Source organism: Nesterenkonia sp. K-15-9-6, assembly GCF_052656005.1.
The window spans coordinates 115,344-171,519 of the sequence record NZ_JBQYEY010000001.1 but is presented as its reverse complement, the minus strand read 5'-3'; the positions used below and the strand labels follow the sequence as shown (position 1 = coordinate 171,519).

The 56,176-nt window shown below is 69.0% G+C and carries 55 protein-coding genes and 1 tRNA gene (2 of these 56 only partly in view); 12 read left to right on the top strand and 44 right to left on the bottom strand.

Going from position 1 to position 56,176, the window contains the following annotated elements; genetic code table 11:
- A protein-coding gene (locus tag SD455_RS00765; protein ID WP_311024316.1) for a polyprenol monophosphomannose synthase crosses the window boundary here: on the top strand, window positions 1–194 show its end. Its footprint begins 541 nt before the window's first position; the window shows 194 of its 735 coding nt (coding positions 542–735); the start codon falls outside the window, past its left edge; it ends in the stop codon at window positions 192–194.
- 145 nt (window positions 195–339) lie between these two features.
- Here SD455_RS00765 and SD455_RS00760 read toward each other — a convergent pair whose 3' ends face one another.
- The 8 genes from SD455_RS00760 to SD455_RS00725 all read right to left on the bottom strand — a co-directional run bounded on the left by SD455_RS00760 (window position 340) and on the right by SD455_RS00725 (window position 6,534).
- Window positions 340–684 carry an RNA polymerase-binding protein RbpA gene (locus SD455_RS00760; RefSeq protein WP_070161566.1) on the bottom strand — a complete coding sequence of 115 codons (345 nt, stop codon included), beginning with the start codon at window positions 682–684 and terminating at the stop codon, window positions 340–342.
- A gap of 126 nt (window positions 685–810) precedes the next feature.
- Window positions 811–2,265, bottom strand: coding sequence for an SPFH domain-containing protein (locus SD455_RS00755; protein WP_083277683.1), 1,455 nt, complete (start codon window positions 2,263–2,265; stop codon window positions 811–813).
- A 74-nt stretch (window positions 2,266–2,339) separates the two neighbouring features.
- Entirely contained in the window at window positions 2,340–2,825 is a 486-nt protein-coding gene (locus SD455_RS00750) for an NfeD family protein (RefSeq protein WP_070161568.1), read from the bottom strand.
- Window positions 2,826–2,986: 161 nt separating this feature from the next.
- Window positions 2,987–3,910: a methyltransferase domain-containing protein gene (locus tag SD455_RS00745; protein ID WP_445506965.1), complete on the bottom strand. Its 924-nt coding sequence runs from the start codon at window positions 3,908–3,910 to the stop codon at window positions 2,987–2,989.
- Window positions 3,911–4,215: 305 nt separating this feature from the next.
- Window positions 4,216–4,584 carry an ArsR/SmtB family transcription factor gene (locus SD455_RS00740; RefSeq protein ID WP_070161571.1) on the bottom strand — a complete coding sequence of 123 codons (369 nt, stop codon included), beginning with the start codon at window positions 4,582–4,584 and terminating at the stop codon, window positions 4,216–4,218.
- The gene (locus tag SD455_RS00735; RefSeq protein WP_445506964.1) at window positions 4,581–5,084 is read right to left on the bottom strand and encodes an SRPBCC domain-containing protein; all 504 of its coding nucleotides are present in this window, start codon (window positions 5,082–5,084) and stop codon (window positions 4,581–4,583) included. Before SD455_RS00735 ends, SD455_RS00740 begins: the two co-directional genes overlap by 4 nt.
- 140 nt (window positions 5,085–5,224) lie before the next feature.
- Window positions 5,225–5,842, bottom strand: a complete 618-nt coding sequence (locus SD455_RS00730) for a hypothetical protein (RefSeq protein WP_445506963.1) — start codon at window positions 5,840–5,842, stop codon at window positions 5,225–5,227.
- Entirely contained in the window at window positions 5,839–6,534 is a 696-nt protein-coding gene (locus SD455_RS00725) for a SatD family protein (protein ID WP_070161577.1), read from the bottom strand. The genes SD455_RS00730 and SD455_RS00725 overlap by 4 nt, the downstream gene beginning before the upstream one ends.
- A 96-nt stretch (window positions 6,535–6,630) precedes the next feature.
- Between SD455_RS00725 and SD455_RS00720 the strand changes: the two genes are divergently transcribed.
- The 3 genes from SD455_RS00720 (at window position 6,631) to SD455_RS00710 (ending at window position 8,437) form a co-directional block, all read left to right on the top strand.
- Window positions 6,631–7,059 (top strand): DUF3054 domain-containing protein, encoded by a 429-nt coding sequence (locus SD455_RS00720; protein WP_445506962.1) that lies wholly within the window; start codon window positions 6,631–6,633, stop codon window positions 7,057–7,059.
- 213 nt (window positions 7,060–7,272) lie between these two features.
- The gene (locus tag SD455_RS00715) at window positions 7,273–8,178 is read left to right on the top strand and encodes an SDR family oxidoreductase (RefSeq protein WP_139827535.1); all 906 of its coding nucleotides are present in this window, start codon (window positions 7,273–7,275) and stop codon (window positions 8,176–8,178) included.
- Window position 8,179: 1 nt separating this feature from the next.
- Entirely contained in the window at window positions 8,180–8,437 is a 258-nt protein-coding gene (locus tag SD455_RS00710) for a DUF7218 family protein (protein WP_070161581.1), read from the top strand.
- Window positions 8,438–8,541: 104 nt separating this feature from the next.
- Here the strand turns inward: SD455_RS00710 and SD455_RS00705 are convergent, their stop codons facing one another.
- Entirely contained in the window at window positions 8,542–8,946 is a 405-nt protein-coding gene (locus SD455_RS00705; RefSeq protein WP_070161583.1) for a sensory rhodopsin transducer, read from the bottom strand.
- Entirely contained in the window at window positions 8,943–10,199 is a 1,257-nt protein-coding gene (locus tag SD455_RS00700; RefSeq protein ID WP_445506961.1) for a D-arabinono-1,4-lactone oxidase, read from the bottom strand. Before SD455_RS00700 ends, SD455_RS00705 begins: the two co-directional genes overlap by 4 nt.
- A 128-nt stretch (window positions 10,200–10,327) precedes the next feature.
- On the opposite strand from SD455_RS00700, the gene SD455_RS00695 reads away from it, so the two are divergent.
- Entirely contained in the window at window positions 10,328–11,926 is a 1,599-nt protein-coding gene (locus SD455_RS00695; protein ID WP_070161587.1) for an FGGY family carbohydrate kinase, read from the top strand.
- A gap of 19 nt (window positions 11,927–11,945) precedes the next feature.
- Here SD455_RS00695 and SD455_RS00690 read toward each other — a convergent pair whose 3' ends face one another.
- The 4 genes from SD455_RS00690 to SD455_RS00675 all read right to left on the bottom strand — a co-directional run bounded on the left by SD455_RS00690 (window position 11,946) and on the right by SD455_RS00675 (window position 15,117).
- A complete protein-coding gene (locus SD455_RS00690) occupies window positions 11,946–12,935 on the bottom strand; it encodes an aldo/keto reductase (RefSeq protein WP_070161589.1) in 990 nt (329 codons plus the stop codon).
- A 142-nt stretch (window positions 12,936–13,077) separates the two neighbouring features.
- A complete protein-coding gene (locus tag SD455_RS00685; protein WP_070161591.1) occupies window positions 13,078–13,512 on the bottom strand; it encodes a VOC family protein in 435 nt (144 codons plus the stop codon).
- A gap of 45 nt (window positions 13,513–13,557) precedes the next feature.
- Window positions 13,558–13,899, bottom strand: coding sequence for a YdeI/OmpD-associated family protein (locus SD455_RS00680; protein WP_070161592.1), 342 nt, complete (start codon window positions 13,897–13,899; stop codon window positions 13,558–13,560).
- Between the two features lie 15 nt (window positions 13,900–13,914).
- The gene (locus SD455_RS00675; protein ID WP_070161594.1) at window positions 13,915–15,117 is read right to left on the bottom strand and encodes a DUF418 domain-containing protein; all 1,203 of its coding nucleotides are present in this window, start codon (window positions 15,115–15,117) and stop codon (window positions 13,915–13,917) included.
- A 103-nt stretch (window positions 15,118–15,220) separates the two neighbouring features.
- On the opposite strand from SD455_RS00675, the gene SD455_RS00670 reads away from it, so the two are divergent.
- A complete protein-coding gene (locus SD455_RS00670) occupies window positions 15,221–15,985 on the top strand; it encodes a TetR/AcrR family transcriptional regulator (protein ID WP_070161596.1) in 765 nt (254 codons plus the stop codon).
- A 91-nt stretch (window positions 15,986–16,076) separates the two neighbouring features.
- Here the strand turns inward: SD455_RS00670 and SD455_RS00665 are convergent.
- The 12 genes from SD455_RS00665 to SD455_RS00610 form a co-directional block, all read right to left on the bottom strand.
- A tRNA-Ala gene (locus tag SD455_RS00665) sits at window positions 16,077–16,149 on the bottom strand.
- Between the two features lie 119 nt (window positions 16,150–16,268).
- Entirely contained in the window at window positions 16,269–16,658 is a 390-nt protein-coding gene (rsfS, locus tag SD455_RS00660; RefSeq protein ID WP_070161598.1) for a ribosome silencing factor, read from the bottom strand.
- A gap of 58 nt (window positions 16,659–16,716) precedes the next feature.
- On the bottom strand, window positions 16,717–18,057 hold the full coding sequence (locus SD455_RS00655) for a hypothetical protein (RefSeq protein WP_445506960.1): 1,341 nt from the start codon (window positions 18,055–18,057) through the stop codon (window positions 16,717–16,719).
- The gene (nadD, locus tag SD455_RS00650) at window positions 18,054–18,740 is read right to left on the bottom strand and encodes a nicotinate-nucleotide adenylyltransferase (protein WP_070161606.1); all 687 of its coding nucleotides are present in this window, start codon (window positions 18,738–18,740) and stop codon (window positions 18,054–18,056) included. Before nadD ends, SD455_RS00655 begins: the two co-directional genes overlap by 4 nt.
- 65 nt (window positions 18,741–18,805) lie before the next feature.
- Entirely contained in the window at window positions 18,806–18,991 is a 186-nt protein-coding gene (locus SD455_RS00645) for a hypothetical protein (protein ID WP_070161602.1), read from the bottom strand.
- Between the two features lie 138 nt (window positions 18,992–19,129).
- Window positions 19,130–20,566: a mechanosensitive ion channel gene (locus SD455_RS00640; RefSeq protein WP_311024258.1), complete on the bottom strand. Its 1,437-nt coding sequence runs from the start codon at window positions 20,564–20,566 to the stop codon at window positions 19,130–19,132.
- 100 nt (window positions 20,567–20,666) lie between these two features.
- A complete protein-coding gene (locus tag SD455_RS00635; protein WP_445506959.1) occupies window positions 20,667–22,154 on the bottom strand; it encodes a glutamate-5-semialdehyde dehydrogenase in 1,488 nt (495 codons plus the stop codon).
- 100 nt (window positions 22,155–22,254) lie between these two features.
- Window positions 22,255–23,412: a glutamate 5-kinase gene (gene proB / locus SD455_RS00630; protein ID WP_445506958.1), complete on the bottom strand. Its 1,158-nt coding sequence runs from the start codon at window positions 23,410–23,412 to the stop codon at window positions 22,255–22,257.
- Window positions 23,409–25,067: a GTPase ObgE gene (gene obgE, locus SD455_RS00625; protein ID WP_085437016.1), complete on the bottom strand. Its 1,659-nt coding sequence runs from the start codon at window positions 25,065–25,067 to the stop codon at window positions 23,409–23,411. Before obgE ends, proB begins: the two co-directional genes overlap by 4 nt.
- 154 nt (window positions 25,068–25,221) lie before the next feature.
- Complete coding sequence (rpmA, locus tag SD455_RS00620; RefSeq protein ID WP_070158810.1) at window positions 25,222–25,479, bottom strand: 50S ribosomal protein L27; 258 nt, start codon at window positions 25,477–25,479, stop codon at window positions 25,222–25,224.
- Window positions 25,480–25,543: 64 nt separating this feature from the next.
- Complete coding sequence (gene rplU, locus SD455_RS00615) at window positions 25,544–25,852, bottom strand: 50S ribosomal protein L21 (protein ID WP_070158809.1); 309 nt, start codon at window positions 25,850–25,852, stop codon at window positions 25,544–25,546.
- Window positions 25,853–26,096: 244 nt separating this feature from the next.
- Window positions 26,097–29,288, bottom strand: a complete 3,192-nt coding sequence (locus SD455_RS00610; protein ID WP_445506957.1) for an Rne/Rng family ribonuclease — start codon at window positions 29,286–29,288, stop codon at window positions 26,097–26,099.
- Between the two features lie 552 nt (window positions 29,289–29,840).
- Between SD455_RS00610 and SD455_RS00605 the strand changes: the two genes are divergently transcribed.
- Window positions 29,841–30,479 (top strand): vitamin K epoxide reductase family protein, encoded by a 639-nt coding sequence (locus tag SD455_RS00605; protein ID WP_445506956.1) that lies wholly within the window; start codon window positions 29,841–29,843, stop codon window positions 30,477–30,479.
- 66 nt (window positions 30,480–30,545) lie between these two features.
- On the opposite strand, the gene SD455_RS00600 is transcribed toward SD455_RS00605, so the two are convergent.
- The 9 genes from SD455_RS00600 to SD455_RS00560 all read right to left on the bottom strand — a co-directional run bounded on the left by SD455_RS00600 (window position 30,546) and on the right by SD455_RS00560 (window position 40,064).
- Window positions 30,546–31,322 (bottom strand): lipoate--protein ligase family protein, encoded by a 777-nt coding sequence (locus SD455_RS00600; protein ID WP_442935346.1) that lies wholly within the window; start codon window positions 31,320–31,322, stop codon window positions 30,546–30,548.
- Complete coding sequence (locus SD455_RS00595; RefSeq protein WP_445506955.1) at window positions 31,319–32,152, bottom strand: thioesterase family protein; 834 nt, start codon at window positions 32,150–32,152, stop codon at window positions 31,319–31,321. Before SD455_RS00595 ends, SD455_RS00600 begins: the two co-directional genes overlap by 4 nt.
- Before the next feature lies 1 nt (window position 32,153).
- On the bottom strand, window positions 32,154–33,146 hold the full coding sequence (gene nrdF, locus SD455_RS00590) for a class 1b ribonucleoside-diphosphate reductase subunit beta (RefSeq protein ID WP_311024251.1): 993 nt from the start codon (window positions 33,144–33,146) through the stop codon (window positions 32,154–32,156).
- A 171-nt stretch (window positions 33,147–33,317) separates the two neighbouring features.
- Window positions 33,318–35,438 (bottom strand): class 1b ribonucleoside-diphosphate reductase subunit alpha, encoded by a 2,121-nt coding sequence (nrdE, locus tag SD455_RS00585; RefSeq protein WP_445507012.1) that lies wholly within the window; start codon window positions 35,436–35,438, stop codon window positions 33,318–33,320.
- A gap of 50 nt (window positions 35,439–35,488) precedes the next feature.
- Entirely contained in the window at window positions 35,489–35,989 is a 501-nt protein-coding gene (nrdI, locus tag SD455_RS00580) for a class Ib ribonucleoside-diphosphate reductase assembly flavoprotein NrdI (protein WP_445506954.1), read from the bottom strand.
- A 102-nt stretch (window positions 35,990–36,091) separates the two neighbouring features.
- Window positions 36,092–36,340 carry a glutaredoxin-like protein NrdH gene (nrdH, locus tag SD455_RS00575; RefSeq protein ID WP_445506953.1) on the bottom strand — a complete coding sequence of 83 codons (249 nt, stop codon included), beginning with the start codon at window positions 36,338–36,340 and terminating at the stop codon, window positions 36,092–36,094.
- Window positions 36,341–36,742: 402 nt separating this feature from the next.
- Complete coding sequence (locus SD455_RS00570; protein WP_445506952.1) at window positions 36,743–37,822, bottom strand: zinc-binding dehydrogenase; 1,080 nt, start codon at window positions 37,820–37,822, stop codon at window positions 36,743–36,745.
- Complete coding sequence (locus SD455_RS00565; protein ID WP_070162615.1) at window positions 37,822–38,646, bottom strand: glucose 1-dehydrogenase; 825 nt, start codon at window positions 38,644–38,646, stop codon at window positions 37,822–37,824. The genes SD455_RS00570 and SD455_RS00565 overlap by 1 nt, the downstream gene beginning before the upstream one ends.
- 26 nt (window positions 38,647–38,672) lie before the next feature.
- Window positions 38,673–40,064 (bottom strand): GntP family permease, encoded by a 1,392-nt coding sequence (locus SD455_RS00560; protein WP_070162613.1) that lies wholly within the window; start codon window positions 40,062–40,064, stop codon window positions 38,673–38,675.
- A gap of 238 nt (window positions 40,065–40,302) precedes the next feature.
- On the opposite strand from SD455_RS00560, the gene SD455_RS00555 reads away from it, so the two are divergent.
- Window positions 40,303–40,992, top strand: coding sequence for a FadR/GntR family transcriptional regulator (locus SD455_RS00555; protein WP_311024247.1), 690 nt, complete (start codon window positions 40,303–40,305; stop codon window positions 40,990–40,992).
- 38 nt (window positions 40,993–41,030) lie between these two features.
- Here SD455_RS00555 and SD455_RS00550 read toward each other — a convergent pair whose 3' ends face one another.
- Window positions 41,031–41,981, bottom strand: a complete 951-nt coding sequence (locus tag SD455_RS00550; protein ID WP_311024246.1) for a phosphoglycerate dehydrogenase — start codon at window positions 41,979–41,981, stop codon at window positions 41,031–41,033.
- The gene (locus SD455_RS00545; RefSeq protein ID WP_085437275.1) at window positions 41,978–43,426 is read right to left on the bottom strand and encodes a gluconokinase; all 1,449 of its coding nucleotides are present in this window, start codon (window positions 43,424–43,426) and stop codon (window positions 41,978–41,980) included. The genes SD455_RS00550 and SD455_RS00545 overlap by 4 nt, the downstream gene beginning before the upstream one ends.
- Window positions 43,427–43,560: 134 nt before the next feature.
- On the opposite strand from SD455_RS00545, the gene eda reads away from it, so the two are divergent.
- Window positions 43,561–44,214: a bifunctional 4-hydroxy-2-oxoglutarate aldolase/2-dehydro-3-deoxy-phosphogluconate aldolase gene (gene eda, locus SD455_RS00540; protein ID WP_070160946.1), complete on the top strand. Its 654-nt coding sequence runs from the start codon at window positions 43,561–43,563 to the stop codon at window positions 44,212–44,214.
- A 57-nt stretch (window positions 44,215–44,271) separates the two neighbouring features.
- Here eda and glpK read toward each other — a convergent pair whose 3' ends face one another.
- From glpK to SD455_RS00525, 3 genes are all read right to left on the bottom strand, one after another.
- Entirely contained in the window at window positions 44,272–45,786 is a 1,515-nt protein-coding gene (glpK, locus tag SD455_RS00535) for a glycerol kinase GlpK (protein ID WP_070160944.1), read from the bottom strand.
- Window positions 45,787–45,905: 119 nt separating this feature from the next.
- Window positions 45,906–46,637, bottom strand: coding sequence for an MIP/aquaporin family protein (locus tag SD455_RS00530; RefSeq protein WP_070160942.1), 732 nt, complete (start codon window positions 46,635–46,637; stop codon window positions 45,906–45,908).
- Between the two features lie 196 nt (window positions 46,638–46,833).
- Window positions 46,834–48,558 carry a glycerol-3-phosphate dehydrogenase/oxidase gene (locus tag SD455_RS00525; protein ID WP_070160954.1) on the bottom strand — a complete coding sequence of 575 codons (1,725 nt, stop codon included), beginning with the start codon at window positions 48,556–48,558 and terminating at the stop codon, window positions 46,834–46,836.
- 161 nt (window positions 48,559–48,719) lie between these two features.
- Between SD455_RS00525 and SD455_RS00520 the strand changes: the two genes are divergently transcribed.
- Window positions 48,720–49,715: a sugar-binding transcriptional regulator gene (locus tag SD455_RS00520; protein WP_085437277.1), complete on the top strand. Its 996-nt coding sequence runs from the start codon at window positions 48,720–48,722 to the stop codon at window positions 49,713–49,715.
- Between the two features lie 250 nt (window positions 49,716–49,965).
- Complete coding sequence (locus SD455_RS00515) at window positions 49,966–51,045, top strand: GTP pyrophosphokinase (protein WP_445506951.1); 1,080 nt, start codon at window positions 49,966–49,968, stop codon at window positions 51,043–51,045.
- A gap of 78 nt (window positions 51,046–51,123) precedes the next feature.
- On the opposite strand, the gene thiD is transcribed toward SD455_RS00515, so the two are convergent.
- The 4 genes from thiD to SD455_RS00495 form a co-directional block, all read right to left on the bottom strand.
- Window positions 51,124–52,002 (bottom strand): bifunctional hydroxymethylpyrimidine kinase/phosphomethylpyrimidine kinase, encoded by an 879-nt coding sequence (thiD, locus tag SD455_RS00510; RefSeq protein ID WP_445506950.1) that lies wholly within the window; start codon window positions 52,000–52,002, stop codon window positions 51,124–51,126.
- A gap of 170 nt (window positions 52,003–52,172) precedes the next feature.
- The gene (gene chrA / locus SD455_RS00505; RefSeq protein WP_085437279.1) at window positions 52,173–53,414 is read right to left on the bottom strand and encodes a chromate efflux transporter; all 1,242 of its coding nucleotides are present in this window, start codon (window positions 53,412–53,414) and stop codon (window positions 52,173–52,175) included.
- A gap of 87 nt (window positions 53,415–53,501) precedes the next feature.
- On the bottom strand, window positions 53,502–54,221 hold the full coding sequence (locus SD455_RS00500; protein WP_070160932.1) for a response regulator transcription factor: 720 nt from the start codon (window positions 54,219–54,221) through the stop codon (window positions 53,502–53,504).
- Window positions 54,218–55,492, bottom strand: a complete 1,275-nt coding sequence (locus SD455_RS00495) for a sensor histidine kinase (protein ID WP_445506949.1) — start codon at window positions 55,490–55,492, stop codon at window positions 54,218–54,220. The genes SD455_RS00500 and SD455_RS00495 overlap by 4 nt, the downstream gene beginning before the upstream one ends.
- Window positions 55,493–55,623: 131 nt before the next feature.
- Between SD455_RS00495 and SD455_RS00490 the strand changes: the two genes are divergently transcribed.
- Window positions 55,624–56,176, top strand: the 5' portion of a protein-coding gene (locus tag SD455_RS00490) for a hypothetical protein (RefSeq protein ID WP_445506948.1). Its footprint extends 92 nt past the window's final position; 553 of the gene's 645 nt are visible here — the first part of the coding sequence; the start codon lies at window positions 55,624–55,626; the stop codon falls past the right edge of the window.

The following is a 56,176-nucleotide window of genomic DNA, read 5'->3' as shown; positions in this document are numbered from 1 at the left end:
TCCAGGTGGACATGACCTTCCGTGTGGCGCGGCAGCGCAAGACCATCGTGGAAGTCCCGATCACCTTCGTGGAACGCACGCTGGGTGCCTCGAAGATGAGCTCCGACATCGTGGTGGAAGCGATGCTCAACGTCACACGCTGGGGCCTGGCCGCGCGCGCCCAGACGCTGGCCGGTCGTCTGGGCCTGGGCTGAACCTCCCGCGTGAGGGCCGGGATCTGTGAGAGGACCCGGTCCGTGAGAGAACCCCGTCCCGACGTCAGAGGGCCCGTCACCTGGTGGTGACGGGCCCTCTGACGTCGCTGCTCAGTGAGTCGAGCCGCTCAGGCGGGTGAGCCGGTCAGGAGACCTTCTCGCCGCGGCGCTCGCGCAGCTTCCTGAGCCGCTCGGTGAGGATGTCCTCGAGCTCCTCCACGGAACGACGCTCCAGAAGCATGTCCCAGTGCGTACGGACGGGCTTCTCCGGGGTCTCGTCCGGCTTGGTGCCGTCAACGAGGACACCCTCCTTGCCGGTGGGCGAGGTCCAGGTGGCCGGGACCTCCGCGTCGGCGGCGAAGGTGACGGTGATCTTCTCGCCGTCCTCACACACGTACTCGACGTCCTGACGCGGAGCAGGCTCCACACCCGACTCGGTCTCCATCGACTGCGCACCCAGGCGCATTCCGCGCAGACTGCGGTCGCTCATCGGCATTCTCCTCCACTGACGGGGACACACGTTGTCCCACAGGCCAACAGCGGGTGCGGCGCGGTTATTCCGCGACGCACCCGCTCAGTCCCGCCGGCGTCCGTCGGCCCCGGGCCGAGGATCGGCTCAGCCCTGGCGCGGCGGCCGGCCTCCCGGCTGACCCTGACCCGGCTGACCCGGCTGATGCGGCGGCCACTGCTGCTGCCCCTGCTGAGGCCGTGGCGGCTGCTGCCCCTGGGGGTGGCCCGGCTCGGGCTGCGGCTGCTGTCCCGGCTGGGGCTGCTGGTACGGGTCGTAGGCGGGGGGCTCCGGGTTCTGCGGCAACGACCGCTGGCCGGAGTCATCGCCGATGCCGCGGCCAGAGCCGATGGACGGATCCGCCTCCGGGGGAGCCGTCTCTGCCACCCGCTTGAGCGCATCCGCGCTGGACTCCTCCGTCGCACTCGAGGCGCGGCGTCCTGAGCCGGCGCTCTGTGCCTTCCGTGCTTCCTCCTCGATCTCCTGGGTGCCCTCATAGTGGGGGTGCTCGTCGGTGACGGAGGTGGACCGGGCCGAGGAGGCCATGTCCGCGATGGCGTCGGAGATCGCCGGCTTGCCCTTGCGCTCACGAGCCTCGCGCTCCCGGCGCTCGCGCCGCTCGCGCAGTCGCTCCTCGCGGGCAGCACGCTCAGCTTCGCGCTCCTCAGGAGAACGCCCGTCGGAGGACTGGGCCTGGCCGCTGAACGTTCCGGAGAACGCCTTGAGGGCGTCTCCGAACTCGCCGGGGATCACCCACATGGTGTTGGAGTCTCCCTTGGCCAGTTCCGGAAGGGTCTGCAGGTACTGGTAGGAGAGAAGCTCGGGGCCCGGCTCGGAGTCGTGGACCGCGTTGAAGACGGTCTCGATGGCCTGGGCCTCCGCGTTGGCGGCCAGGATGCGGGCCTGCGCCTCACCCTCGGCCTGAAGGATGGCCGCCTGACGCTCACCTTCGGCCGTCAGCACGGCCGACTGCTTGGTGCCCTCGGCCGTGAGGATCGCGGCACGCCGGTCACGCTCGGCACGCATCTGCTTCTCCATGGAGTCCTGGATGGACAGGGGCGGCTCGATGGCCTTGAGCTCCACTCGGGCCACGCGGATGCCCCAGCGGCCTGTGACCTTGTCCAGCTCACCGCGGAGCTGACCGTTGATCGTGTCACGGGAGGTCAGCGCGGCTTCGAGGTGCATGCCCCCGACCACGTTGCGCAGCGTCGTGGTGGTGAGCTCCTGGACGGCGTGGATGTAGTTCTGGATCTCGTAGGTGGCGGCCTTCGGATCGGTGATCTGGAAGTAGACCACGGTGTCGATGGAGACCACCAGGTTGTCCTCGGTGATCACCGGCTGCGGTGGGAACGAGACGACCTGCTCACGCATGTCCAGCAGGGGGACGAGTCTGTCGATGAATGGCACCAGCAGGGTCAGTCCGGGCCCCTGCGTGCGCTGGTATTTGCCGAGGCGCTCCACGATCCCGGCACGGGCCTGCGGAATGATCCGCACGCTGCGCACCAGGATGATGACGACCAGCGCCATGAGCGCCAGAAGGACGAAGAGAAGTGCTACATCCATGGGGTTTCCGTTCCTCGTGTGGTTCTCGGTGGGGTGGTCTGGTCCTGCCGAACCGGTCGCCTCTGCGCCGTCGGTCAGGCTTCTCGGGGTTCGGGGTCCTCCCAGGCGATGCCTGCGGCGGGCCGCAGGTAGACGATGGCACCGTCCACGGACTCCACGACGGCGGCCATGCCGGGCTCGATGCGGAAGTCGCCGGCCGCCCGCGCGGTCCAGGTGTCGCCGTCGACCTCCGCCAGGCCGGCGTCCCGGGTGACGGTCTCCAGCGGCTGGGCCTCCATGCCTGTCATCCGGTCCACATTGGTGAGCTGCTCCTGGGAGCCCTTCTTCAGATGCTTAAGCGCGACAGGGCGCACTGCGCCGAGCATCAGCAGCGCCGTCGCCGACCCGATGACCACCTGCATCCACCCAGGGCCTCCGGCCAGAGCGACAGTGGTCGCGGCGGCCGCCCCCGCGGCCAGCATCAGAAACAGCAGGTCGAGCATCAGCAGCTCGAGCACGAGGAGGACGAAGGTCAGGGAGAGCCAGGCCGCCCACAGATTCTCGCCGAACCATTCGATCATGCGATCGCCTCCTCCTGACCCCGATTCGTCGCCGACTCATCCAGTGCGTGCATCCAGTACGTAGAGAAAACCCACAGGTGAGCCGCTTGTGCTCCTCATTCTGCCTGACGACAGTGCTCCCGTCATCCCCATCACAGCCGAACTGTGCACAACCCGCCGGCTCATGCGATCCACACGGTCACATCCAGGTCCACCGTCACCTCGTGCACACCGGCCTCGGCCACCGCGGCGGCCACGTCGGGGGCCTCACGATGATGGCCGGCCGGGCCCATCATCACCAGATCCACCGCCGTGGACTCGGCCACCGGCACGTGCGCGCGGACCCTGCGGCGCTCCACGGCATCTCCGAGGCGCCGCCCCATGTGGGCCGTGAGGTCCGCATGTTTGTCGGGACGCATGGCCAGCAGTCCGCCGTCAGCGAGCTCTGCCAGATGCCCCGGCCGCGGAGTGACGACGACGGCAGCCCCACCGGGGGCCAGCACGCGGGCATACTCGTCCACGTTCCGCGGAGCGAAGATGTCCAGCAGCAGATCCACCGAAGAGCTCTGCAGAGGCAGGTCGCGCCACAGGTCCCAGGCCAGCGCGAGCGTGCGGGGATGCCGCGCCGCACGCTTCAGCCCGGCGGGGGAGAGGTCCAGAGCGATGCCGCGGGCGGAAGGGTGCCCCTCCAGCAGGCTCCGCAGGTGATGTCCGGTCCCGGCCCCGCAGTCCAGCAGCACGGGCCTCGACGATTGAGGCATCCTGATGTCGGCGATCTCTCGGAGAGCCGAGGTCAGCGCCGAGAACACCCCGGCATCCTGGATGCGTTCGCGAGCCATGATCATCGCCGCCGTGTCGGGTGTGGCCCGAGATCCTGCGCCGACCAGCAGATTGACATAACCCTGACGTGCCGCATCAAAGCGATGCCCTGCGGCGCAGGTGAGCCCCCTGATGCGCGACCTGGCATGCAACTCGTCCGCCTCTCTCAGCTCTGTCAGCACCGTCAGTGGGGTCGGCGCAGTTGACAGGTGCAACGGGCAGCGCAGCGGCCAGCGGTCTTCACGCATCGGGTCGATCTGGTCGAAACTCTGGGGCGAGCAGGTCATGCCACCGAGCGTATCCGGTGGCATGACCTGCGGCACCGCGCCTGAGACCCACGGCCAGGTCACGGGAGATCAACTGCGGGAGATCGACTGTGGGCGTGACGGCGCCCGAATCGAGCAGAACCACATCACGCCAAATCGCCGATAATCTACATTATGTCAATCTACCGATGAGGGCGGCATCCTCAGGAGGCCGTACCATGCCCGGAGGCCCCTGCCCCGTCCGGCGCCCGCCGCCTTCCCCGCGATCACCGGAGCGGGCCGGTGATCACTCCAGGTGAGCACTTCAGGCGAGCACTCCAGGATGCTCAGTTCGCCCGCGATCGGTGGATCTCCTCGGCGAGCAGGCGGATCCGGTCGAGTCGTGCATCCCAGCGCCGCCCGACATCCTGCAGCTGCGCCGTCGCGCGGGACAGCTGCTCCGGATCCACAGTGAAGCGTCGTTCTCGCCCCTCCTGGCGAGCCTCCACGAGCCCGGCCCTCTCCAGGACGGCCAGATGTTTGGCCACCGCCTGTCGGCTCACCGGCATCTGCTCGCTGAGCCTCGTGGCGCTGCTCGGACCCGCGGCGATCATCACATCCATCAGAGCCCGGCGGGTCGGATCCCCCACGGCATCCCACAGCGTGTCGTCGATCCTGGACGATTCGCCGCCGCTGCGTTCAGAGGTGGCCGTCATGCCGCCGACACCAGCGTCTCCGCATAGCTGGTCAGGCGCGGCAGGTAGGTGGTCCATCCGTGCACGTGGTCTTCGTACTCAGCCTGCACGGACGCCTCGCTCCAGCCACGCTCCCGGAATCCGGCCTCGGTCATGGTGACCACACTCGACTGCTCAGCCTCGCCGGGCCGGATGTCGAAGGTCACCAGCAGCGAGCTCCCAGGTTCGGCGGATGCGTCAGCGTCATAGACCCAGCGGAACGCGAAGCGCTGCGGCGGATCCGCCTCCACGACGGTCATCGGCACTGTCTCTGCATGACCGCATGCGCTGGTCTCACCGAAGGTGAGTGTGCCGGTCTCCCCCGCCTGGGGCGTGAAGTCCGCCCCATCCGGCCACCACTTCACGAGGTGGCCGGGGGTACTGAGGACCTCATAGACGATCTCCGGCGGCGCGGCGATCTCCATGGTTCGGGTGATGGTGCCCAGCTCGAGCTCTGTGATGCCCTGCCTACGGTCTTCCATGGCCTGCTCCCTGTGACGAGTGACGACATCCGGACCCCGGATGTGCAACCTAAAGTTGCATAGCGCTCACCATACCTCCGGGTCGCCAGATATGCAACATGTGGTTGCACAATGAGGATGTGATGCGCACGCGGCTCCCATCACCCCGTCAGGCCGAGTACGGCCACGCCGGCACAGGCCGCCGCCCACAGCACAGAGCAGAACGTACCGATGATGAATCTCTCCGCCGCCCCATTGGGCCGCTTCAGCTCGGAGTAGCGCGCGAGTCCCTTGACCGCGAGCACCACAGCCAGCCCCTCCGGCCAGGATGCAAGCAGAGTGGAGACCACCGCGAGGCGCTCGAGCAAGCCGATCCATGCACCTCCTCGCAGGACAGGACGGTCATCCTCGGCAAGGTCCTGAAGCGGCCTGCTGCGCGGCGCGACGGCACCCCAGGAGGCGTCACCTGAGGATTCCGCCCCTACGTCCGGGCGGCGGCGTGCATCGTGACGGGTCGCCGTGTCCAGCACTGCGGTGGAGATGCCGGAGCCACCGAGGCAGGCCGCCGTCGCTGCGGCGATGACCAGTCCGGCACGCCACCACGGGTCCCCGAGGTCCGAGACCTGCAGGGCGCACAGGGCGGCGGCTCCGAGCAGGGCCAGCTGAGCCGCCGCGGCGAGGTTCATCAGACCCACAGGTGGGCGCGCGACCCGCGGGAGGAGTGAGCCGGCGGCGGGGGCCGCCGACAGGAGCAGCAGGATCACGACGACGAGGATCATGCCTCCCCTTCCGGCCGCCCATCACCGACGCGATCCTCCGGGATGTCAGCGGCATCGGTGGCATCGGTGGCATCGGTGGCATCGGTGGCATCGACTCCATCGGTGGCATCCATGTCCTTCATGATGCCAGCAGCCACCGACAGGACCCGGCGAGTCTCTGTCCAGAGCCCTCTCTGCAGGCGCCTGGAGACCGCCTGCTGACTTGTGCCCAGCTCCTCCGCGGCGGCCGACTGCGAGAGCCCCTCGTCCACGAGCTTCCCAGCCTCCTGGCTCGAGTCCGTGCGCCGACGCTCAAGTTCGCAGAGCAGCTGCACCAGCGCCTCGGCCTGCTCCGCCGCCTCGGCGTCGGAGGCTGTGAGCGCCACTCCCCCGGATGCCCGCTTGGCCCGGGTGACGGCGTCGCGAGCCGCTTCGAACGCGGGGCCGCTCCCTGCGCGCGTCTCCTCAGGCAACGGGGTGCGCACCGCCCCGATGCCGATGCCGGTGCTCCACTGCTCGGTGCGCGCCACGGCGAGGGCGATCTCCAACACCGTCTGCGCGTCGTCCAGCACTCCCTGCACCTCGTCCCCGGCGGTGCGCTGGAATCGGCGCACCAGATGCGGTCCGGCCATCGCATCCAGCTCCGCGACGACTCGGTTCACCAGATCGGGCTGCCGCCGCGAGTCCTTCTGGTCGAGCGTCATGATGATCATGTGCACAACCTTAGCAGATTGTATCTACAGGAACACCCTTGAGGGGTTGTAAATTGCGGTACAACCTCCAGGAAGGACGGTCTAAGCTGGGCTGCGATGAAGACCGCCGACGACTCTGACATCACCCCCGGCCCCGTCCGAACCGCACCAGCGCCCGCTCCGCGGCACGCCGCGTGGCTCCTCGCAGCGGACGCGCTCTTGATCACGCTGTTCGCGGCGCTGGGGAACCGCAAACATGTGAGCGGCCTGGGCCTGCTCGACATCCTCTCCACCGCCTTCCCGTTCCTCCTCGCCTGGGCGCTCGCCTCGACCCTGGTCCGGACGTGGCGTCGGCCGTCTCGGATCTGGCCCGACGGCGTCGTGGTGCTCGGAGTGACGGTGGCCCTGGGCATGCTGCTGCGCGTCCTGCTGGGGCTGGGCGGTGCACCGGTGTCCTTCGTCCTGGTCACCACCGTGACCCTGGCCGTCTTTCTCCTGGGACGTCGCGCACTGACCAGCCTGATCCGGCGCCCCGGCCGGGCCTGAGCTCCTCGACATCTTGGTCACGGACCCTGTCCGTGCCCCGCACCTGTCCCGCTGGAGTCTCGGTGGCCCGCTCCCCAGTACTTTCTGCTGATTTCCTGGGAGTTCCCTCACAATACGTCCCCACCCCGTTGACTGCGGAGGCCGACGGCGTAGGTTGGTGAGTGCAGGATCCCGCTGACGCGCGCCAGAGAGCTGACAGAAGGGAGACTTCCGGTGACATCGCATCACCCCCATCACGACACCCAGCAGGACCCACGCACCAAGCACCGTGGGGACGAGCTCCCCGCCCAGCAGCAGGAGGACCAGCCGGGACTGACCGGCCCGACGGCGCCCACGCCGGACCACGGCGAGGAGAGCTGGGTCGGCCACGGTCGGCTCACCGGGAAGAAGGCCCTGATCACCGGAGGAGACTCCGGCATCGGCCGGGCGGTGGCGATCGCCTACGCCCGGGAGGGCGCCGACGTCGCCTTCGTCCACCTTCCCGAGGAGGCCGAGGACGCCGCACAGACCCGCCGACTCATCGAGAGCGCGGGTCGGAATGCCTTCTCCTACCCTGCCGACATCACTGATGAGCAGAACGCGGTCGACGTCGTCGTACGTGCCGTGGAGGACCTGGGCGGGCTCGACGTCCTCATCCTCAACGCGGCCTACCAGCGGCAACGTGACGGCATCGACACCGTGCCTACTGAGGAGGTGCGCCGCGTCTTCGACACGAACCTGCTCGCCCATGTGGTGATGACCCGCGAAGCTGTGCCGCATCTGAAGCCAGGGGCCTCGATCATCACGACCACCTCGATCCAGGCGGTCGGCCCGAAGCCCCCGCTCTTCGACTATGCGATGACGAAGGCGGCACAGGTCGCCTTCACGGAAGCCCTGGCGCTGGAGCTCGGCGAGAAGGGCATCCGCGTCAACGCGGTGGCGCCGGGGCCCATCTGGACTCCGCTCATCCCGGCGACCGGGTTCCCCGACGACGCCGTCGAACAGTTCGGACAGGACACTCCCCTGGGTCGGCCCGGACAGCCGGCCGAGCTGGCCGGCGCCTATGTGTACCTGGCCAGTGAGGAAGCATCCTATGTGTCCGGCTCCGTGATCCCGGTGACCGGTGGAAAGGGGTTCTGAGATGGCCCGCGACAGCATCAAGGACGAAGAGCTCTACGAGCGGCTGCGCGATGAGGGCGAGTCCAAGGAGAAGGCTGCACGCATCGCCAACCAGGCGGCGGACGAGGGCCGCAGCGAAGTCGGTGAGAAGGGCGGGAAGTCATCGAACTATGAGGACCGCACCGTCGATCAGCTGCGGGACCGCGCCCAGGAGCTCGGCATCACCGGCTACTCCGACATGACCAAGGACGAACTGATCTCGGCCCTGCGCGACCACTGATCTGCGACCGCTCACCCTCCCGGCGGGACGACTCGCCTCGGCCGCGGCGCAGGCGAGCTCGGCGGGCACGTGCCCGCACCGGAGCCCGTCGAAGCGGCCAGACCTCAGTCGCCAGGGACTCCGGTGGTCACCGCCGTGCTCAGACCGCCCCTGCGGCTGTCGAGATGCGCCAGCTGGGCGACCACCGGAACGTCGCTCACCAGGCAGAGGCCATAAGGCTCCCCCAGCGGGACGGCCTCGGGGTCGATGAGGTCATTGATCCGCACATGGGTGACCCGGCCGGCGCCCACCCTGATCCGGTAGGGCCCCACCGGCTCGCGTGCGGCGTGGTGGACCGTGACCTCCACACAGGCGTCAGCCGCCTCGGCGTTGAGCAGACACAGCACGTCTCGGCTGGTGAACTCCGGTTCGTGCCCGGTGCTCTCCGGCGGGATCCACCCGGCGGAGAACGCCCACCGACGGTGGCCGGGTCCTGCGGCGGCATCTCCTCCAGGGGGTGAGTGCCTCATCCTGTCTCCTGTCGTCGAGGACGTCCTCCGTGGGTCTCCACGCCGAAGATCTCTCCCAGATGGTCGTTGAGGAAGACGCGTTCCGGGTCCATCCGGTCTCGCACCTCCAGGAAGTCCTCCCATTCTGGATAGAGCTCTCGCAGCTCCGGGGCTCGGAGCGAATGCTTCTTCCCCCAGTGGGGCCGTCCTCCGAAGGCTCGCAGGAGCGGCTCCATGTCCGCGAAATACGCCTGGTGATCCAACGTGGCGTTCTGCAGCAGAGCGATGGTCATCGTGGGGCGTCGCTGCGCGTTGCTGATCATCGCCCGGTCCGGTGCGACCGTCCGGACCAGGATCCGCCAGCCCACGCGTGCCCGATGACGGGCCTTCACGCGCTCCCGAACGCGCCGGAACGCCTCCAACGACGCGTCTAGCGGGAGCATGTACTCCATCTCCTCGAACCGCAGATCGCGGGCATTCGGGATGATCCCGTAGGACGGCCCCGTCTCCTCGGTCTTCACAGTCCCGGGCGGGACAGCCCCCGGCTGGTCGGGGTCCGGCTCATGGCCCGGGATGTTCAGCATGCGCACCTGGGCCAGATCGCTGCGCGGATACCAGTAGAAGTCGACGCTGCGGTGCGCCGCGATGAGCGCGTCGAAGTTCTCCAGCACCCAGTCCACGTGCGTCATCACATTGACCCGGTGCAACTGATAGGCAGGTTCGACGCGCAGGGTCAGGCGGGTGAGGACCCCCAAGGCGCCGAGGGAGACCTGAGCGGCTCGCAGCAGGGGGTCGTCGGTGTCGCCGCCGGCATCCTCGCCGAAGGCGACGGCCTCTCCCCGACCGTCGATGAGCTCTCCGCCCACCACCGTCGAGGACAGGTTGCCCAGCCGCACGCCGGAACCGTGCGTCCCCGTCCCGACGGCACCCGCGATGGCCTGGTAGTCCACATCCCCGAGGTTCTCCAACGCGACTCCGTGTACGGCCAGCTGCGCCCCGAGCTCGGCAAGCCCCGTGCCCGGCAGCACCGTGGCCCGGCCCGAGTCGACGTCGGCGCCGCAGACCCCGGAGAAGTCGTCCAGGCTGACGAGCACGTCCTCGGTGCTCATCAGCGGCATGGAGGAATGTCCGGATCCCACAGGACGCACAGTGCCCCCGTGGGCCGCCGTCTCGGCGACGGTCTCCGCCAACTCGTCCACGCCGACGGGGCGCAGCCACCGGGCGGGGCTGCATGACACGCTGCCGGACCAATTGGTGAATCTGGGCTCAGTCATGGATCTCCTGACGGCTGGGCAGACGGCACGGGGCACCGCCGCCACCGTAGCCACCAGCGGTCGCCCAGGTCAGCCTCCCGCGGCCCGGTGATTCCAGTGCGCACCTCCCACCCGATACGCTGATGCGGATGCACAGCCTCCAGGACGCCCTCATCGTCGGAGTGGACTTCGGCACCTCCGGAGTGAAACTCGTGGTGGTCGATCAGCAGGGTCGGCATCGGTCCTCCCACCGCGAGGACTACCCGACTGCGCACCCTCCGTCCGCGTCTGGGGACGTGATGACGGAGCAGGATCCCGAGCACTGGTGGGACGCCTTCCGCGCGGTGATCGCCGCCGCCGTGACGCGCCCCGGCCTGGCCGAGCGCGTCGTCGCCATCGGCCTCACCGGCCAGATGCAGGACGTGGTCCTCCTCGATGCGGCAGGCCTGCCCGTGGCCCCGGCGATCCTCTACTCGGACGTCCGCGCCCACGAGGAGTTCGACGAGCTGGCGGGAGACCTTCCCGACTGGGCGGCACGCAGCGGCAGCCTCCAGGACGCCAGCGGACTGATGCCGAAGCTGCTCTGGCTGGACCGTCACCGACCCCATGTCCTCGAGGACGCCGCCGACGTCGTCTTCGGGCCGGCCGCAGCCATCGCCCGCCGCCTCGGCGCGCCGGCGCTGACCGACCCCACCACCGCTTCCACCACAGGGCTGCTCGAGCTGAAGTCCCGCCGCTGGTGGACCGGCGGACTCCGGGCGCTGCAGAGCCGCAGCCGGTCAGCGCGCCTGGCCGCAGGCCTGCCGGACCTCCTCCCCTCTCTCGTCGGGCCAGGCAGCGTGGCCTGCCGCCTCCGTTCCGAGGACGCGGCCGAGCTCGGACTGGCCGCGGACACACCGGTGGTGCTGGGGCTGGGCGACGCCGGCGCCTCGACCGACGGGGTGAGCGGGGACTCCCCCGGCCGGGGTTACGCCTCCCTGGGCGGCTCCGGGTGGATCGCCGCCGTCACCGGTGATCACGACGTGGGACGCCCGGCGGACACGGCTTCGCCCATACATCGCCTGGCCCTCTCCGGTGACGCGGACCTGAGGATCGTGGCGGTGCAGTCTGCCGGGACCGTGGCCGAATGGGCGCGCCGAGAGCTCCTGGCGGGAGCCACCCCGCAGGAGGCCGACGAGGCTGCGGCCACCCGACTCGGCGTCTTGGCGCCGCGCCCCCTCTGCCTGCCGTCTCTGACCGGGGAACGCTACCCGGTCAGAGACGCGGCGGCCCGCGGAGCGTTCGTGGGGATCACTCCGGAGACGACCGCGGTCGACCTCTATCTGGCGGTCCTCGGTGGCGTCGCCTATTCCCTGGCCTGCGGCGTCGACGAGCTGAACCTGCGCCAACCCACGTTGCCGACGGTGGGCGGAGGAGCCTCCAGCAGAGTGTGGCGACAGCTCCTGGCGGACGCCACCGGAATGGACGTCCTGCACGTCCGCGGGGGCGAGGACGCCGCGGCACGCCACGCGGCCCGCGCAGCGGCCGAGACCGTGCTCCATCGGCACCAGATCCGACCGCTGGCGGACCAGTCGCGCCCCGCTCAGGACGCTGGGGAGGACTCACCCACGGCAGGAGCCGCTGCGGCGACATCGTCGGAGGTGCCGACGCGCCCCTCTCCCCTGGTGGCTGAGCATCAGCATCGGCGGCGGATGCACCGAGAGCTCCACGGTGCGCTGGAGAGCACGTTCTCCGCCTGGAGACGCTGAATCCGCCCCACCGCCACCGTCACCAGCGGGGGTGGATGACCTCCCGGAACGTCGTGTCGTAGAGGTCCCGGACGGCGTCCAGGAACTCCTGAGACAGCGGCTCGACCTCTCCGGCGGCGGCATTGGCCCGAGCCTGCTCCGTGGAACGGGCACCCGGGATCACAGTGCTCACGCCCTCCTGCTGAGCGACCCAGGCCAGCGCGGCGGTCGCCGGCTCGAGGCCGACGCCGCGGGCCAGCTCCGAGAACGTCGCGGCTGCTTCCACGCCGGCCGCATAGTCCACCCCGGAGAACGTCTCCCCGACGTCGAACGCCTCCCCGCCGCGGTTGAAGCTGCGATGGTCGTTCTCCGCGAAGACGGTCTCGGTGGTGTAGCGGCCGCTGAGGAGCCCACTGGCCAGAGGAACCCGAGCGATGATCCCGACGCCGGCGGACTGAGCGGCGGGCAGCACCTCATCCAGGGGCTTGCGCCGGAAAGCGTTGAGAATGATCTGCACTGTCGCCACGTGGGGCCGCGCGATCGCGTCGAGGGCCTGCCGGCAGGTCTCCACGCTGACGCCGTAGGAAGCGATCGCACCGTCTTCGACGAGGCGGTCGAGGGCTTCATAGACCGCATCGGAGGCGATGACGTCGCTGGTGGGACAGTGCAGCTGGACCAGGTCCAGGGTGTCCACTCCGAGGTTGCGGCGGGAACGGTCCGTCCATGCACGGAAGTTGTCGTAGGTGGCGTGAGCGAGGTCGGGCTCAGGCGCCCTGCGGATCATCTTCGTGGCGACGGTTCCGTCCCATGCCGGATTCTGCTGGAGCCAGCGCCCGATGAGGGTCTCGCTGCGCCCGTCCCCGTAGACGTCTGCAGTGTCGAAGAAGGTCACCCCGGACTCGGCGGCCTCATCCAGGACGGCCAGGGCGGCGGAGTCCTCCACATCGCCCCAGTCCGCTCCCAGCTGCCAAGTCCCCAGGCCGATGGCTGAGACCTCCCGACGAGTCCTGCCCAGAATCCTGTGGTCCACGTGTGCTCCTGTGCGGTGTCGACGACATGTGGCGGCGCGATCGATCCGGCCGCCGAGGTCAACTCTAGTCCTTCCGCAGGACATAATCCGGTCGTCACACGCCACGGTCCCTGCGAGCAGCCGAGGAGCCGATGCCTGAAGGTCAGTCCCGCGAGCTCTCGGCTGCTCGGCGATCCCGCAGCTCGAGGAAGTGTGGACTGTACATGAGGCCGAGGATGTTGCCGAACGGGTCGGCCACCTGGGCGGTCTCCCACCCTTCGGTGCCCCGTGGCGTCGGAGGTTCGAGCTCCGTGGCGCCGAGCTCGAGGAGGCGCCCGACCGCGCCGGAGACATCATCCACATGCCAGTACATGACCGCTCCCGCTGGACGGGCCTCTCCATGACCTCCGGGACGGTACTGACTGCTGATCAGGCCAAGTTCGGCATCCTGGTCGCCGACCCGAAATTCCACGTAGGCCGGGTCCTCCCTCGACGGTCGGACGAAATAGGGCTCGATGCCCAGCACTTCTCGGTACCAGCTCGCGGCGCCTGCGACGTCGTCGACGTAGAAGGTGATGGTGGTGAATCCGTGGAGCATGGTGTTCCTTTCGGTCGTCTGTGGGGCCGCGGCTCTCCGAGGCGTTCAGGGATCGGGCGGCCTCCTCTTCTGGTACTCGACCAGCCCTGCTGGCCGCATGCGGTCCTCAGCGATGAGTCTCTCCGCCAGGGCGACGTTGCGCGATGACCAACGGCTTCCACGACGACGGGGCGAGTAGCGCTGCAGATAAGTCTTGTCGTCGACGGCGCGCCGGTGACTGTCGATCCATCCGAAGCACAGGGCCGCTTCGGTCGCCTCCTCCGGCTGGATCGAGGGGATGCCGGAGGCCCGCTTGCCGATCAGGATCCACACCTCCGGTGCGGTGTCATGATGGGCCTCGAGCCAGCGCTCCCATTCGCCCGTGGTCTTCGCGGTGATCACATCCATGACGGAACGGCTCCTTCAGCGTGTCAGCGGTCTGGTCGCTCGCGGACTGCTCGGGCGGCTCCAGTTCGTGAACCAGCGAAGAAGATGCTCCGCGGGTCCGTATCGGTGGCGCCGCAGCCACCATCGGCTCGCCACGACGGACCCGGCGAACACGATGCAGGCCGTCAGGATCAGCAGCGGCGGCGACACTCGGCCGGCCAGCCCGAGTCCGACTCCGGTGAACAGGAGGACGCCGACCACCGACTGCGCCAGATAGTTCGACAGCGCGATCCGACCGACCGGTGCGAACGCCTCGCGGATCCAGGCCGCCCGGTGCATGAGCTGCACCAGGGTCGACACGTAGGCGGCGGTCAGGAACGGCGCCGTCGCGACGCTCACGGCGACGGCGACTGTGTTGCTGTCGGCGCCCAAGAGGGCGTAGACGATGCCTCCGCCGAGGCCCACCGGGAAACCGACGACCTGGGCCTGCCGCAGCAGACGAGGGCGTTCGCTCAGCGCGGTGAACAGGCCGCGCCGTGCCGCGACCATCCCGAGGAGGAACATCGCCAGGGCAGTGGGTCCCTGGAGTGATGCCGCCTGCACCACCAGCAGATCGAGTCCGCTGAGGTGGTGCGCCACAACGTCGGCGGGACCGCCCAGCAGGAGCTGAGTCTGCTCCGCGGCGATGGTCAACCGCTGAGCCTCTTCGGGCATGAACGTCGAGCGATCGATGAACAGAGCACTCATGATCAGGGACAGCAGCACGAAGGCGTAGATCGCCCCGGCGGCGCGGAGCGCGACGACGTCTCTCACGCGGTGCATGGCCACCAGGATCAGACCCACCACGGCGTATGTGGTCAGCACATCTCCGCCGTACAGCACCACGATATGCCCGACCCCGAGCAGGAAGAGGCCGAGGATCCTGCGCAGCATCCGCGGGACGAAGGCCTTCCCCGCTCGTCGGGACGCCTCCATCTGGAGGACGAAGCTGTAGCCGAAGAGGAAGGAGAACAGGAGGTAGAACTTCATCGAGAACAGCACCGCGACGAGGAAGCGTGCGATGTGGTCGACCGGCGACGAGAACGACGGGTCGTCCACCAGGTTCCCCGAGTAGGCCGATGCCATGAAGGTGATGTTGACGACGAAGATGCCGAGCAGGGCGAAGCCGCGCAGGGCGTCGACGTCATGCAGCCTCTGGTGTGTGGCGCTGCGCGCCGTCTGGGGAGATTCTGGGGCCATGCGGGAACTATAACAGCTAAACTATATCTCGTATACTAAATGGCCTCAGGTATCCTGGGACGCGCCCGAAGCCATCGGGCGGACCAGCCACCGGATCGGGACCATGAACGACAGCACCGTGCCTGACCTCATGCGCCGCCAGTGGCGGCTCCCTGCGAGCCAGGCGCGCCAGGGACGCAAGCCGAGACTGGATCTCGAGACGGTGATCACGACGGCGGTGGAGCTGGCTGACACGTCAGGCCTGGATGCCGTGACTCTGCCCCGCATCTCCGACCAGCTGGGCGTCACGGCCATGTCGCTGTACCGGCACATCGGCTCCAAAGAGGATCTGCTCCACCTGATGATGGATGCCGCGAGCGAACTGCCCGGCACGTCGGCACCCCCTGCCGGATGGCGCCCCGGCCTGCGCCAATGGGCGCTTGACCTCTGGGACCTGTACGTCCGGCGCCCATGGATCCCTCGGATCCCGGTGCATCGCGCGCCCTCAGGCCCGCATCAGATCGCCTGGCTGGAACGTGGCCTCGAACCCCTGGCCGCGACCCGGCTGACGTGGCGCGAGAAGATCCGCGCGATCACTCTGCTCAGCGGTTTCGTGCGGCAGTCCATCCTGCTCATGCAGGACCTCCACGACGGCCGCCCCGCAGGTCAGGCCCAGGCTGAGGCCGAGCACGAGTACGGGTCGGCGCTGACGCAGCTCGTCACAGCGGACCGCTTCCCCCAGGTGGCCGAGATGCTCGCCTCGAGCGTCTTCCCCGAGACGGACGAGCCGACGCAGGTCACCGAGAGGAGAGAGTTCATCCACGGCCTCGACCTGGTGCTCGACGGACTTGAGGTGCGGATCGAGGAGGCGAGCGCCGCCGCGGGGTGAGCCCGCCTGCGCCCCTCTGGGAGCGGATCATCTCCAGACGCAGAAATGCCCCGTCATCTGACGAGGCATCTCTGGGTAATTCATCTATCGGTGGAGGTAACGGGACTCGAACCCGTGACCTTCTGCATGCCATGCAGACGCGCTACCAGCTGCGCCATACCCCCGTATGTTTTTCTCTCCGCCGCCGTGGCGACTCCTATACTTTACTCATCTGCCCAGTGCCGATGCAAATCGGGATGACGTGGCGCTCGCCACATCGCCATCGGCTCCTGACCTGGGGCGATCACTCGCCCGCTGCGGCTGGTCCGGCCTCTGGCAGGTGCAGATCCACCCGGTCCACATCCGCGTAGAGACGATCCAGCCCGTACAGGACGCGCTCCTCTTCGTGCTGCACATGGACCACGAGATGCCCATAGTCGAGAAGCACCCACGTGCCGGACCCCCGTCCCTCCCGGCGCAGCGGCGCGGAGTCGTGCTGCTCACGCAGCTGACGCTCGATCTCATCCACGATCGACCCGATCTGACGCTCTGACGGCGCCGAGCAGAGGAGGAAGGCGTCGGTGATGCCCAGCCTCTCCCCCACGTCGAGGCCCACGATGTCTGTGGCAAGCTTGTCCGCAGCCGCGGCGGCGGCTGTGCGCAGTTCGGTCAGGACCGCATCAGAGATGGTCACGTCGAGTCGAAGCTCCTCAGTTGTCGGCAGATCCCCGCCGAAGTGTGGTGTGGTCGTGTCAGAGAACGGTGAACAGGACGACGCCGACGGCGATCAGCAGCAATGCTGCCAGGATGATCACCAGCCAGAGAAGCAGGGCCTGCCGGGAGGCCTGCCGGGTGGTCTGTTCCACCATGTCGTCAAGTTCGAGGCCGTGGGCGCCACTGGCCTCGATCGGGTCGATCTCCCCGGTGGGGACGTCCACGTACTCCTGGTCGTCCGAGGTGGCGTAGGCGCGGAGCGCCTTGCGGGTGATGACCTCAGACTCAGGCCGCTCCCGACGACGACGTCGGCGGTCACGCTCCTCCTCCTCGATCTCCCGACGACGGCGCTCCTGGTTGGCCTGCATGGCCTTGGCAGCGAGTGCCTGCTGCTTCTTCAGCAGCTCAGGATCCACCCGATGCGGGTCCTGGGCCGACTGCGTCGCGATCGCTGCCGTCAGCTGGTCGATCTCCTGCAGCTTGTCATCGGTCAGCGCCTGGAGGCTGCCGGTCTCTCTCAGCAGGCGCCGTGCCTTGCGCGACGCGGGCACGGGTGCCGTCTCCTCCGGCGAATCCTCGGAGTCCTCCCCGCCGTCCGCCTCGTCGTCGTCCGCGTCATCTGCGTCGTCGTCCACGTCGTCGGCATCATCTGCCTCGTCCTCAGGCAGACCCGCGTCGGCCGTCTCACCGCCGGGGTCGCCGGCTCCGAGGCCGACGTCGTCGGCGTCCTCGAGATCGTCGCCGTCGAAGTCATCGCCGTCGTCATCCCCGTCGTCGTCATCGCCGTCGTCATCGTCGAGATCGTCGGCGTCCGATGCCTCAGCCTGGTCGCCGTCCTCGGAAGGGGGAACGGGGACCACCTCAAGAGTTCCGGTCTCCGCGGCATCCACATCCACCAGGCCCTCGCTGTCCGCCAGGTCCTCGCTGTCGGCCAGGTCGTGGGCTGCGTCTTCCTCCCGAACCGCCGGCAACGTCACGTCGGTGACCTCTGCCGCAACGTCCTCGACGCCCTGACTGTCGTCAGCCGCGCCGTCCTCACCGGCGGCATCCTCGCTGCCGGCAACCGCCTCGTCATCGTCAGCATCGAGCACCGCGGCGTCTGCCTGGTCGTGGGGACTCACCACGGGCGTGCTCGCCGTCTGGGTCTGTTCGTCGAGCACGACGGCGGCAGAGACCGGCCCAGCCGGGGGCGTCGGCTGAGAATCTTCGTCAGAAGGCGTGTCGACGGAGCCGCCGTCCTGGGTCCCCGAGGGACGCCCGTCGGCCTGCTGGGCGGCCAGCTCAGCCTCACGACGACGGCGCAGCTCCTTCCGGGACACGGGCAGATAGCGGGCGCGGAGATCGCCGCCGTCGCCCTGCTCGGGGTTCTCTGCACTCATGTCGTAGCCTCCTGCGGACTGTGTGTCGTCCGGGGTTGCGGGATTTCGTCCATGCTATGCCGGGAGTCGTCCTCGCCCGTGGCCGCCTCGCCGGACGTGACAGACGACTCGTCTGCACTGGAGAGATCCTGGTACAGCCTGTGCTTCGCGATGTACTGCACCACCCCGTCCGGCACCAGATACCAGACCGGTTTGCCGTCCCGGACCCGTTCTCGGCAGTCGGTGGAGGAGATCGCCATCGCCGGGATCTCCATGAGCGAGATGTGATCGGTGCGCCCGAAGTCCTCGGAGACGTAGCCAGGCCGAGTGACGGACACGAAGTGTGCCAGCTCCCACAGCTCGTCGACGTCCTTCCAGGACATGATCTGTGCCATCGCATCCGCCCCGGTGATGAAGAACAGATCCGCCTCGGGATAGAGGTGGCGGAAATCCCGGAGCGTGTCGATCGTGAAGGTCGGTCCTCCGCGATCGATGTCCACCCGCGACACGGTGAACCGGGGGTTGGCCGCCGTGGCGATCACAGTGAGCAGGTACCGGTGCTCCGGTGCGGTGACATCACGTTCCGCCTTCTGCCAAGGCTGGCCGGTCGGGACGAAGATGACCTCGTCGAGCTCGAACTCGCTGGCGACTTCGCTGGCAGCCACCAGGTGACCGTGGTGGATGGGGTCGAAGGTCCCACCCATGAGCCCGAGCCGCATCCTGCGGCGTCCGGGGTCGGAGGTGGCGGCGGACTGTGGAGGCACTGCGTTCAGTGGTCCTCGTGCTCCCGGGCGGCGGGGCTCTTGCTCTTGCTGGAGAATCCGACGGTGATCAGCAGGAGCAGCATCAGCACGATGAACATGATGATGCCGAACCACTCGGCGGGCATGAAGAGGGCGATCTCCTCTTCAGCCTCGGCGGCCAGCATCTCGGCGGCGAACGGCAGGTTGAGCATGCCTCTCCCTCTACGGACTATTCAGAACACCGCAAGTCTACGCGAAGACGGGGCCGACTCGCCTGTCGGCGCACCGGAGCGATCCGATGCGCCGACAGGTCGAACCGACCCCTTGTCAGGCTCGCGTCAGCGGCAGCCTCATGGAGCCTGCGGCGGCGCGGACGGTGGAGTCCCCGGAGGCGACTGCGGGGGCGTCCTCGGGGGCGACTGCGGCGGCGTCGCAGGGCGTCCGGTCGACCCTGTTCCGCCCGTCGACCCTGTTCCGCCGCCGGCCTGGGCTGCGCCGCCCGTCCGTCGGGTGGCGTCGGCACTCGCGGCTGCCGGCGTCGACGTGCTCGCCCTGTTGTCCTCGAGCCTCTTCAGGGTGCGGGCCGCCGTGTCCCGGCCTCCCAGGCCGAAGGCCAGGGCCGCGGCCAGAGCCCCTCCGACGACGACGGCGCCGAAGGCCAGATTGATGATCGAGTCCGCGATCCCCATGTACTGCAGACCCATCGCCACGAACAGCGCGAGCGTGCCGTAGCGGATGATCGTGCTCGCGGTCCCGCCTCCCACGGTGCGGGCCAGGAGGTTGGCGATGAAGAAGCCGACTCCGATGATGATCGCGCCGAAGAGGACCCGGCCGCCGAGCGCCAGGACTTCGTTGAGGATCAGCGTGATCTCCGGGAAGTTCAGAGCCCTGGCCGCCATGATGGCGAAGAAGAGAACGATCGCGACCTGCCCGATCTTCGCGAGGATCGACGAGACACTGGACTGCTGCGGCTCGACGCCCAAGGTGGCGGCGAACCGGTCGGTGCCGATGCTGCCCAAGGTCGACTCGAGCAGGCCTCCGATGAACTTCGCGATCAGGACGCCGACGCCGAGGATCAGCGCTGCGGCGATGATCGCCGGGATGGCGTTGAGGATCATGTCGAGCATCGCGGTGGCAGGCTCCGAGATCGCCGAGATGCCCAGTACCTGCAGAGCGGCGATGCCGACCACGATGACGATGATCGCGAACACGATGTTGGCGATCGTCGAGGTGATCCTGCGATTGACGTCGACGGCCTCGGCTGAGGCGCCACCCGGCGCCTGGCCAGGCGGTGGACCGCTCTGCCCCGCGGGTGCCGCCGTACCCGGAGCCCCTGCCGCCTCACTGGTGCGGTCAGCGGCAGACCTGGCCCGGTTCGCCAGCCCGTGGAAGTTCACCCTGCCGACCGTCGCCTCGATGAGCTGCTTGACGAGGCGGGCGATCACCACACCGATGAAGAAGATCACACCGGCGGCGATGATGTTGGGCAGGAAGCCCAGAGAGACCTGCAGCAGCTCCTGCACCGGGGTGAGGACCTGTTCCAGGGCGAACACCTGCAGGACCGCCACCAGGCCGAACAGCCAGATCAGCAATGAGGCGATCTGGCCGAGCCCCTCGCCCAAGGACTGGCCGCCATCACCTCCACGCTGCAGGAGAGGAACGCTTCTGACCAGTTTCGCCACAGCCCATCGGACTACCTTGGCCACGATCCATGTGACCAGAAGGATGACCAGAGCTATGACGACCTTCTCGACCAGCCCCAGCCAGTCGTAGTCGCCCAGGTTCATGATGACTCCTTCGTCGTCTGCGGTGGTCAGCCGCTCGCGAAGGAGTGGCCGACATCACATACGCTACCGAAGGCCCTGGCAGGCGTCTACCGTCAGCGCGTCAGTCCCCCGGGCAGGATCCCGGGAACGCGGAGCTCTCGGCACGGGCCCCACGCACCTGACCTTCACCGCGAACGATCCATTTGGTGGTGGTCAGCTCGCCCATGCCCATGGGGCCGCGGGCATGCATCTTCTGCGTCGAGATCCCCACCTCGGCCCCCAGGCCGAACTCTCCGCCGTCGGTGAACCGGGTCGACGCGTTGACCACGACCGCCGCCGCGTCGATCTCCGCCACGAACCGGTCCGCATGGGCCACCGAATCCGTGATGATCGCCTCGGTGTGTCCGGTGCTCCACCGGCCGATGTGTTCGATCGCCTCCTCCAGGGAGTCGACGACGCCCACGGCCATCTGCAGATCCAGGTACTCCGTGGCGAAGTCCTCGTCCGTCAGCTCCAGGACCTGGCCTTCGACGCCGCTGCGCGCCGGATCTTCCGGCTCCTGAACCGGCAGCCACTCCTGGGCTCGGGGGTCCAGATGCAGATCCACGCCGGCACGGAGCAGACCGCGCAGCACCTCACGGCCGGCGGCCTCCGCATCCCGATGCAGCAGCAGGGTCTCCGCGGCATTGCACACGCTGGGCCGATGCGCCTTGGCGTTGACCACGATGTCTCGAGCCATCGACGGGTCGGCGCTGGCATCGACGAACACGTGGACGTTGCCCTCACCGGTCTCGATGACCGGCACACGGGAGGTGCGCACGACATGCTGGATCAGTTCCCGGCCTCCGCGCGGAATCAGCACGTCCACCGAGCCGACCTGCGTCATCAGCTCGGTCGCGCCGTCTCGTCCGTGCGCATCGATGCTCAGCACAGCGTCCACCGGCGCCGCCGTGGCCCGCAGGGCGTCCCGGATCACGGCCAGCAGCGTCTCATTGGTGCTCTGCGCCGCCGAGCCGCCGCGCAGGAGCGCCGCATTACCGGACTTCAGCGCCAATGCGGCGATGTCGACCGTCACATTGGGGCGGGCCTCGTAGATGACCCCGATGACGCCCAGCGGAACCGTCACCTGACTCAGTCGCAGGCCGTTGGGCAACGTGCGACCCTGCACGACGCGACCCACAGGGTCGTCGAGGGCGATGATCTCCTCCACGGCGGCGGCCAGCTGTTCGATGCGTGCCTCGTCGAGGGCCAGCCGGTCCAGCAGGGCACGGCTCAGCCCCGACTCCCGACCGCGATCCAGGTCCTTCTGGTTCGCCTCGATGAGGGCGGCCCGCGACTCACGCAGCCCCTGGGCCACAGCAGCCAGCGTCCGGTCCTTCCGCTCCCGATCCAGCTGAGCGAGGCGTCTCGACGCCGCACGGGCACGCTCGGACAGCTCCCGGATCGCTCCTGGCAGGTCCTGGTCCTCGGTCCGGGTCGTCTCGCCCTCGAACTCCCGGCCCGCGTCCTGCTCGGTGGTCAGCTTCTCGGTGGTCTGCTGCTCCGTGCTCTGCTGCTCCGTGCTCTGCTGCTCCGTGCTCTGCTGCTCCGTGCTCTGCTTCTCGCTCATGCTCTCCAGCCTAGTCCTCGTCGTCCCGGGGACCACCCCCGGGCGTCACATGCGGCGGTCGGTCCTGCCGTCGCCGTCGGGGATCGTCCTCTCAGCAGTGTCATCCACCCAGCACCGGCACGCGCACCATGTCATCGGTGTGGACCACCGGTCGCTCGTAGTCGGTTCCCATGTCCCGGCCCAGGTCCGCCGTGGAGCGTCCCAGCATGCCGGGCAGCTCCGTGGAGGCATATCCCACCAGTCCGCGGGCACGCACCACGCCTCGCGGGTCGGCGATCTCCACTGGGTCTGAGGCTTCGAACTCGCCGCTGATCCGCAGGATCCCCGCCGGCAGCAGTGAGCGTCGCCCGTCCACGACGGCGGCGACAGCACCGTCGTCGATGGTCAGGCGTCCCTTGACGTGGGCCAGATGCGCCAGCCAGGCCGAACGCGCACCGCGGCGGCGGCCCTGGGCCACGAAATAGGTGCCCACATCCTCGCCGGCGAAGAGCCGCGGAGCCTGCGCCGCAGAGGTCAGCATCGCCGGGATGCCGTTGCCGGCTGTGATCTGCGCAGCCTCGACCTTGGTGACCATGCCTCCGGTGCCGACGCCGGCCTTGCCGCGTCGGCCCAGCGTCACCCCCTCCAGATCCTCGGGGCCCCGCACGGTGGGCACAGGGCGTCCGCCCTGCTCCGGAGGCCCGTCGTAGAGGGCGTCGACGTCGGAGAGGAGCACAAGGCCGTCGGCGCGGATCAGGTTCGCCGTCAGCGCCGCGAGGCGATCGTTGTCTCCGAAACGGATCTCATGGGTGGCCACCGCGTCGTTCTCATTGACGATCGGCACCGATCCGAGGCTCAGCAGCTTCTCGATCGCCCGCAGGGCATTGGTGTAGTGGGTGCGCCTGATCAGGTCCTCTACCGTCAGCAGCACCTGCGAGACCGTGGTCCGGTATGTGGCGAACGCCCGGTTGTAGTGGGCCAGCAGCAGCCCCTGTCCCACGGCGGCCGCGGCCTGCTGGGTGGCCAGGTCATGGGGCCGACGCTCCAGTCCCAACGGGGCCAGTCCGGCCGCGATCGCGCCGGAGGAGACCAGCACGACCTGCGTCCCTCGGGAACGCAGCAGCTGCAGCGCGTCCACCAGGCGGTTCAGCGCGTCCACGGAGATCCCGCCGTCGAGGGTCGTCAGCGAGGAGGAACCCACCTTGACCACGAGCCGTCGGGCGCGGGTGATCTCGGAACGCTCGGTGATGACCGACTGGGTCAGGCGAGGAGTGCTCATCGACGGCCCTCCCCCGTCTCCTCCGCCTCCTCGGCAGAGCGTCCACCGTGCTCGATGCGCAGGTCCTCCTCAGGATCGCCGTGGGTGTAGACGACCTCCACCTCGTCCTCGTCCCCACCGGCGCCTTCGTCCTCCTCAGCATCCCAGTGGGCGTACTGGGCCTCCATCTCGGCCCGCACCGCGGCCTTGGCGTCACGGCGGGCCTGCTGCTCGGCACGCTTCTGCTCCCGGGTGGGACGGTTCGTATCCTCGAAGCGGAGATCACTCCCCCGGGGTCCAGCCAGATGCTCGGCTCCACCGACCATCGTCGGCTCCCAGTCGAAGACCACGCCGTCCTCTCCCCCGACGACCACGGCGTCTCCGGGAGTCGCTCCCTGGCGGAAGAGCTCGTCCTCGATGCCGAGCTTCGCCAGGCGGTCGGCCAGATAGCCCACCGCCTCGTCATTGTTGAAGTCGGTCTGCTGGATCCAGCGCTCGGGCTTGGCCCCACGCACCCGGAAGAGCGGCTCTCCGCCCTTCTCCTCGCGGGTGATGGTGAACGGCTTCGAGTCCACCGCCTTCGGTCGGACCGTGACCTGCACGGGAGCGGAGGGCGCCTCCCGCTGGCGGCGGGCCTCCTCCACGATCTCGGCCATGGCGAAGCCCATCGCCCGCAGCCCGGACCGGTTCAGCGCGGAGACGTCGAAGACCCGGAGACCGCGGGATTCCAGCTCCTCGCGGACCATGTCCGCCATCGCCTCCCCATCCGGCAGGTCGGTCTTGTTCAGCGCCACCAGACGCGGACGCTCATTCAGCGGGATCGCGGCCTCGCCCGTGTGCCCGGAGGCATCGACGACGGCGTCGGGCGCGTAGGCCGCGAGCTCCGCCTCGATCGCCTCGAAGTCGCTCAGCGGGTCACGGTCGGTCTCCAGGGAGGCGCAGTCCAACACGTGCACCAGTGCCGCGCAGCGCTCGACGTGCCGCAGGAACTCGTGTCCCAGACCCCGGCCCTGCGCCGCGCCGGGGATGAGTCCGGGCACGTCGGCGACGGTGAACCTCGTCTCACCCGCCTGCACCACACCGAGGTTCGGCACCAGGGTCGTGAAGGGGTAGTCCGCGATCTTCGGGCGGGCCGCGCTCATCGCAGCGATCAGACTCGACTTGCCCGCCGAGGGGAACCCGACCAGGGCGACATCGGCGACGGTCTTCAGCTCGAGGACGACCTCGCGCTCCTCGCCGGGGGTTCCGAGCAGCGCGAAGCCGGGGGCCTTGCGCTTCTTGGAGGCCAGCGCGGCGTTCCCGAGGCCCCCCTGTCCGCCGTCGGCGATCGTGTGCCGAGCCCCGGCGCCGACGAGGTCCGCCAGCACGGTGCCGTCGCGATCCTTCACCACTGTGCCGTCGGGCACCGGCAGCTCCAGAGTCGCTCCGCGGCGCCCGTGACGCAGTCCGCCCTGCCCGACGCCGCCGTTCTCCGCCCGACGATGCGGCCGGTGGTGGTAGTCCAGGAGCGTCGTGGTCTGCGGGTCGACGACGAGCACGACGTCGCCGCCGTCGCCGCCGTCGGCCCCGTCCGGGCCGCCCAACGGCTTGAACTTCTCCCGGTGGACGGACACGCAGCCGTGCCCGCCGTCACCGCCTGCGGCGTGCAGCACGACGCGATCGACGAAGTGTGCCATGGTGATGCTCCTTCTCAGGGGCCGATGGGCCGGTCTCATCTCCGGCTGTTAAGACAGATCGAGGACGGACCGTGATGGCCCGTCCTCGATCTGCTGTCAGTCAGTCGTCCGGGCCCGCAGGGCGCAAGGCGCCCAGCTCAGCCCGGCGCTGCACTCACTGTGCGGCTGGGACGATGTTGACGACCTTGCGGCCGCGGCGGCTGCCGAACTCCACGGCGCCGTCGGCCAGGGCGAACAGGGTGTCGTCCCCGCCGCGCCCGACGTTGGTGCCGGGGTGGAACTTGGTGCCGCGCTGGCGCACCAGGATCTCACCGGCGTTGACGGTCTGGCCGCCGAAACGCTTCACGCCGAGGCGCTGTGCGTTCGAGTCACGGCCGTTGCGAGTCGAGCTCGCACCCTTCTTGTGTGCCATAGGTCTGCCTGCCTCTCAGCTGGATGGTTGTGTGGAACGGGATGAGCGTGCGTCGTCTCGCCGCTCAGGCGATGGAGGTGACCTTCACGCGGGTCAGCTCAGAACGGTGACCCTGGCGCTTGTGATAGCCGGTCTTGTTCTTGAACTTGTGAATGACCACCTTCTTGCCGCGGACGTTCTCCAGAACCTCGGCAGTGACCGTGACCTTGGCGAGGTCGTCGGCTGCGGTGGTGACCTTGTCCCCGTCCACCAGCATCACTGCCGGCAGCTCAATGGTGCTGCCTGCCTCGGCGGGGACGCGGTCAAGGGTCACGAGGTCTCCGACGGAAACCTTCTCCTGGCGGCCGCCAGCGCGGACAATCGCGTACACCACTTGGGACTCACTTCTCTCGATGACAAATATGGACAAATTCCTGATCTGGTCGGACACGAGGACTCGACCACGGTCAGGCGGGATTCGCATCACGCCTGAGCATCTCAGGAATGCGGATCGTCTGACTGGCGGTCTACTCGTTCATCTCCGAGCACAGAAGACGTGCTGGTGCCGATGACACCAGGGATCTACTTTACGGGAAGAACCGCCCAGCAGCAACTGAGCGGCCCCTCCGACACGCCGATCATGTCGAGGGCGCGTCACCGTTCTCGGTCTCCGACTCCGAGCCGCCGTCGGAGGAGGTCTGGCTGATCTCCTCCGCGCTGACACCCACGCCGAGCATCACCGGCTCACCGGCTCCTGAACCGGCCGACCCGCCCCGGGATCCCGAGCCGGCCTGCGCATCCGCGGAGTCAGCGGACCCCGTTTCGGTGCTGCTGAACGTCCGACTCGGCCCGGTGACCTCGGCCGAGACCTCCTGCACCTCACCGGCGGCACCCTGAGCGGAGCCTGCGGCTCGGCGACGCCGGCGCCCCCGAGGGCGGCCGGAGGCCTCTGAGTCGGCAGTGCGCCGCGAGGGACCCTCGTCTGCCGAGGACGCCTCGGACCGGGAGGCCAGGGCCTCGTCCAGCGAATCCAGCGAGACCGTGGCGGCACGCTCGTCGGACGACGGGGCCGCGATCTCCTCGCCCCCTCGAGGCACCGGGACCGGCTCGCCGCCGATCGTCAGCACCGGGGTGTCTCCGCCGCCGGCGACCTCCTGCGGCTTCTGGTCGTCCTGCCCGCCGTGGCCGTGTGCGACCTGATCCTGCCCGGCGGCCGCGAGGCTGCCGCCGCCGGTGGCGCGGCGGGGCTTGCGCCCGCGACGTCGCCGGCCCGAGCCCTGCTGCTCGCCGGAGTCCTCCCGCGTCTGCCCGGACGTGTCCTGGCCCCCGCCGGAACCGGAGCCGCCGGACGTCTCGTCCGAGGAGTCCTCGGTATGTCCTGTCGTCGCCGCGGCGACCTGGGCCAGCGCCTGACGAGCCTTCTCCTGCTTCTCGCGCTCCTGAGCGCTCGGCTCGCCGGAGGTCTGCTGGTCGGCCCCGGAGGAGGCCTTCCCGCCCTTCTTGCGACGCTTCTTCGGGCCCTTGCCGGAGCGTGCCTCCCCCTGGGAGGTGTAGGAGGGCACATGGCCGACCGGCTCCCCATGGGTGATCAGCCCGCGACCCGCGCAGTGCTCACAGGGCTCCGAGAAGACCTCCAGCAGGCCGGTCCCCATGCGCTTGCGCGTCATCTGGACCAGACCCAGGGACGTCACCTCGGCCACCTGGTGCTTCGTCCGGTCCCGCCCCAGACACTCCACCAGCCGCCGCAGCACCAGGTCCCGATTGGACTCCAGGACCATGTCGATGAAGTCGACGACGATGATGCCCCCGATGTCCCGAAGACGCAGCTGCCGCACCAGCTCCTCGGCGGCCTCCAGATTGTTCCGGGTGACCGTCTCTTCGAGGTTCCCGCCGGAGCCGGTGAACTTGCCGGTGTTGACGTCGACCACAGTCATCGCCTCGGTCCGGTCGAAGACCAGGGAACCGCCGGAGGGAAGGTTGACCTTGCGGTCCAGCGCCTTGGCCAGCTGCTCGTCGATGCGGTGGTGGGCGAAGATGTCGTCGGCCTTCTGCTCCTCAGGGTCCCAGCGGTGCAGCCGGTCCAGCAGGTGGGGCGCCACGTATGTCACGTAGGCCTCGACGCTGTCCCAGGTCTCCTCACCCTGGATCTCCATGGAGGAGAAGTCCTCGTTGAAGACGTCGCGGACGACCTTGATGGTCAGGTCCGGCTCGCTGTAGAGCAGCTCCGGGGCGAGGACCTTCCGGTCCGCCTTCTGAGCCTGGATGGTCTCCCACAGGGCACGGAGCCGGTTGATGTCATGGGTGAGCTCCTCCTCGGAGGCGCCCTCGGCGGCGGTCCGCACGATGACGCCGGCGTTGTCCGGCATCTGCTCCTTGAGGATCTTCTTCAGACGGGACCGCTCGGTGTCCGGCAGCTTGCGTGAGATGCCCGTCATCGAGCCGCCCGGCACGAACACCAGGTACCGTCCGGGCAGCGAGACCTGGCTGGTCAGCCGTGCCCCCTTGTGGCCGACGGGATCCTTGGTCACCTGGACCAGGACCGAGTCGCCCGACTTCAGCGCGTTCTCGATCTTCCGGGGGGCGCCGTCCAAGTTGGCGGCGTCCCAGTCGACCTCACCGGCGTACAGCACCGCATTGCGGCCCCTGCCGATGTCCACGAAGGCCGCCTCCATGGAGGGCAGCACGTTCTGGACCTTGCCCAGGTACACGTTCCCGATGAGGGAGTCCTGCTGGGTGTTCGACACGTAGTGTTCGGCGAGCACTCCGTCTTCGAGGACGCCGATCTGGATCCGGTCGCCCTTCTGCCGGACGATCATCTTCCGGTCCACCGACTCGCGGCGAGCCAGGAACTCCGCTTCGGTGATGACCTGACGCCGACGTCCGGTCTCCCGGGAAGCACGACGACGCTGACGCTTGGCCTCCAGGCGCGTCGAGCCCTTGAGGCTGGCGACCTTCGTCGGGGCTGAGGACTCCGAGACCTCGCGGGGCGCGCGGACGCGCGTCACCGTGTGCTCCGGGTCGTCACCCTCGCCGCCGGCGACCTCCATGTCCACCGAACCACGGCGACGGCGCCGACGCTTGCGGACCACCTCGCCCTCGGCGTCGCGGGGCTCCTCACCGTTCTCACCATCTCCGGCCCCGCTCTGAGCGGAGGATCCGGAGTCACCGGACGGCGACGCCTCGGAGCTGGCCGATGATTCGGGCGTCTCGGAGTTCTCCGAGGACTGTCGGCTGCGACCCCGACCACCGCGGCGGCGCTTGCGCCGTGACCGCCGCTGTCCGCCGGAGCCGTCGTCATCGGCGCCAGATCCGCCCGAGGACTCGCCGACTGAGTCATCGCGGGAGTCTGCCCCGTCGTCCCCTCGGTCGTCCTGGTCCTCCCAAGCGTCCCGGTCCCGAGCGTCGTCATCGGACTCCGCGTCGGCGGCTGCCGCGTCCTCCCGAGAAGGACGGGAACGTCGCGCCTTCTCCACCACGGAGAGGTCGGGGGCCTGGAACAGGACCATGACGGGGTCGGCCGCCGGGGCCTCCTCGGCAGTCTGCGCGTCCTGGTCCGACTCCTCGTCCTCCTCGGTCGCGGCATCGGACGCCAGGCCGGCGGCCTCCTGAGCGGGAGCGTCCTCGGCACTCCCGCGGGCCGGCGTGTCGCCGCCGGTGCCGGAGTCCGTGCCGCTGTCCGTGGCGGGCTCGGGCGTGTCGGTGTCCGGCTGGGCTGCGCTCGTGGCCTCTGCCGACGCGTCCGCCGGAGGGGGGCTGAACGGGTTGAAGATGTCCGCGCCGACGGTGTCCTGTGTCGACGCCGCGTCGTTCGGCGTGTCTGTGTGCGACATTGTTCTGTTGCTCCATGCCGACGCCGAGGCTGCCACACCCACCCTCGCGCCGGCTGCTTGTACGGTCATTCCTCCGGTCACGCCCTCCCGCTCTCTCACAGCGGGTGCGACCGGGGCACATCCTTGATGTCTGCAAAAACCTGTCTCGCAGCCTCGCGGACCATGCCGGGCGCTGACAGCGTCCTTCGCTGTGCGCTCTTCACGGCCTGTCCGCGAACACTCACTCCGTGCTGCTTCCGCCCGCGTGCAGTATTGGGGCCCGCGAGGGCTCCTGGGGCGTCGGCGGCGGCATCTTGCGCTGTGTCGTCCATCGTCTCGTCGGATCCGTGCAGACTCGGGGGCGTCCCTCGTCCACGACGGGTGCCGGCGTCGCCTGGCCCATGCATGTGGTGCGGATATGCAGCTGTCGGAGCAGTCAAGCTCGTCCGACCCCCGGGTGTGGTCCGGGCGTCGGTGATTCTCAGTATCGCACACCCGCACTCGGTCCCCCAGCAGGCTGATGCCCTGGGCCGGAGGACTCACGGTTCAGCCTCGGCCCGTACAATGCTGGACATGGCAGTGGAGAAGACCGCGACCGTGGAGGCCCCCGACGGCGGCCGCACCCTTCAGGCGCGCGGCCCGTTCAGCCGTCCTGCGGTGGGCCTGTGGCTGGTGATCACCGGACTCGTCGGGGCGGTGGCGAGCTTCCTGCTCCTCTACGAGCGGATCCAGCTGTGGCAGGACGCCGAGCACTCCACCGCCTGCGACATCAATCCATGGGTCTCCTGCGGGGAGGTCATGAACTCCTGGCAGGCCGCGACCTTCGGCTTCCCGAACATCTTCATCGGCGTGGTGGGCTTCCCCGTGGTGATCGCGATCGGCACCACGCTGTGGGCCGGGCTCCGCCCCCCGCGCTGGTACTGGTCCGGGCTCCAGGCCGGTGTCCTCTTCGCCTTCGGCTTCTGCGTCTGGCTGTGGTCGCAGGCCGTCTACGCCATCGGTGCGCTGTGCCCGTACTGCATGATCGTCTGGGCGGCGGTGATCCCTCTGACGGTGGCGGTGACCGCCCGCAACATCCTCGCCGGCGTCATCCCGGCCTCTGAGGCCCTGCGCCGCCTGACCGCCGACTGGTGGTGGGTGGTCATGGTGCTGCTCTATCTGCTGGTGGCCGTGAGCATCGTGCTCGAGCTGCCCCAGGCGCTCAGCCTCTGAGGCCGGACTCCCACGTTCACCGGACTCCCGCGCTCACCGGACTCCCCGGGCGAGTGCGCCGCGGACTCAGCCGAGGTCCGGCGTCGTCTTCTCCTCCTCGAGGAGCGTCCAATGGCTCCGATAGGCGTCCAGCACCGCCTCTTCCACGGCGTCCACCGTCAGGCCGGGCAGGAGTTCGTCTGCGGATCCCGCCGTCAGAGGATCCCAGGGGATGCCCAGATGCGCGTAGACCTCCCCCAGCACGCGGCGGACCTCCGCACCTCCTTCGACCACGATCACTGAGGAGAACAGCCAGCCGGTGGCGATGACGCGCTGGGCGGTGCCGATGACCTTGACGCGCCGATCCGCCGCCCACGGACCGGAGTCTCCCCGGCCCACCGCGTGCACGGACTCCCGTCCGGCGCAGTACTCCCCCGGGATCTCCCCCAGGCGCGCCTCCAGCCCGCAGGCGGTCAGCGCGGCGGTGAGGAGCTCGCCGAAGGCGGCGAAGCGGTCCTGGGACTCCACGATCGGATCGTCGTCGGGTTCGATGTGGTCCACCACGAGGCAGCCCGGATGATAGGCGGCGGCCCGCCCGCCGGCCCGCCGCACGAGAGGCTCGAATCCGAGTCGCCGACACGCCTCGGAGGCGGCGTCGAAGCCCGGCAGCCGCTGGTCCCGCTGGCCGAAGGCCACCGTCGGGCGAGGGCGATAGATCCGCAGCATCGGGGCGGTGCCGCCGGATCGCGTGCGCTGGAGCAGCGAGATCGCCCCGGCCAGGTCGGCCGCAGCACCCTGGGACGCCGCCAGTCGATGCAGCTGCAGCTCTTGGGACGGACGCGTCCGGCGTCGGGAGCTCCTCACAGCGGTCGGACGGTGAGGATCTGTTCGGCGCGGCCGAACGGGCCCTCGACGTCGTGCAGCACCGACGAGGTCAGGCCGACACCGTCGGCACCGAAGGTCTGCCGGGTCTGCACGCCCAGCCACTGTCCCACCGGAGTCCGATGCAGGTGGATCTGCAGGTCGACGTTGGGGAACATCCAGGACTCAGGCCCCGGAGGCACCCGCGGCGCCACGCCGTTGGCGGTGTCCACCATCCCGAGCAGGCGCACCAGCGACGACGTCTCCGCGCCGGAGACCATCTCATAGGGGTTGCGCAGCCAGGTGAGGCCGCGACCGGGGCGATGTTCCTCCCCCACACGGATCTCGAGGGAGCGGATGTAGCCGCCGGGCCAGACCTGCATGCCCTCCCAGGGCTCCATCAGATCGGGCCCCGGCACGGCCTCGTCTTCGCTCGCCGCGACCTCGGCGGTGTCCGAGGTCTTCAGTCGCCAGCCTCGCGCCACCACCGCGGTGCGCCCCTGAGCGATCATCTCCGCCTCGACGAGCTCGATGGTGCGCCCCGGACGGATCATCCGGGTGACCACCTCGATCTCGCCCGCGTGGATGATGCCGTGGATGTCCAGGCTCAGGCGTGCCAGCCGCAGATCGTCACGGGGCTGGAAGCTCTCCAGCGCATGCGTGAGGAGCCCCGTGGCGGGAGCCATGTGCTGCTCATGCGGGTTCCACGCCCCCTGGGCATGGATCGTGGAGCGGAACCGGCCCTCGCCGAGAGACTCATAGAAGAAGTCTCCGTCAGCGAGCTCTGTCGTCTCATCCTTCGTCTGCTGCGAGCCCCCGGACTGCACGGTCACGTCAGAAGTCCCAGTCCTCGTCCTCGGTCTCCACGGCCTTGCCGATGACGTAGGAGGAACCGGAGCCGGAGAAGAAGTCGTGATTCTCATCGGCGTTGGGGCTCAGCGCGGAGAGGATCGCCGGGTTCACGTCGGTGACGTCCTTGGGGAACATCGCCTCGTAGCCGAGGTTCATCAGCGCCTTGTTGGCGTTGTAGTGCAGGAACTTCTTCACGTCCTCGCTCAGCCCGACGCCGTCGTAGAGATCGTGGGTGTACTGCACCTCGTTCTCGTAGAGCTCGAACAGCAGATCGAAGGTGTAGTCCTTCAGCTCCTGACGCCGCTCCGGAGTCTCGGCCTCCAGCGCGCGCTGGTACTTGTAGCCGATGTAATAGCCGTGCACCGCCTCATCACGGATGATCAGACGGATGACATCGGCGGTGTTGGTCAGCTTCGCGTGGGCGGACCAGTGCATGGGCAGGTAGAAGCCGGAGTAGAAGAGGAAGGACTCCAGGATCGTGGAGGCCACCCGCTTCTTCAGCCCGTCGTTCCCGTGGTAGTAGTCCATGACGATCTGAGCCTTGCGCTGCAGGTTCGGGTTCTCCCGGGACCAGCGGAAGGCGTCGTCGATCTCCTTGGTGGAGCACAGGGTGGAGAAGATCGAGGAGTAGGACTTCGCGTGCACCGACTCCATGAAGGCGATGTTCGTGTACACCGCCTCCTCATGCTGGGTCAGCGCATGCGGGATGAGCGCGACCGCGCCCACCGTGCCCTGGATGGTGTCCAGCAGGGTCAGGCCGGTGAAGACCCGCATGGTCAGGGTCTGCTCCTCCGGGGTGAGCGTCGCCCAGGACTGGACGTCGTTGGACAGGGGCACCTTCTCCGGCAGCCAGAAGTTGTTGACCAGACGGTTCCAGACCTCGCCGTCCTTCTCGTCCGGCATGCGGTTCCAGTTGATGGCCTCGACGTGGTCGAGCAGCGTCGAGGAGGTCGTCGCAGATGCTGATGTGGTCATCTCGGGTGAGGTCTCTCTTCTCGTCCGGGCGGGTCCGTTCGGCCCAGCCCTCGTCTCTCCGTCAGTGTCGATCGGCGCGGTGTCGATCGGCGCGGTGTCGATCGGCGCGGTGTCGATCGGCGCGGTGTCGGGCGTCCGGGGCGGGCTCCGCGGTGGGCCCGCCGCCGAACCTCACAGCATGCAGGACACGCAGCCCTCGACCTCGGTGCCCTCGAGCGCGAGCTGACGCAGACGGATGTAGTACAGCGTCTTGATGCCCTTCTTCCACGCGTAGATCTGGGCCTTGTTGATGTCGCGGGTGGTGGCGGTGTCCTTGAAGAACAGCGTCAGCGACAGGCCCTGGTCCACGTGCTGCGTGGCGGCCGCATACGTGTCGATGATCTTCTCATATCCGATCTCGTAGGCGTCCTGGTAGTACTCCAGATTGTCGTTGGTCAGGAAGGGCGCCGGGTAGTAGACGCGCCCGATCTTGCCCTCCTTGCGGATCTCGATCTTCGAGGCCACCGGGTGGATCGATGAGGTCGAGTTGTTGATGTAGGAGATCGAGCCCGTCGGCGGCACGGCCTGCAGGTTCTGGTTGTAGATGCCGTGCTCCATCACGGAGGCCTTCAGCTCGCGCCAGTCGGCCTGCGTGGGGATGTGCACGTGGCTGAACAGCTCGCGGACCTTCTCGGTCTGCGGCTCCCAGACCTGCTCGGTGTACTTGTCGAAGAACTCGCCGGAGGCGTACGTCGAGTCCTCGAAGCCGTCGAACACCTCACCCTTCTCCATGGCCAGCCGGTTGGAGGCACGCAGTGCGTGGAACAGCACCGTGTAGAAGTAGATGTTCGTGAAGTCGAGGCCCTCGTCGGATCCGTAGAAGACCCGCTCCCGGGCGAGATAGCCGTGCAGGTTCATCTGGCCCAGGCCGATGGCGTGCGAGCGGCGGTTGCCGTCCGCGATCGAGGGGACCGAGTCGATGTAGGACATGTCCGAGACCGCGGTCAGCGAACGGATCGCCGTCTCGATGGTCTGCCCGAAGTCCGGGGAGTCCATCGTCTTGGCGATGTTCAGCGAGCCGAGGTTGCAGGAGATGTCCTTGCCCACCGTGGCGTAGCCGAGGTCCGGGTTGTACTCGCTGGGCTCGGAGACCTGCAGGATCTCGGAGCACAGGTTGGACATGGTGATCCGGCCCTTGATCGGGTTGGTCCGGTTCACCGTGTCCTCGAACATGACGTACGGGTACCCGGACTCGAACTGGATCTCCGCCAGGGTGGTGAAGAACTCCCGAGCGTTGATCTTCGTCTTGCGGATCCGCGCGTCGTCGACCATCTCGTAGTACTTCTCGGTCACCGAGATCTCACTGAAGGGCTTGCCGTAGACCCGCTCGACGTCGTACGGGGAGAACAGGTACATGTCCTCGTTGCGCTTGGCGAGCTCGAAGGTGATGTCCGGGACGACGACGCCGAGCGAAAGAGTCTTGATGCGGATCTTCTCGTCCGCATTCTCCCGCTTGGTGTCCAGGAATCGGTGGATGTCAGGATGGTGCGCGTTGAGGTACACGGCACCGGCTCCCTGGCGGGCGCCCAGCTGATTCGCGTAGGAGAAGGAGTCTTCGAGCAGCTTCATCACCGGGATGACGCCGGAGGACTGGTTCTCGATCTGCTTGATCGGAGCGCCGTGCTCGCGGATGTTGGTCAGCGACAGGGCGACCCCGCCGCCGCGCTTGGACAGCTGCAGCGCCGAATTGATGCCGCGGGCGATCGACTCCATGTTGTCCTCGATGCGCAGCAGGAAGCAGGAGACGAGCTCGCCGCGCTGCTTCTTGCCCGCGTTGAGGAAGGTCGGCGTCGCCGGCTGGAAGCGCCCGGAGACGATCTCCTCCATGATGTCCATCGCCAGCTGCTCGTCGCCGCGTGCCAGATGCAGGGCCACCATGCAGACCCGGTCCTCGAAGCGCTCGAGGTACCGCTTGCCGTCGAAGGTCTTCAGGGCATAGGAGGTGTAGAACTTGAAGGCGCCCAGGAACGTCGGGAAGCGGAACTTTCGGGCATAGGCGGTCTCCCAGAGCCGGTTGATGAACTCCCGGCTGTACTGTTCGAGGGTCTCGACCTCGTAGTAGTCCTTCTCGACGAGGTACTTCAGCTTCTCGTCCAGGTCGTGGAAGAACACGGTGTTGGTGTTCACGTGGTCGAGGAAGTACTGCCGCGCGGCCAACTGATCGGCCTCGAACTGGATCTTCCCGTCCGAGCCGTAGAGGTTCAGCATGGCATTGAGCTCGTGGTAGCTCAGCCCCTGCCACTGCGGCGGCAGCTCCTTGGCGAGCTGCTCTCCGGCGGCACCGGCGTGCGATTCACGGTCCTTCAGCGGCGTGACTGCTGTTTCCAAAACTCTTCCAATCCCTGGTGGACGGTGGACACGTCGTCCTCAGTGCCCATCAGTTCGAACCTGTACAGATGAGGGACACCGCATTTGGCGGCGACGATGTCCCCGGCGATGCAGTAGCTCTCGTGGAAATTCGTGTTGCCTGCGCCGATGACTCCACGCAGGAGTCTCCGGTTGGACTCCACGTTGAGGAACTTGATGACCTGCTTGGGCACCGAGCCCCGTCCGCCGTCCGCCCCATAGGTGGGGAGGACCAGGACGAAGGGCTCCGTGGCCTGCAGAGTCTCCTCTCGGGTGTGGAGCGGGAGTCTGGCGACCTGCTCGGCCGGCAGACCCAGCTTCTCCACGAAACGATGGGTGTTGTTCGAGACCGAGGAGAAATAGATCAGGGATGCCGCCGTCGTCCTGCCGGGGCCGCCGTCCGCAGGGGCGCCCGCGGCGCCGGCGTGGCCGGCCGCCTGCACGGCTGCTGCGGTCATGGCTGCTGCTCCTCGATGGTTCTCAGGTGCTGCTCCGCACTGATTCCTGCCGGGTGTCCATGCGCGGGGAGACTCTCTCCACCCCGCTCGCGGTGTCGGAGATCAGGCGACCGAGGTGGCCTCGGCGCGCTCGGCGAGACCGGAGATCTTGTCCGGCCGGAAGCCCGACCAGTGGTCGTCCTCGGTGATGACGACAGGGGCCTGCATGTAGCCCATGGCGCGGACGCGCTCGAGCGCCTCCGGGTCCTGCGAGATGTCGACGGAGGTGTAGGCGACACCGTTCTTGTCCAGGGCGCGGTAGGTGGCGTTGCACTGGACGCATGCGGGCTTGGTGTAGACGGTGACGGACATGGTCCTCCCCTTCTCTCCCGCCCTCTGCGAGGGGCGGGCGTCGTCGTCGGGTGTTCCTGTGGAAGCAATGCCTCAATACTACATCTTGGGTCGGGGCACGGTAGTCACCACTAGATGCTGTACTCACACCAGTGTAGTTCGTCCACCGGCGAGTGCACAGCCCCTGTGGACCGACGGATCCGCGGATTCATGCGGATCCCTGCGTGACGCACCCCGGTGGTCCACAGCTGTGGAGATCGGCCCCTCCACGGGAAGGATGATTTTTCTCACCGCGTGTCGCGGCGTGTCGACCCGCTGGGACGGAAGATATGCCCCGCAGACGCAGAACCGGCCGCAACATCTTGTGCTGCGGCCGGTCCGAGGCAGGGTCGGGCGGGCGGAATCAGGGGCACATGCCTCCGCTCAGCTCCACCGGGCGGTGATCACCTTCCCAGACGCCTGGGCGTCCCCGGCGGCGGCGAACAGCACCGCCGGATCCCCTGGGTCGAGCTCATGGGTGATGACCGACTCGATCTCCGGGCGTCTGGCCAGCATCTCCACGGCGGCGTCGATCTCCTCATGGAACCGAAAGGTGCCCACGTAGCGGACCTCCTTGGCGATGAACGGCGCCAGATCCACCGGTCGCGGCTCAGCCGGCACCATGCCCACCTGCACCACGACGCCCGCAGGACGCACTGCTTTCAGCACCGCCGAGATCGACGCCGCGGCACCGGAGCACTCCAGCACCAGGTCGTACGCGCTGGCAGGGAGTTCCTCCCGCGAGACGTCCACCGCGCCGTCGGCGCCCTGGCCGCGCGCCCTTTCCAGCGGCTCCGCCAGGACATCGGCCACCGTGACCTCAGCGGCCCCGGCGTCGCGGAGCGCTGCGACCGCCAGCAGACCGATGGGCCCGGCGCCGGCGACCAGCACCCGTGCCCCCTGCACCGCGGCACCCACCGTCCGCGCCTGGGCGAGGGCATGCAGGGCCACTCCGAGCGGCTCCGCGAGCACGGCCCGGCGCACCGGGAGCTCCCGCGGGAGCGGTCGCACCATCTCCCGGTCCACCAGGAGCAGCTCGGTGAGCGCCCCCTGAGTATGAGGCCAGGTCGACGCGCTGCCCAGATACGATCCGTCCGGCCACAGATGGGGCGCCTCGGCGATCCGGGGGTCCCGCGTCCCGAACCGCGCAGGATGCACCGTCACCGGCGTTCCTGGCGCCCAGCCCCCGGACGGGTCGTGCTCCACCTCTCCGGAGAGCTCATGCCCCGGGATCAGCGGTTCCCGCACCTCGAAGGCGCCGTTGGCCCCCTGCTGGAAGTAGTGCAGGTCGGATCCGCAGACCCCCACGTGGTGGACGGCGATGCGCACCTGGCCCGGGGACGGCGGCGGCACCACGGTCCGACGCACCTGCGCCTGCTCGGCGCCGTCGATGAACAGCGCACGCACCTCACGCGACCCCGCCTCCCCCGTCGTCCAGGGATCCCGTTCGCTGGGCCTGTCCATCAGACCACCGCCGTCATGCCGCCGTCGACGAACAGGTTCTGCCCGGACACGAAGCTCGAAGCCTCAGAGGTCAGGAAGAGCAGCGCACCGGAGAGCTCCTCGAAGGAGCCCCAGCGTCGGGCCGGCGTGCGGGCCACCAGCCAGGAGCTGAACGCCTCGTCCTCCACCAGCGCCCGATTCATCTCCGTGGCGAAGTAGCCCGGCGAGATCGCATTCACCTGGATCCCATGGCGCGCCAGGTCGGCGGCCATGCCCTTGGTCAGCTGTGCCACGGCTCCTTTGGTGGCGGAGTACGGGGCGATCGTCTCCCGCGCCAGCATCGACTGGACCGAGGCGATGTTGACGATCTTGCCCGACCCGCGGGCGACCATCCCGGGCACCACGTGCCGCGAGACGTAGAAGACGCTGTCCAGATTCGAGGCGACCAGCGCGTCCCAGTCCTCCGGATCGAAGGTCTCGAACGGCGCGCGGCGCTGCAGGCCGGCGTTGTTGACCAGGATGTCGGGGACGCCGTGGACCGCGATGAGCTCCTCCAGCCCGGCCCGCACGGCCGCGACGTCGGTCACGTCGAAGCGGACCGACACCGCCTCGCGACCGGATCGACTCGAGGCCTCAGCCCGCACGGCTTCGAGGGCCTCAGCGTCCCGGCCGTGCACCACCACGCGGGCCCCGGCGTCGGCGAGAGTCAGCGCCAAGGCCCGACCCAGCCCTCGGGAGGACCCGGTCACCAGCGCCAGCCGGTCCGCGACGTCGAACAGGGCCGAAGGGCCGGTGGGCACGGTCGACCCCGGGTCATCGCCTGCGGACTCCGCAGGTCGCTGCATGTGCTGATCAGTCATGATCCCCCTTCTCAGACGGCACTGGCGGCCAGGTAGACGATGCCCACGAGCAGGAAGCCGAGGACGGACTGCAGCGCCTGCTGCACGGTCCAGGTCTTCAGGGTGGTCTTCACGTCCATGCCCATCAGGCGACCGACCAGCCAGAAGCCCGAGTCGTTGACGTGTCCTGCGAAGACGGAGCCTGCGGCCGTGGCGAGCACGATGCAGGCGACCTGAAGCGCATTGAAGTCGCCGGCGAGCACGGCCGGGGCGGCGAGGCCGGCCGCCGTCACCAGGGCGACGGTGGCCGATCCCTGGGCCAGACGCAGCGCCACCGCGATGAGATAGGCGGCGACGATGACGGGCAGCCCGATGCCGCTGAGCGAGTCCGCCAGAGCATCCCCGATGCCCGAAGCTCGGAGCACCCCGCCGAACATGCCGCCGGCACCGGTGATCAGGATGACGGAGCAGACCGGGCCGAGGGCCGAGTCCAGCAGCTTCTCCAGTGCCGAGCCCTGCTCACCGCGGCGATGGCCCAGCACGACGGTGGCGACGATCACGGTGATCAGCAGGGCCATGGCCGAGGTGCCGAGGAACGTCAGCGTCTGGACCCACAGGTCCTCGTCGCTGACCACGCCGACCGAGGCCAGGCTGCTCAGGCCGGTGTTGAGGAAGATCAGGAACATCGGCAGCAGCAGCAGGCCGATGACGGTCGCGACCCGCGGCGGGTTGTGCGGCTGGTCGTCGTCGACGTCGCCGAAGAGGCTCGGGACGGGCACCATGATGCGCTCCCCCACCAGACGGCCCCACACGGCTCCTGCCAGGTACCACAGCGGATACGCGATGATGAGCCCCACCAGCAGGACGAGTCCGAGGTTCGCCTCGTAGAACTCGGTGGCCGAGACAGGGCCGGGATGCGGCGGCAGGAAGACGTGCATCACGGAGAAGGCGGCGGCGGTGGGGATGCCGAAGAGCAGGACCGACCTGTTGCCGGAGACCCGTCGGGCGACGGCGAAGACGATCGGCAGCATCATCACCAGGCCGGCGTCGAAGAACATCGGGAATCCCAGGATCAGGGAGGCGATTCCCAGCGCGAGCGGCGCCCTGCTCTCCCCGAATGTGGTCACCATCCGATCCGCCAGGGCCTTCGCCCCTCCGGAGTGCTCCACCAGCCGACCCAGCATGGCTCCCAGCGCCACGAGGATCGCCACCGACGCGAGGGTCGAGCCGAAGCCGTCCATGAGCGTCTCCGAGATGGCGGCCATCGGCACGCCGGCGACGATCGCGGTCAAGGCCGAGACGACCACGAGGGTGATGAAGGCGTGGACCTTGAAGCGGATGATGAGCAGCAGGATGAGCGCGACGGCGCCGACGGCGATGGCCAGCAGCGGACCGGTGCCCAGGGTCTGCGTCCAGTTGTCCATGTGTATCTCCATTGATCTGCGGGACGACGCAGCGGGGAGGACCGTGTCCTGCCTCACACGCCGTGAACAGAGCCGAGCCTGCCATATAGATCACACTTTTCGCAACCACTGGTCATACCTATGCGTGTCAGCCGTCACGGCCCCATCGTGGTGTCCTAGTGTGGTGGTGATCCGCCCCTCCCACCAGCATCCCCCACCAGCATCCGCAGCAGGACCTCACCCCCAGAAGGCAGGCCCCGTGGCATCACACGACTCCGTCCTCGACCACCTCGGACGCCGCATCGCCGGCGGCGAGCTCGCCCCGGGCACCGTGCTGACTCTCGCAGGGCTCGAGTCCGAGTACGGGGTGTCGCGGACGGTGATCCGCGAGGCGGTCCGGGTGCTGGAGGCCAAGGGCATGGTGGCCTCCAAACGCCGCATCGGGGTCACCGTCGCGCCGATGAGCAGCTGGAGCGTCCTGGACCCCGATCTCATCCGCTGGAGGCTGCGCAGCGCGGCGCGGGCGCAGCAGATCGTCGCGCTGACCGAGCTGCGCCTGGCCGTGGAGCCGGCCGCCGCACGGTTGGCCGCACTGCGCGCCACGGAGGACCAGCGCGCCGAGATCGGCAGGCTCGCCGCCGAGCTCGACCGGCTCGGAGCCGCCGGCCGGGGCGACAGCCCCGAATATCTCGCCGCCGACATCGCCTTCCACGACTGCCTGCTGGACGCCTGCGGCAATCTCATGCTCACCGCCATCAAGGAGCCCATCGCCGAGGTCCTGACCGGCCGTCAGGACGCCGGCCTGACCCCTGCCCATCCCGTCCACGAGGCGCTGCACAACCACGTCGAGGCCGCCGGAGCCATCGTGCGCGGCGATCCGGACGCTGCGGAACATCACGTGCGCGCCTACGTCGAGACCATCCTCGCCGAGGTGCGGGTCCTGCCCTGAGCCTCTGCCGCCGGTCGGTCACCTGTGAGACCTGCCGCTCAGACCACGCGGTGGCGGCAGTCCCGGCCCTGCAGGACGTCCAGCAGATTGCCCACGGCGGCCTGCGCCATCCGGTGCACGGCCTCAGCAGTGTGGGCCCCGGTGTGCGGAGTGGCCACGACCCGGGGATGACCGATCAGCGGAGAGCTCCGCGGCGGCTCGGTCTCATAGGCATCGACTGCCACCCCATGGAGCCGCCCCTCCTCCAGCGCCGCATGCGCGGCCTGCTCGTCCAGGAGTCCTCCCCGGGCCGTGTTGACCACGATGGCGCCGTCCGGCAGCAGGTCCAGGCGGCGTGCGTCGACCAGATGGCGGGTCCTCGGTGTCAGCGGCACATGCAGGCTGAGCACATCGGCCCGCCGGCACACCTCGTCGACGGAGCCGGGGACGATCCCAAGCTCACGGATGCGGTCATCGTCCAGGGCGGGGTCGCAGCCATGGACCTCCATGCCCAGTCCGGCGCCGGCACGAGCCACCTGCCGCCCGATCTCACCGAGTCCGATGACGCCCAGCCGACGCCCGCCGAGCTCCACACCGTCGGCCCGGGGCCAGTCCCCCGCGGCGACGGCGGCGTCGAGACGCGGGATGCGGCGTGCCACCGCGAACATCAGGCCGACCGTCAGCTCGGCCACCGACTGGGAGTTGGCCCCCGGGGCGTTCGTCACGACGACGCCGGCCGCCCGCGCCGCCTCCAGGTCCACCCGGTCGGTGCCCACGCCGTAGCGGGAGATCACCGTCAGACGGGGGGCCGCTGCGATGACACGAGCTGTGTAGTCGTCCAGCCCGGCCACGACCCCATCGACATCGGCGATCAGGGCGATGAGCTCAGCTTCGCTCAGCGGCCGCCCGTGGGGGTTGAGCACGACGTCGGCCCCTGCCTCTCGGATCCGGCGCAGCGCCGGGTCCTCCGGCGTGCGGCTCAAGGACGTCGGGGTGACCAGGACCTTCATGCGGCACCTCCCGAGGCGTCTTCAGCCGGGCTGGTGCGGGCGTAGCCCTCCAGGTACCTGGCGAACTCAGCGGCGTATCGACGCGTCCGGGCCATATCAGGGGTGATCGTGCTCCTGCGGGCCTCTGTGAGTGCAGGCTGCGCGCTCTCCACGCCGGCCGCGCGCAGTCCCATCTTCACCGCGCCCACCGTGGAGCTGTGCTGCAGCGCCGAGATCTCCATCTCCACGCCGAAGACATCGGCGGTCAGCTGGGTCCAGAACGGCGAGGAGAGCACGCCGCCGGAGAGGATGATCCGCTCCGGCTCGCCGTTGAGCGCCGTCAGCTCCCGGTAGCAGTGGAGCAGAGAGAACGTCACGCCATGCAGGACGGACTGATACATGTCTGCGCGACTGTGCCGGGGATGCAGCTCGAGGAAGCCCCCGCGCCGTTGGTCCTGCCAACCGGGGCAGCGTTCACCGAACAGGAACGGCATGAACAGCGGCAGATCCCTCTCCCGGGCGCTGAGCATCGGCTCCAGCTGGTCGAAGGTCATCGCGCCGCCGAAGAGCTGGCCTTTGGCCCAGTCCACGCAGTTGGTGCATCCGGAGGCGGCTGCGCCGGAGAGCCAGCCGGTGGGCGAGCGATAGGCCCAGGTGCTCATCCGCGGTGACAGCGAGGGGCCGCCGACGGCGAACCGCAGGGCTCCCGAGGTCCCCATGGAGAAGGTCATCCGCCCAGGCTCGGTGGCATCCTCCCCCACCTGGTTGAGGCCCCCGTCCGGGGCAGGCACGACCACCGGGGTCCCGGCCGCCACACCGAGCATGCTCGCCGCCTGAGCGGTCAGCGGCGCGGTGTCGACACCGTCATGGAGCTCCGGAAGTTCGATGCCGTCGAGGCCGAGTCGACGGATCACCTCGTGGTCCCAGTCATCGGAGGAGGTGCTCAGCAGTCCCGTGCCGGAGGCCTGGGAGTAGGAGGTCCAGCGGCGACCGGTCAGTCGGGCGAAGGTGTAGCTGTTCTGGTCCATGACCACACCGCCGGTCAGGTCCATGCCCTGGCGGGCCAGGAGCATGAGCTTGAAGGCCGGGTAGATCGCATTGACCATGCAGCCGGTCCGCTCATAGAACCATCGCGTGAACTCCTGGTCCGCACGGAGGTCGGCACAGAGATCCTGGGCTCCCGTGTAGGGCCATTCCTGCACGCCGGTGATGGGGCTCAGGTCCGGCTCGCGGACGGTCAGGCCGTGCCAGGTTCCGGACAGCGCCACCATGTCCACCGAGCGCCCGGCGGCCGCTTCGGCACCGAGCTGGACCAGCTGGACGAAGATCCCTTCCGCCTCCCGGACGGCCGCATCCTCTCCCCCGATGACGAATCGGCGAGTCCGGACCGTCACCTCCTGGGTCTCGGTGTCGAAGAGCATGGTCTTCGCCGAGGTCGTGCTCGCTTCGAGGGCAAGGATGAGCATCCCGTCTCGCCTCCTGGGTCGACGCTGAAGGTGGAGGCGAGCCGCCCGAGGCGGCACCGCCTGCCGCCAATGATATGATCATTTCACTCGAAAAGTGAACCGGGCCACTCTGACGCCCGATGGAAAGGTCGACGATGACCGACGCGCTCGCCACCATCGCCCACCACGGCGTGGTCCCCGTGGTCACGCTCCACGACGCCGACCACGCGCCATCTCTGGGCCGCGCGCTGATCGCCGGCGGGCTTCCCGTCGCCGAGGTGACCTTTCGCTCGGCGGCCGCTGAGTCCTCGGTGGCCGCGCTCACCCGAACGCCTGATCTGCTGGTCGGGGCCGGCACGATCGTCACTGCGGAGCAGGTGGACCGGGCCGCGACGGTCGGAGCGCAGTTCATCGTCTCCCCGGGACTGTCCCGTGCCGTGGTGGACCGCGCCGCCGCCCACGGACTGCCCGTCATCCCCGGAGCCGTCACCGCCACGGAGGTGCAGTCTGCCCTCGAGATGGGCCTGACCACGGTCAAGTTCTTCCCCGCCGCCACCTCCGGCGGCCCCGAGGCCATCAGCGCACTCAGCGCCCCGTTCCCGCAGGTGCGATTCATGCCCACCGGAGGGGTGACGACCCGGAGCCTCCCTGACTACCTGGGACTGCCGTCCGTTCTCGCCGTCGGCGGCTCCTGGATGGTTCCGAGCGACCTGCTGACCCGCCAGGACGAGGCAGCTCTGACCGGGACGATCCGGCACAGCGTGGAGCACGTCGCGCACGTACGTCGGGACACACGACGGCGGGGCTGACCTCCTCGAAGAGATCAGCCCCGCCGTCGTGATGGTCAGGCCGCGCCCGGGTGCGCCTCAGGCCGTGTCCTCATCCACCCAGTCGAAGGACCGCTCGACGGCCTTCTTCCACAGCCTCAGGGACCGCTCGCGCTCGGCGGCGTCCATGGTCGGGCTCCAGCGCTTGTCCTCCGCCCAGTTCGCGGTGACCTCCTCGGTGCCCTTCCAGAAGCCCACCGCGAGCCCCGCCGCATAGGCGGCGCCGAGCGCCGTGGTCTCGATGACCTGCGGGCGCACCACGTCGACGCCGAGGATGTCCGCCTGGAACTGCATCAGCGTCTCGTTGACGACCATGCCGCCGTCGACCTTCAGCTCGGTGAGCGGGCGACCGGCGTCCTCGTCCATGGACTCCACCACCTCCGCGCTCTGGTAGGCGACCGACTCCAGGGCGGCCCGGCACAGGTGGTTCTGGTTGACGTACCGCGTCAGACCCACGATCACTCCGCGGGCATCCGACTTCCAGTAGGGGGCGAACAGCCCGGAGAAGGCCGGGACGATATAGGCCCCGCCGTTGTCCTCGACCTTCTTGGCCTTCTCCTCCGACTCCGGAGCGCTGCGGATGATGCCCAGGTTGTCGCGCAGCCACTGGACCAGGGATCCGGTCACGGCCACGGCGCCCTCGAGGGCATAGATGGTGTTCTGCTCTCCGATCTTGTACGCCACCGTGGTCAGCAGGCCGTTCTCGGAGCGGACGACCTCCTCCCCGGTGTTCATCAGCATGAAGTTTCCGGTGCCGTAGGTGTTCTTGCCCATGCCCGGCTCGAAGCATGCCTGACCGAAAGTGGCAGCCTGCTGGTCACCCAGGATCCCGGAGATCGGGGTGTCGATGAGCAGACCCTGCTTGTGGCCATGGCCGTAGACCTCGGAGGAGGAGCGGATCTCCGGAAGCATGGAGGTCGGGACCTCCATGTCCGCGCAGATCTCCTCGTTCCAGTCCAAGGTGTCGATGTTCATCAGCATCGTGCGCGAGGCGTTGGTGACGTCAGTGATGTGCACTCCGCCGTTGGGGCCGCCGGTCATGTTCCACACCAGCCAGGAGTCCATGGTGCCGAACATCAGGTCGCCGGCCTCGGCACGCTCCCGAGCCCCCTCGACATTGTCGAGGATCCAGCGGATCTTGGGGCCGGCGAAGTAGGTGGCCAGCGGAAGGCCCACTCGCTCCTTGTAGCGCTCTGGACCGGCGTCGCCTGCGAGCTCGTCGCAGATCGCCTGGGTGCGGGTGTCCTGCCAGACGATGGCATTGTGGACCGGCTCGCCGGTGTGGCGGTCCCAGACGGCGGTGGTCTCCCGCTGATTCGTGATGCCGACGGCGGCGAGGCTGTGCCGGTTGATGTTGGCGTCGGCCAGAGCCAGGCCGACGACCTCGCGGGTGTTGCGCCAGATCTCCTGCGGGTCGTGCTCGACCCAGCCGGCGCGGGGCAGGATCTGCTCGTGCTCCTTCTGCCCGCTGCCGACGATCTGTCCGCCGTGGTCGAAGACGACGGCTCGCGTGGAGGTGGTGCCTTGGTCGATCGAGAGGACGTAGTCGTTCATGGGTCTGGTTCCTTCCCAGGGGAATGTGCCGCGCTGTGCGGCTGCTGGTCGGACTGCTGGTCGTGATGTCTTCAGTCTGCCTGGAGACTGGGCGGCGCGTCAGCCCCCTCGTGCGGAGCTCAGCTGAGCAGCGGCAGGACCTGGACGGTGGTTCCGGCGAGGATCGCGCCCAGGATCGGGCCGACGATGGGCACCCAGGAGTAGGCCCAGTCGCTCGACCCCTTGTTGCCGATGGGCAGCAGCGCGTGGGCGATGCGGGGACCGAGGTCACGGGCGGGGTTGATCGCATAGCCGGTGGGACCACCGATCGAGGCACCGATGCCGACGACGACCAGCGCCACGGCCAGCGGGCCGAGCTCCGAGGGGGTCTCGCCGAACATCAGCACCAGCAGGACCAGCACATAGGTCCCGATGGCCTCGGTGACCACGTTCCAGCCGTAGGCCCGCTTCTCCGGTCCGGTCGAGAAGACGCCGAGGATCTTGCCTGCGTCGGTCTCGGCGTCGAAGTGCTTCTTGTAGGCCAGCCAGGCCAGGACCGCGCCGATGAAGGCACCGATCAGCTGGGCCGCGAAGTAGGCGAACATATGCGGCACGGTGGCCGCGATGCCCGGGGCGAACTCCTCAGCCCCGGAGGTCATCAGGCCGACGGTCACCGCCGGATTGATGTGGGCTCCGGACCCGTAGGCCACATAGACACCGGCGAAGACGCCGAGGCCCCAGCCGAAGTTGATGAGCAGCCAGCCGCCGCCCAGCCCCTTGGTCCCGGCCAGGATCGCGTTGGCGACCACGCCGGCACCCATGAGGATGAGCATCGCGGTGCCCATGATCTCAAACAGGAAGATCGTTTCCATTGGTCCCTCTCCTATTGCCATTCATCATTGAACGAGGTGCGGATGATGATACCTGTGAGCGGACGAACATTTCGCCGTTTGGCTGTGCTGCATCTCACAGTTCATTCAGGGTGGACCTCTGCCCGTCCGATCAGGGACGGGCGAGACACCCGGACGTCGCCGCCGACTCCTGCCAGGCGGCGACGTCAGATCAGGGTCACCGAGCGAGGTAGTCCGGCGTGGCCTCCGCCACCAGCGCGGCCGCCTCGGCGTCGCTGGTGGTGCGTTCAGCGGCCAGGTGCGCCTCGACCACCCGTGTGAAGGCCTGCTTCTCACGCGCGACAGCGGCCTCGTCCCAGCCCAGGGCCGGTGCGACGATCTCGATCACGGCGTCCATGGCGCCCAGCCCGCGGTCCGGGACCTCGTGGAAGACCCGGGTGCGCCGCTCGAGGAGGTCCTCCAGGTGGAGGGCGCCCTCGGCACGGGCGGCATAGAGGAACTCCACCCGGAGGTGCCCCCCGGTGCCGGGCGCCTCCTCGCCGAGAGCAGGGTCTTCTTCGACCAGGGCCAGCAGCTCCGGAAGCAGCGAGCCGTATCGGTTGAGCAGCCGGTCCACTGTCTCGTCCGACCAGCCGTGGGTCTGACCGATCTCCGGCGCCCGGGCCTCCCACTCGCTGTATCCCTGCCCGCCGAGCAGCGGCATGGCATGGGTCAGACTCTCGCGGTGGACCTGCCGGTCCCCGAGGGCGAAGGTGATGACGTCCTCCGCCATGACCCGGTAGGTCGTCAGCTTGCCTCCCGCCACGGCGGAGAGCCCGGGGGCCAGACGCATGACGGTGTGCTCGCGGGAGACCTTGGAGCTCTTCGACTCGTCGGTCTCCACCGGCTGCAGCAGCGGACGCAGGCCGGCCCACGTGCCGATGACGTCGTCATGGCTGAGGTCGGACTCCAGCACCGCATTGGCGTGCTCGAGCACGTAGTCGATGTCCTCCGCGGTGGGCGCAGGGGTGTCGATGTCCTCATGCCACGCGGTGTCGGTGGTGCCGATGGACCAGTAGCGCCCCATGGGGATGATGAACAGGACGGACTTCTCGGTCTGGGTGATGACGCCGACATGGTCGTCCGCGGAGATCCGGTCCTTCGGCACAGTGATGTGGATGCCCTTGGAGGCCAGCACCTTCAGTCCCGACGGGACCTCGGCGGCCTCCTGCTGCCGACCCGTCCAGACGCCGGCGGCCAGCACCGTCTCCCGCGCATGGATCTCGAGGCGCTCACCGGTCTCGCGGTCTCGCACGGCCACTCCCTGGACGGGAGCATCCTCGGCGGCGGCGGCCTCGGCGTCTGCGGTGTCGGCCGCACCCGCACGCAGGTACTCGGTGACCTCCGTACGGCTCGCCACCAGGGCGCCGAGACTGTGGGCGCTGCGAGCCAGCGTCATGACCAGTCGCGCGTCGTCGACCTGGGCGTCGTAGTACTCCAGGGCGCCGATGAACTTGTCATGGTCCAGGCCCGGGAAGCGCTGCCGCAGCCGCGCGCGGGAGAGATGCCGATGGAACGGCACCGGGCGCTTCTCCCCGGGACGCATGGACATCGCGTCATAGAGGGAGACCCCGGAGCCGATGAACGCTCGGTCCAGCACGCGCTTCTCGAACGGGAAGACGAACGGCAGGGCCCGCACCAGATGCGGCGCGGTGTGCTTCAGCAGCAGGTCGCGCTCCCGGAGAGCCTCAGAGACCAGCTTGAAGTCGAGCATCTGCAGATAGCGCAGCCCGCCATGGACGAGCTTCGAGGAGCGGGACGAGGTGCCCTGGGCGAGGTCCTGCGACTCCACCAGGCCGACGCGGAGTCCGCGCGTGGCGGCGTCGAAGGCTGCGGCGGCGCCGACGACTCCACCGCCGACGACGAGGACGTCCAAGGGGTCCTCGGGACTGGTCCCCGCCATCGCCTCGAGGGCCTCGCGGCGGGTCTCTGTGCTGAGCGGCTCTGCTCTCACCGGCGATCTCCTTGTCACATGGACGGTGATGTGTGGTCCATCTCATCGGGTCCAGCGCATCTTCTCAAGCATTCTGCACAAACGTGCACCATTGGGGCATACTGCACACCATGAAGGCCTCATACCGCGAGAAGGCGGAGTACCACGCTGCACGGATGTACTACGGCGAGCATCGGACCATGCAGTCCGTCGCGGCGGAGCTCGGCGTCTCCCGCTCCACCGTGTCCCGGCTCCTGCAGCAGGCGCGTCGTCAGGGCATCGTCAGGATCTCGCTGCATCCCCCGGTGGACCGCACCAGCGCCCTGGAGCACCGGATCGGTGAGCTCTACGGGGTGCGCGCCCATGTGGCCGTCTCCGAACGCGGGGACGACCCCGCACGCCGCAGCGACAGCGTCTCGGTGCTGGCCGCCGGGCTCATCGACCGGCTCGTCACCCCGGGAGCTGTGGTGGGCGTGGCCTGGGGCCAGACGATGACCTCGGTGGTGGCGCGGCTGAACCGGCGCGAGGTCCCTGACCTGCATGTGGTGCAGCTCAACGGCGCGGTGAACTCGGAGCCGGAAGGCATCGGTGCTCCGCTCGGGACCGGAATCGGCGTGGTGGAGCGGTTCGCCGCGGCCTACGGCGCCCGGGCCCACGTGTTCGCCGTGCCGGCGTTCTTCGACTACGAGGAGACGAAGAAGGCGCTGTGGCGGGAACGCTCGACCCGCCGCATCCTGGACATGCACCGCCGCGCCTCCCTCGCGGTCTTCGGGGTCGGGACCTTCGCGGAGGGCCAGGCCTCCCAGGTCTACTCCGGCGGATACCTCAGCCGAGACGACCTGAACGCGCTCAGCGCCGAGCAGGTGGTGGGTGACGTGTGCACCGTGTTCCTCCGGGCCGACGGCAGCTGGGAGGACATCGCACTGAACAGCAGGGGCTCCGGACCGGTGCCCACGGAGCTCGTGGAGGTGCCGCGGCGCGTGTGCGTGGTCAACGGTCCCCACAAGGTGCCCGCGCTGCGCGGGGCCCTGGCCGCGGGTCTGGTCACCGATCTGGTGCTGGACCAGATCTCCGCGGACCGCCTGGCGTACGGCCAGCACCGGGACCAGGCGGTGGCAGAGGGCTGAGGCGTCCCGCGACGTAGGCCGGCGGCCTGAGCATCGGCCTGAGCAGCGAGGTGAGCAGCGAGGTGAGCATCGGCATGAGCAGCACCACGCGCGGTCCGCGGAGAACAGCTCCCAGGTCTCGATTCGGCCACATGCGTCGAGGAACTTCACAGGTTCCGCTCCTAGGGTCGACAATCGAAGGGGTCGAGCTGCACCGACTCGACACCCCGGCTCGTATCGACGCGCCGGGACGGAATACGAAGGAGTGACCATGTCCACTGGCCAGTCCACTGAGGCCGACAGCCGTCTCCTGTCTGCCGATGGGCCCAGCCCTTCCCCCCGTGAGCAGCACTCTCCCTCCCCCGGCCGCTCTCGCCCGGCCGGCCCGACGCGCGCCGACGACGCGGAGGACCAGCCGCCGCGCCAGGCAGGCCGCACCCGTGGCGCCGCGATCGCCCGCACCGACGCCGTCGCCGACGACGACACCTACCAGCAGCTGCTGCGGCAGCTGCACACCAACGCCGGCAAGAACGGCACCACCGGGGCAGTGCCGCGCATGGTCGACATCCGCCGCCAGCTCACCGAGTTCCAGCTGCACTACAAGTTCGGCATGGACGAGGTGCTGACCAAGATCAACGTGCTGCGCGAGGAGTTCGAGCACACCCGGGACTATTCCCCCATCGAGCACGTCAACTTCCGGCTGAAGTCACTGGACCGGATCCTGGACAAGGTCCAGCGCTACGGCTGCGAGCCCACCCTGGAGGGCATCCGCGGCTCCATCCGCGACATCGCCGGGATCCGGATCACCACCTCCTTCGTCTCCGACGCCTATTGGGTCGCCGAGATGCTGTGCAGCCAGCCGGACCTGCGCGTGGTGGAGGTCAAGGACTACATCCGCAGCCCCAAACCGAACGGGTATCAGAGCCTGCACGTGATCGTGCAGGTTCCGGTGTTCCTCTCCAACCGGACCGAGTTCGTCTACGTGGAGGTACAGATCCGCACGGTGGCGATGGACTTCTGGGCCTCCCTGGAGCACAAGATCTACTACACCTACTCCGGTGAGGTCCCTGACGACATCCACGACCAGCTGCGCGACGCTGCCGAGAAGGCCGCCGCGCTGGACCGCCAGATGGCGGACATCCGGGATCGCGTCACCGCCCTGAAGGAACAGGCGCCGAGCTCCGGGCAGGGCGCGACCGGTCCGACGCCGGCCGCCGCCGACCGCCCTCGCACCGGACCGTGGTTCCCCGACGAGGACGTGCCCGAGAGCGAGTTCCCCGGAGAACAGGCCTCCAGCGCCGCGTGGAAGTGGGAGGACATCGCACAGCAGGCCTCCTCGCAGCAGAACTGAGCCGCGCACAGAGCGGCAACCGGCCGGCGTGCAGGCACCCAGCGGGTCCGTCGTCTGCGAGCCGGTCCGGCGTCCGGATCAGCCCTGCGTCCCCCACAGGTGGGCGAAGTGCTGGATGGGCCCGTGCCCGTGCCCGACGTTGAGGCGCTGCGTGTCGCGCAGCGCCTCAGTCATCCACACCTTGACCTGGGGCACGGCCTCATCCCAGCTGAGACCTCGCGCCCGCAGCGCCGCCAGTGCGGAGGACACCGAGCAGCCGGTGCCGTGGGTGCTGGTGGTGCGCACCCGTTCGGAGACGTGCCGGCCCTCGTCCGGGCGAGCGCCGTCGTCGTCGGCCGGATGCACCAGGATGTCCTCGACCTCGTCGTCGTCGAAGTGTCCACCCTTGGCCAGGACCACCACGCCGTGGGCGTCGGCGACGCTCCGCGCCTGCCGGACCAGCGTCGCTGCATCGGCGGCCGGCTCCTGCCCGGCCAGCAGAGCCAGCTCGGGGATGTTCGGGGTGATGAGGTCCGCACGGTGCAGGAACTCGATGAGCGCCTGCTCGGCATCCGCCTGGAGGAGCCGATCCCCCGAGGTGGCGACCATCACCGGGTCCACCACCAGCCACGGCCGGTCCGGCAGGCCGTCCCACCACTGGGCGACGGTCTCGATGACCTCCACGGTGCCGAGCATGCCGACCTTGACCGCATCGAGAGCGACATCGTCACTGACAGCGTCCAGCTGCGCACGAAGGAACGTCACCGGCGGCAGGTGGATGTCACGGACACCTTCGGTGTTCTGCGCCACCAGTGCGGTGACCACCGCCATGCCGTAGGCTCCGTGGGCGGCGAAGCTCTTCAGGTCCGCCTGGATGCCGGCCCCGCCGGTGGGGTCCGTCCCGGCGATGGACAGCACGTTGGGGATCTCCCGGACGCCTGACGGGGAGCGGCGCGGTGCAGAGGCGGGTGAGGTCATCGGGCATCCCTTCGCGAGCATGATCAGGTGCAGGTTCAACGGGTGTGGTCTCAGCCAGGTCCCCTGCGGGGACGCGGCACCCCGTGCCGATGATCGAGTCTAGTCCAGCGCGGTGGGCGCCCTCACACCCACGTTCCCGGCTGATCGCCTCTCGACGGCGCGTGGGCCCGTCACAGCACAAGCCACCCCAGCACGCCGGCGACGAGGACGACCGCCCACGCCGGCACCCTCCAGCTGTTCAGCGCGATGAATGCCCCGACGACCAGCCCGAGGGCCCCCGGACCGACGTCGAGGACTCCGGCGGTGAAGACCGGGTCATACAGGGCGGCCGCGAGGATTCCGACCACCCCGGCGTTGACACCGGTCAGTGCGCGTCGGGCCAGCGGGGCGCCGCGCAGCGCTTCCCAGAAGGGCAGGGCGCCCACCACCAGCAGTGCCGCGGGAAGGAAGATGGCCGCCACCGCGATCAGCGCCCCCACCACGCCGCTGGGACCGGAGGTGGTGGAGGCCCCCAGGTATCCGGCGAAGGTGAACAGGGGCCCCGGCACCGCCTGGGCCGCGCCGTAGCCGGCGAGGAAGACCTCAGGGTCCACGAGGCCCGAACCGACCGTCTCGGCTTCCAGCAGCGGCAGGACCACGTGTCCACCGCCGAACACGAGGGCGCCGGCCCGGTAGAACAGGTCCACCAGCTGGGCCGCTGCGTGCCAGGCCGCTGACCCGGCCGCGGCCACCAGCAGCGGCAGGCCCACCAGCAGGATCCCGAAGAGCACCAGCGCGGCGGCGGCGACACGGCGGGAGACGGCCACGGTGAAGGCATCCTCCTCCCGCGCCTGCGGGGTCTCGGGCCGCAGCCACACCAGACCGATCACTCCTGACGCGGCGATCGCAGCGACCTGGATGAACGGGTGCGGGACCAGCACCACGGTGATCATCGCCAGCGCCGCGATGGTGGCGCGGGCCGCGTCCGGGGTCAGCGTCCGGGCCATCCCCAGCACCGCGTGGGCCACGACCGCCACAGCCGCGGCCTTCAGCCCATGGATCCACCCGGCGTCGGAGAGGTCACCGACGGCGGAGACCCCGTAGGCGACGACGACCAGCAGGACGACCGACGGCATCGTGAAGGCGAACCAGGCCGCGGCCATGCCGCCCCAGCCGGCCCGCTGGAGCCCCAGCGCCATGCCCACCTGGCTGGAGGCCGGGCCGGGCAGGAACTGGCACAGGGCGACGAGGTCCGCATACGCCTTCTCGCTGAGCCATCGACGGCGTTCCACGAAGGCCTCGCGGAAGTAGGCGAGGTGAGCCACCGGGCCGCCGAAGGACGTCAGCCCGAGACGGAGGAAGACGAGGAAGACCTCGAGGACACTGCCGTCATGAGCGCGGGCGGGGCCGTGGGACGGTGAAGAAGGGGTCACAGGACTCCAGACTGACGTGAGCAGGTGAACGGCGGGGAAACGCAGCAGGTAAGGGCTCGGGCACGGGGATCAGGCACGGGATCAGGTTCAGCCCCGGGGCTCGGGAGGCCCCAGTCCCGCCCGATGGGCGAGGATGGCCAGCTCGGTGCGGTCTCGGGCATGGAGCTTGTGCAGGATCCGACTCACGTAGGTGCGCGCCGTGGCCGGGCTCAGATGCAGGGTGGCACCGATCTCGGCATTGGTCAGGCCCTGCGCCACCGCGCGCAGCACCTCATGCTCGCGGTCGGTCAGCTCGCTGAGATCGAGTCCGGCGCCGTCGTCGGGGCCGCTCGCAGGGCTCGGCAGCGCTGCCACGTGCTCCATGAGTCGGCGTGCGATCTGCGGAGAGAGCAGGTTCCCGCCCTCGGCAGCGGTCCTCACCGCGCCCCTCAGCTGCTCGGCGGGCGTGTCCTTGAGCAGGTATCCGGCCGCTCCGGCGCGGACGGCGTCGAGGACGTCGGCGTCGTCGTCGAAGGTGGTCAGGATGAGCACGCGCACACCGTCCAGCTGCGGGTCGGCGCGGATCGCTCGCGTGGCGGCGACTCCGTCGGTGCCGGGCATGCGCAGGTCCATCAGGACCACATCAGGGCGGGTCCGGCGGACCACGCGCAGCGCGTCGTCGCCGTCGACGGCCTCCCCTACGACCTCCAGGGGCTCGTCGCCCAGAGTCCCGGAGGCGCCGCCCTCCTGCGCTCCGCGGGCCAGCAGCGCCCGGATCCCCGCCCGGACGAGGTCCTGATCATCGGCGAGCACGACATGGATGGTCACGGTGTCCTCCCTGGGGCAGCAGGCGGGCGGCGACGCTCCTCGGGGTCCGAAGGCAGCGGCAGCAGGGCCCGCACCAAGAAGCCGTCGGCCTGTGGCCTCGCTTCGAGCGATCCGCCGCAGGCCTCCGCGCGCTCCCGCATGCCTTGCAGCCCATGACCGGCCGCCGGGCGGCTTCCGTGGTGCGCGGCGGCAGGTTCCCGCCGCGGCCCGGGATCCTCGACTTCGACCCCCAGGCCGCCGTCCGTCAGCCCGATCCACAGCCGAGCCTCCTCGGCCCGGGAATGCCGGACGATGTTGGTCAGGGCCTCCTGGGCGATCCGATGGGCCGCCGCCTCCCGGGCCGGCGGCAGCGCCACCGGGACCTCGATGTGACAGCTGATGCGCAGCGGGAGCGCCGGGATGACGGATCGCCGAAGGCCGTGGAGCGTAGGCGGCACTCTGGACGGGGCGCTCACGGCGTCAGCGGCGTGGTCAGGGTCCTCCGCATCGTCCCCATCGGCCTCCTTCCGGAGCTGGCGGACCGTGCTGCGCAGCTCATCGAGCATGGTGCGGCCGGTGCGAGCCACGACGTCCATGGCCTCCTGTGCGGCGCCGGGATCGTCTTCGGCGGCCTCTCGGGCCAGATCGGCATGCAGGGTGATCACGGAGATCTGATGTCCGAGCGAATCATGCAGCTCCCGAGCCAGCGCCGTGCGGTCGTCACTGCGCTGACGGGCGGCTCGGCTGCGTTCCAGGCGCACGCTGGTCTCCACCAGCTTGTCGGTGCGGCGCTGGAGACGGCGGCGTGTCCTCAGGGCATCGCCCAGAGCGATCGCTGCGGCCATCAGCGCCACATGTCCCGCCGCCTCGTAGCCGAGGATCTGGACCGGATCCTGGCCCTGCAGGAGCCGCGCCGTGTAGCTGACCAGCAGCAGCACGACGGCGGCGAGCGCCGGCCAGCGGGGACCACGCTGCTCGGCGGCGGAGAACAGGGCCGCAGCGGTGGGCACGCTGAGTCCCACCACCGGATAGCCGATGCTGTAGTAGGCGAACAGGCCGAGCACGGTGAGCCAGAGCACCAGCAACGGGTGGCTGCGGCGCACGAGCATCAGCGCACCGAGCCCGGCGGCCCAGAGGTAGGCGAGAACGTCCGGGGCACGGTCCCCCGCCTGGTCCGCTGAGATCATGATCGACAGGGTGGCGGTGACCGCGAGCGCCATCGCGATGTCCAGGCCCTGCGGCCTGGTCATGCCGACGCCCCGTCGCTCGTCCTCGGGGTCCGCCTGTGCCATGGGCCCAGTGTAGGCCGGGCCTGGGCCAGAGGTGATCGCCCCAGGAGGTCTGGGGTGTCGCCTGGAGGCGACCGGGTCCCTCGCCTGGAGACGGATTTGGCCGCCCTCTCCCCGAGGCGATGCTGGAGGGCATGGACATCCCTGCGCATCAGCCTCAGCGCGGCCGGCCCCAGCACAGCCGGACCGAGACGCCCGTCGCCCGGGGCACCCACGCGGCCACATCGACGACCCGACCAGTCTGCCCTCCCCGACCTGTCCGCCCTCGCCGACCGCCGCAGGTTCTTCCCGATGGAGCGGCGCTCGGCCGTTCCCTGCCCTGGTACGGCGCCGTCGCCCTGGCCCTCCTGGCCGTGCCCCGTGTGGTGCTGCATGACCTGCACCTGATCGCGCCGGGCTCGGTCCTCAATGCTGTTCTGGCCGTGGTTCCGCCGCTGGTGTGGGTGGTGGTCGCCGTCGTGATGCGTCTGCGCCGTCCGTTCCTGGCTCTGCTCGCGGTGGGCGCGGTGTACGGCGTGCTGCTCGCCGTCCTGCACCTGGTCCTCTGGGACCTCAACGTCCTCTGGGACCTCAACGTGGCGGGTGCCGATGTGCGGCTGGGCGGGAACTTCGAGGATCTGCCGCCGGCGGCGCATGTCCTCATCACCCGCGGGGCCGCCACGGTGTCCAGCCTGTTCACCGGTGTGG

Bases quoted from the DNA above. Each gene is read 5' to 3' on its own strand.
- SD455_RS00760 (WP_070161566.1), bottom strand. From the start codon at position 684: ATGAGCGACCGCAGTCTGCGCGGAATGCGCCTGGGTGCGCAGTCGATG.
- SD455_RS00755 (WP_083277683.1), bottom strand. From the start codon at position 2,265: ATGGATGTAGCACTTCTCTTCGTCCTTCTGGCGCTCATGGCGCTGGTC.
- SD455_RS00750 (WP_070161568.1), bottom strand. From the start codon at position 2,825: ATGATCGAATGGTTCGGCGAGAATCTGTGGGCGGCCTGGCTCTCCCTG.
- SD455_RS00745 (WP_445506965.1), bottom strand. From the start codon at position 3,910: ATGACCTGCTCGCCCCAGAGTTTCGACCAGATCGACCCGATGCGTGAA.
- SD455_RS00740 (WP_070161571.1), bottom strand. From the start codon at position 4,584: ATGACGGCCACCTCTGAACGCAGCGGCGGCGAATCGTCCAGGATCGAC.
- SD455_RS00735 (WP_445506964.1), bottom strand. From the start codon at position 5,084: ATGGAAGACCGTAGGCAGGGCATCACAGAGCTCGAGCTGGGCACCATC.
- SD455_RS00730 (WP_445506963.1), bottom strand. From the start codon at position 5,842: ATGATCCTCGTCGTCGTGATCCTGCTGCTCCTGTCGGCGGCCCCCGCC.
- SD455_RS00725 (WP_070161577.1), bottom strand. From the start codon at position 6,534: ATGATCATCATGACGCTCGACCAGAAGGACTCGCGGCGGCAGCCCGAT.
- SD455_RS00720 (WP_445506962.1), top strand. From the start codon at position 6,631: ATGAAGACCGCCGACGACTCTGACATCACCCCCGGCCCCGTCCGAACC.
- SD455_RS00710 (WP_070161581.1), top strand. From the start codon at position 8,180: ATGGCCCGCGACAGCATCAAGGACGAAGAGCTCTACGAGCGGCTGCGC.
- SD455_RS00705 (WP_070161583.1), bottom strand. From the start codon at position 8,946: ATGAGGCACTCACCCCCTGGAGGAGATGCCGCCGCAGGACCCGGCCAC.
- SD455_RS00700 (WP_445506961.1), bottom strand. From the start codon at position 10,199: ATGACTGAGCCCAGATTCACCAATTGGTCCGGCAGCGTGTCATGCAGC.
- SD455_RS00695 (WP_070161587.1), top strand. From the start codon at position 10,328: ATGCACAGCCTCCAGGACGCCCTCATCGTCGGAGTGGACTTCGGCACC.
- SD455_RS00685 (WP_070161591.1), bottom strand. From the start codon at position 13,512: ATGCTCCACGGATTCACCACCATCACCTTCTACGTCGACGACGTCGCA.
- SD455_RS00680 (WP_070161592.1), bottom strand. From the start codon at position 13,899: ATGGATGTGATCACCGCGAAGACCACGGGCGAATGGGAGCGCTGGCTC.
- SD455_RS00675 (WP_070161594.1), bottom strand. From the start codon at position 15,117: ATGGCCCCAGAATCTCCCCAGACGGCGCGCAGCGCCACACACCAGAGG.
- SD455_RS00670 (WP_070161596.1), top strand. From the start codon at position 15,221: ATGAACGACAGCACCGTGCCTGACCTCATGCGCCGCCAGTGGCGGCTC.
- SD455_RS00655 (WP_445506960.1), bottom strand. From the start codon at position 18,057: ATGAGTGCAGAGAACCCCGAGCAGGGCGACGGCGGCGATCTCCGCGCC.
- nadD (WP_070161606.1), bottom strand. From the start codon at position 18,740: ATGGGTGGGACCTTCGACCCCATCCACCACGGTCACCTGGTGGCTGCC.
- SD455_RS00645 (WP_070161602.1), bottom strand. From the start codon at position 18,991: ATGCTCAACCTGCCGTTCGCCGCCGAGATGCTGGCCGCCGAGGCTGAA.
- SD455_RS00640 (WP_311024258.1), bottom strand. From the start codon at position 20,566: ATGAACCTGGGCGACTACGACTGGCTGGGGCTGGTCGAGAAGGTCGTC.
- SD455_RS00635 (WP_445506959.1), bottom strand. From the start codon at position 22,154: ATGAGCGAGAAGCAGAGCACGGAGCAGCAGAGCACGGAGCAGCAGAGC.
- proB (WP_445506958.1), bottom strand. From the start codon at position 23,412: ATGAGCACTCCTCGCCTGACCCAGTCGGTCATCACCGAGCGTTCCGAG.
- obgE (WP_085437016.1), bottom strand. From the start codon at position 25,067: ATGGCACACTTCGTCGATCGCGTCGTGCTGCACGCCGCAGGCGGTGAC.
- rpmA (WP_070158810.1), bottom strand. From the start codon at position 25,479: ATGGCACACAAGAAGGGTGCGAGCTCGACTCGCAACGGCCGTGACTCG.
- SD455_RS00610 (WP_445506957.1), bottom strand. From the start codon at position 29,288: ATGTCGCACACAGACACGCCGAACGACGCGGCGTCGACACAGGACACC.
- SD455_RS00605 (WP_445506956.1), top strand. From the start codon at position 29,841: ATGGCAGTGGAGAAGACCGCGACCGTGGAGGCCCCCGACGGCGGCCGC.
- nrdF (WP_311024251.1), bottom strand. From the start codon at position 33,146: ATGACCACATCAGCATCTGCGACGACCTCCTCGACGCTGCTCGACCAC.
- nrdI (WP_445506954.1), bottom strand. From the start codon at position 35,989: ATGACCGCAGCAGCCGTGCAGGCGGCCGGCCACGCCGGCGCCGCGGGC.
- nrdH (WP_445506953.1), bottom strand. From the start codon at position 36,340: ATGTCCGTCACCGTCTACACCAAGCCCGCATGCGTCCAGTGCAACGCC.
- SD455_RS00570 (WP_445506952.1), bottom strand. From the start codon at position 37,822: ATGGACAGGCCCAGCGAACGGGATCCCTGGACGACGGGGGAGGCGGGG.
- SD455_RS00565 (WP_070162615.1), bottom strand. From the start codon at position 38,646: ATGCAGCGACCTGCGGAGTCCGCAGGCGATGACCCGGGGTCGACCGTG.
- SD455_RS00560 (WP_070162613.1), bottom strand. From the start codon at position 40,064: ATGGACAACTGGACGCAGACCCTGGGCACCGGTCCGCTGCTGGCCATC.
- SD455_RS00550 (WP_311024246.1), bottom strand. From the start codon at position 41,981: ATGAAGGTCCTGGTCACCCCGACGTCCTTGAGCCGCACGCCGGAGGAC.
- SD455_RS00545 (WP_085437275.1), bottom strand. From the start codon at position 43,426: ATGCTCATCCTTGCCCTCGAAGCGAGCACGACCTCGGCGAAGACCATG.
- eda (WP_070160946.1), top strand. From the start codon at position 43,561: ATGACCGACGCGCTCGCCACCATCGCCCACCACGGCGTGGTCCCCGTG.
- glpK (WP_070160944.1), bottom strand. From the start codon at position 45,786: ATGAACGACTACGTCCTCTCGATCGACCAAGGCACCACCTCCACGCGA.
- SD455_RS00530 (WP_070160942.1), bottom strand. From the start codon at position 46,637: ATGGAAACGATCTTCCTGTTTGAGATCATGGGCACCGCGATGCTCATC.
- SD455_RS00525 (WP_070160954.1), bottom strand. From the start codon at position 48,558: ATGGCGGGGACCAGTCCCGAGGACCCCTTGGACGTCCTCGTCGTCGGC.
- SD455_RS00520 (WP_085437277.1), top strand. From the start codon at position 48,720: ATGAAGGCCTCATACCGCGAGAAGGCGGAGTACCACGCTGCACGGATG.
- SD455_RS00515 (WP_445506951.1), top strand. From the start codon at position 49,966: ATGTCCACTGGCCAGTCCACTGAGGCCGACAGCCGTCTCCTGTCTGCC.
- thiD (WP_445506950.1), bottom strand. From the start codon at position 52,002: ATGACCTCACCCGCCTCTGCACCGCGCCGCTCCCCGTCAGGCGTCCGG.
- SD455_RS00495 (WP_445506949.1), bottom strand. From the start codon at position 55,492: ATGGCACAGGCGGACCCCGAGGACGAGCGACGGGGCGTCGGCATGACC.